This is a genomic window from Halorubrum sp. Atlit-26R, from assembly GCF_003666015.1.
GTDB lineage: Archaea > Halobacteriota > Halobacteria > Halobacteriales > Haloferacaceae > Halorubrum.
This window is the reverse complement of the sequence record NZ_QPLT01000002.1, coordinates 280674-334078: the sequence shown is the minus strand read 5'-3', so window position 1 is coordinate 334078 and position 53405 is coordinate 280674. Positions and strand designations below refer to the sequence as shown.

General features: G+C 69.5%; 60 protein-coding genes and 1 tRNA gene (2 of these 61 cut by a window edge). 30 read left to right on the top strand and 31 right to left on the bottom strand.

Features of this window, described 5'->3' with window-relative positions:
• A protein-coding gene (locus DVK07_RS04105) for a biotin--[acetyl-CoA-carboxylase] ligase (protein ID WP_121595864.1) crosses the window boundary here: on the top strand, positions 1 to 968 show its 3' portion. Its footprint begins 31 nt before the window's first position; only the last 968 of its 999 coding nucleotides appear in the window; its start codon lies beyond the left edge, outside the window; it ends in the stop codon at positions 966 to 968.
• A gap of 27 nt (positions 969 to 995) precedes the next feature.
• Here DVK07_RS04105 and DVK07_RS04100 read toward each other — a convergent pair whose 3' ends face one another.
• Positions 996 to 1559 (bottom strand): universal stress protein, encoded by a 564-nt coding sequence (locus DVK07_RS04100; protein ID WP_121595925.1) that lies wholly within the window; start codon positions 1557 to 1559, stop codon positions 996 to 998.
• Positions 1560 to 1692: 133 nt separating this feature from the next.
• On the opposite strand from DVK07_RS04100, the gene DVK07_RS04095 reads away from it, so the two are divergent.
• From DVK07_RS04095 to ptsP, 4 genes are all read left to right on the top strand, one after another.
• Positions 1693 to 1950: a hypothetical protein gene (locus DVK07_RS04095; RefSeq protein ID WP_121595863.1), complete on the top strand. Its 258-nt coding sequence runs from the start codon at positions 1693 to 1695 to the stop codon at positions 1948 to 1950.
• A 118-nt stretch (positions 1951 to 2068) separates the two neighbouring features.
• Entirely contained in the window at positions 2069 to 3271 is a 1203-nt protein-coding gene (locus DVK07_RS04090; protein WP_121595862.1) for a redox-regulated ATPase YchF, read from the top strand.
• 90 nt (positions 3272 to 3361) lie between these two features.
• Positions 3362 to 3664, top strand: coding sequence for an HPr family phosphocarrier protein (locus DVK07_RS04085; protein ID WP_121595861.1), 303 nt, complete (start codon positions 3362 to 3364; stop codon positions 3662 to 3664).
• Positions 3661 to 5388 carry a phosphoenolpyruvate--protein phosphotransferase gene (ptsP, locus tag DVK07_RS04080; protein WP_121595860.1) on the top strand — a complete coding sequence of 576 codons (1728 nt, stop codon included), beginning with the start codon at positions 3661 to 3663 and terminating at the stop codon, positions 5386 to 5388. Before DVK07_RS04085 ends, ptsP begins: the two co-directional genes overlap by 4 nt.
• 27 nt (positions 5389 to 5415) lie before the next feature.
• Here ptsP and DVK07_RS04075 read toward each other — a convergent pair whose 3' ends face one another.
• From DVK07_RS04075 to DVK07_RS22020, 7 genes are all read right to left on the bottom strand, one after another.
• Positions 5416 to 5832 (bottom strand): PTS-dependent dihydroxyacetone kinase phosphotransferase subunit DhaM, encoded by a 417-nt coding sequence (locus DVK07_RS04075; RefSeq protein ID WP_121595859.1) that lies wholly within the window; start codon positions 5830 to 5832, stop codon positions 5416 to 5418.
• The gene (gene dhaL, locus DVK07_RS04070; RefSeq protein WP_121595858.1) at positions 5832 to 6605 is read right to left on the bottom strand and encodes a dihydroxyacetone kinase subunit DhaL; all 774 of its coding nucleotides are present in this window, start codon (positions 6603 to 6605) and stop codon (positions 5832 to 5834) included. Before dhaL ends, DVK07_RS04075 begins: the two co-directional genes overlap by 1 nt.
• A complete protein-coding gene (gene dhaK / locus DVK07_RS04065) occupies positions 6602 to 7600 on the bottom strand; it encodes a dihydroxyacetone kinase subunit DhaK (RefSeq protein ID WP_121595857.1) in 999 nt (332 codons plus the stop codon). The genes dhaL and dhaK overlap by 4 nt, the downstream gene beginning before the upstream one ends.
• Before the next feature lie 75 nt (positions 7601 to 7675).
• On the bottom strand, positions 7676 to 8038 hold the full coding sequence (locus DVK07_RS04060; protein ID WP_121595856.1) for a hypothetical protein: 363 nt from the start codon (positions 8036 to 8038) through the stop codon (positions 7676 to 7678).
• Positions 8039 to 8146: 108 nt separating this feature from the next.
• Positions 8147 to 8353: a hypothetical protein gene (locus tag DVK07_RS04055; RefSeq protein ID WP_121595855.1), complete on the bottom strand. Its 207-nt coding sequence runs from the start codon at positions 8351 to 8353 to the stop codon at positions 8147 to 8149.
• Positions 8354 to 8633: 280 nt separating this feature from the next.
• On the bottom strand, positions 8634 to 9647 hold the full coding sequence (locus DVK07_RS04050) for a Kiwa anti-phage protein KwaB-like domain-containing protein (RefSeq protein ID WP_121595854.1): 1014 nt from the start codon (positions 9645 to 9647) through the stop codon (positions 8634 to 8636).
• 52 nt (positions 9648 to 9699) lie between these two features.
• Positions 9700 to 10371, bottom strand: coding sequence for a hypothetical protein (locus DVK07_RS22020; RefSeq protein ID WP_147441074.1), 672 nt, complete (start codon positions 10369 to 10371; stop codon positions 9700 to 9702).
• Between the two features lie 215 nt (positions 10372 to 10586).
• Here DVK07_RS22020 and DVK07_RS04045 point away from each other — a divergent pair, with 215 nt between their 5' ends.
• Positions 10587 to 11039 carry a DUF6653 family protein gene (locus tag DVK07_RS04045; protein WP_121595853.1) on the top strand — a complete coding sequence of 151 codons (453 nt, stop codon included), beginning with the start codon at positions 10587 to 10589 and terminating at the stop codon, positions 11037 to 11039.
• 54 nt (positions 11040 to 11093) lie between these two features.
• Here DVK07_RS04045 and DVK07_RS04040 read toward each other — a convergent pair whose 3' ends face one another.
• Complete coding sequence (locus DVK07_RS04040) at positions 11094 to 11528, bottom strand: type II toxin-antitoxin system VapC family toxin (RefSeq protein WP_121595852.1); 435 nt, start codon at positions 11526 to 11528, stop codon at positions 11094 to 11096.
• Positions 11529 to 11780, bottom strand: a complete 252-nt coding sequence (locus DVK07_RS04035) for an AbrB/MazE/SpoVT family DNA-binding domain-containing protein (RefSeq protein WP_004595580.1) — start codon at positions 11778 to 11780, stop codon at positions 11529 to 11531.
• A 274-nt stretch (positions 11781 to 12054) separates the two neighbouring features.
• Here DVK07_RS04035 and DVK07_RS04030 point away from each other — a divergent pair, with 274 nt between their 5' ends.
• Both DVK07_RS04030 and DVK07_RS04025 read left to right on the top strand, forming a co-directional pair.
• Positions 12055 to 12315, top strand: a complete 261-nt coding sequence (locus DVK07_RS04030) for a hypothetical protein (protein WP_017343421.1) — start codon at positions 12055 to 12057, stop codon at positions 12313 to 12315.
• Complete coding sequence (locus DVK07_RS04025) at positions 12316 to 12567, top strand: type II toxin-antitoxin system HicA family toxin (protein ID WP_017343420.1); 252 nt, start codon at positions 12316 to 12318, stop codon at positions 12565 to 12567.
• A gap of 253 nt (positions 12568 to 12820) precedes the next feature.
• Here DVK07_RS04025 and DVK07_RS04020 read toward each other — a convergent pair whose 3' ends face one another.
• From DVK07_RS04020 to DVK07_RS04010, 3 genes are all read right to left on the bottom strand, one after another.
• Positions 12821 to 14020, bottom strand: a complete 1200-nt coding sequence (locus DVK07_RS04020; protein ID WP_121595851.1) for a pyridoxal-phosphate dependent enzyme — start codon at positions 14018 to 14020, stop codon at positions 12821 to 12823.
• Between the two features lie 223 nt (positions 14021 to 14243).
• Positions 14244 to 14317, bottom strand: a tRNA-Ile gene (locus tag DVK07_RS04015).
• Positions 14318 to 14421: 104 nt separating this feature from the next.
• The gene (locus DVK07_RS04010; protein ID WP_121595850.1) at positions 14422 to 15066 is read right to left on the bottom strand and encodes an FxsA family protein; all 645 of its coding nucleotides are present in this window, start codon (positions 15064 to 15066) and stop codon (positions 14422 to 14424) included.
• Between the two features lie 157 nt (positions 15067 to 15223).
• Between DVK07_RS04010 and DVK07_RS04005 the strand changes: the two genes are divergently transcribed.
• A complete protein-coding gene (locus DVK07_RS04005) occupies positions 15224 to 15931 on the top strand; it encodes a DUF1405 domain-containing protein (protein WP_121595849.1) in 708 nt (235 codons plus the stop codon).
• A gap of 59 nt (positions 15932 to 15990) precedes the next feature.
• Positions 15991 to 17037, top strand: coding sequence for a hypothetical protein (locus DVK07_RS04000; protein WP_121595848.1), 1047 nt, complete (start codon positions 15991 to 15993; stop codon positions 17035 to 17037).
• 433 nt (positions 17038 to 17470) lie between these two features.
• Here DVK07_RS04000 and engB read toward each other — a convergent pair whose 3' ends face one another.
• On the bottom strand, positions 17471 to 18091 hold the full coding sequence (gene engB / locus DVK07_RS03995; protein ID WP_121595847.1) for a GTP-binding protein EngB: 621 nt from the start codon (positions 18089 to 18091) through the stop codon (positions 17471 to 17473).
• A gap of 79 nt (positions 18092 to 18170) precedes the next feature.
• The gene (locus tag DVK07_RS03990) at positions 18171 to 18461 is read right to left on the bottom strand and encodes a hypothetical protein (RefSeq protein ID WP_121595846.1); all 291 of its coding nucleotides are present in this window, start codon (positions 18459 to 18461) and stop codon (positions 18171 to 18173) included.
• Positions 18462 to 18570: 109 nt separating this feature from the next.
• Here DVK07_RS03990 and DVK07_RS03985 point away from each other — a divergent pair, with 109 nt between their 5' ends.
• On the top strand, positions 18571 to 19320 hold the full coding sequence (locus DVK07_RS03985; RefSeq protein WP_121595845.1) for a 5-formyltetrahydrofolate cyclo-ligase: 750 nt from the start codon (positions 18571 to 18573) through the stop codon (positions 19318 to 19320).
• Positions 19321 to 19352: 32 nt separating this feature from the next.
• Here the strand turns inward: DVK07_RS03985 and DVK07_RS03980 are convergent, their stop codons facing one another.
• Both DVK07_RS03980 and DVK07_RS03975 read right to left on the bottom strand, forming a co-directional pair.
• A complete protein-coding gene (locus DVK07_RS03980; RefSeq protein ID WP_121595844.1) occupies positions 19353 to 19556 on the bottom strand; it encodes a hypothetical protein in 204 nt (67 codons plus the stop codon).
• 219 nt (positions 19557 to 19775) lie between these two features.
• Complete coding sequence (locus tag DVK07_RS03975) at positions 19776 to 20870, bottom strand: archaeosine biosynthesis radical SAM protein RaSEA (protein WP_121595843.1); 1095 nt, start codon at positions 20868 to 20870, stop codon at positions 19776 to 19778.
• Between the two features lie 214 nt (positions 20871 to 21084).
• On the opposite strand from DVK07_RS03975, the gene DVK07_RS03970 reads away from it, so the two are divergent.
• The gene (locus DVK07_RS03970; RefSeq protein ID WP_121595924.1) at positions 21085 to 22986 is read left to right on the top strand and encodes a bifunctional UDP-sugar hydrolase/5'-nucleotidase; all 1902 of its coding nucleotides are present in this window, start codon (positions 21085 to 21087) and stop codon (positions 22984 to 22986) included.
• 95 nt (positions 22987 to 23081) lie between these two features.
• On the opposite strand, the gene DVK07_RS03965 is transcribed toward DVK07_RS03970, so the two are convergent.
• Positions 23082 to 23567, bottom strand: a complete 486-nt coding sequence (locus tag DVK07_RS03965) for a hypothetical protein (RefSeq protein ID WP_121595842.1) — start codon at positions 23565 to 23567, stop codon at positions 23082 to 23084.
• Between the two features lie 278 nt (positions 23568 to 23845).
• Between DVK07_RS03965 and DVK07_RS03960 the strand changes: the two genes are divergently transcribed.
• From DVK07_RS03960 to DVK07_RS03950, 3 genes are all read left to right on the top strand, one after another.
• The gene (locus tag DVK07_RS03960) at positions 23846 to 25777 is read left to right on the top strand and encodes an aldehyde ferredoxin oxidoreductase family protein (RefSeq protein ID WP_121595841.1); all 1932 of its coding nucleotides are present in this window, start codon (positions 23846 to 23848) and stop codon (positions 25775 to 25777) included.
• A 69-nt stretch (positions 25778 to 25846) separates the two neighbouring features.
• Entirely contained in the window at positions 25847 to 26185 is a 339-nt protein-coding gene (locus DVK07_RS03955; RefSeq protein WP_121595840.1) for a hypothetical protein, read from the top strand.
• Between the two features lie 38 nt (positions 26186 to 26223).
• The gene (locus tag DVK07_RS03950) at positions 26224 to 26592 is read left to right on the top strand and encodes a hypothetical protein (RefSeq protein ID WP_121595839.1); all 369 of its coding nucleotides are present in this window, start codon (positions 26224 to 26226) and stop codon (positions 26590 to 26592) included.
• A 40-nt stretch (positions 26593 to 26632) separates the two neighbouring features.
• Here the strand turns inward: DVK07_RS03950 and DVK07_RS03945 are convergent, their stop codons facing one another.
• From DVK07_RS03945 to DVK07_RS03930, 4 genes are read right to left on the bottom strand one after another with little or no spacing between them, the layout of a single operon-like run.
• Entirely contained in the window at positions 26633 to 26989 is a 357-nt protein-coding gene (locus DVK07_RS03945; protein WP_121595838.1) for an AzlD domain-containing protein, read from the bottom strand.
• Positions 26990 to 27044: 55 nt separating this feature from the next.
• Positions 27045 to 27734 carry an AzlC family ABC transporter permease gene (locus tag DVK07_RS03940; RefSeq protein ID WP_121595837.1) on the bottom strand — a complete coding sequence of 230 codons (690 nt, stop codon included), beginning with the start codon at positions 27732 to 27734 and terminating at the stop codon, positions 27045 to 27047.
• A gap of 2 nt (positions 27735 to 27736) precedes the next feature.
• Positions 27737 to 28579: an RNA methyltransferase gene (locus tag DVK07_RS03935; RefSeq protein WP_121595836.1), complete on the bottom strand. Its 843-nt coding sequence runs from the start codon at positions 28577 to 28579 to the stop codon at positions 27737 to 27739.
• Positions 28576 to 29166 carry a hypothetical protein gene (locus tag DVK07_RS03930; protein ID WP_121595835.1) on the bottom strand — a complete coding sequence of 197 codons (591 nt, stop codon included), beginning with the start codon at positions 29164 to 29166 and terminating at the stop codon, positions 28576 to 28578. The genes DVK07_RS03935 and DVK07_RS03930 overlap by 4 nt, the downstream gene beginning before the upstream one ends.
• 114 nt (positions 29167 to 29280) lie before the next feature.
• On the opposite strand from DVK07_RS03930, the gene DVK07_RS03925 reads away from it, so the two are divergent.
• From DVK07_RS03925 to DVK07_RS03910, 3 genes are all read left to right on the top strand, one after another.
• Positions 29281 to 29838, top strand: coding sequence for a DUF192 domain-containing protein (locus DVK07_RS03925; RefSeq protein WP_121595834.1), 558 nt, complete (start codon positions 29281 to 29283; stop codon positions 29836 to 29838).
• Between the two features lie 471 nt (positions 29839 to 30309).
• Positions 30310 to 31593 (top strand): dihydropteroate synthase, encoded by a 1284-nt coding sequence (gene folP, locus DVK07_RS03915; RefSeq protein ID WP_199719411.1) that lies wholly within the window; start codon positions 30310 to 30312, stop codon positions 31591 to 31593.
• A gap of 162 nt (positions 31594 to 31755) precedes the next feature.
• On the top strand, positions 31756 to 32466 hold the full coding sequence (locus DVK07_RS03910) for a 6-hydroxymethylpterin diphosphokinase MptE-like protein (RefSeq protein ID WP_121595832.1): 711 nt from the start codon (positions 31756 to 31758) through the stop codon (positions 32464 to 32466).
• On the opposite strand, the gene DVK07_RS03905 is transcribed toward DVK07_RS03910, so the two are convergent.
• Positions 32463 to 33248, bottom strand: a complete 786-nt coding sequence (locus DVK07_RS03905; RefSeq protein ID WP_121595831.1) for a creatininase family protein — start codon at positions 33246 to 33248, stop codon at positions 32463 to 32465. The two genes, DVK07_RS03910 and DVK07_RS03905, sit on opposite strands and share 4 nt — an antisense overlap.
• Positions 33249 to 33390: 142 nt before the next feature.
• Here DVK07_RS03905 and DVK07_RS03900 point away from each other — a divergent pair, with 142 nt between their 5' ends.
• The 4 genes from DVK07_RS03900 (at position 33391) to DVK07_RS03885 (ending at position 36836) form a co-directional block, all read left to right on the top strand.
• On the top strand, positions 33391 to 33804 hold the full coding sequence (locus tag DVK07_RS03900) for a nascent polypeptide-associated complex protein (protein ID WP_121595830.1): 414 nt from the start codon (positions 33391 to 33393) through the stop codon (positions 33802 to 33804).
• The gene (locus tag DVK07_RS03895) at positions 33801 to 34541 is read left to right on the top strand and encodes a methyltransferase domain-containing protein (protein WP_121595829.1); all 741 of its coding nucleotides are present in this window, start codon (positions 33801 to 33803) and stop codon (positions 34539 to 34541) included. The genes DVK07_RS03900 and DVK07_RS03895 overlap by 4 nt, the downstream gene beginning before the upstream one ends.
• Before the next feature lie 133 nt (positions 34542 to 34674).
• Positions 34675 to 35679 carry a DUF5821 family protein gene (locus DVK07_RS03890; protein ID WP_121595828.1) on the top strand — a complete coding sequence of 335 codons (1005 nt, stop codon included), beginning with the start codon at positions 34675 to 34677 and terminating at the stop codon, positions 35677 to 35679.
• A gap of 35 nt (positions 35680 to 35714) precedes the next feature.
• On the top strand, positions 35715 to 36836 hold the full coding sequence (locus DVK07_RS03885; RefSeq protein WP_121595827.1) for a pyridoxal phosphate-dependent aminotransferase: 1122 nt from the start codon (positions 35715 to 35717) through the stop codon (positions 36834 to 36836).
• A 25-nt stretch (positions 36837 to 36861) separates the two neighbouring features.
• On the opposite strand, the gene DVK07_RS03880 is transcribed toward DVK07_RS03885, so the two are convergent.
• Positions 36862 to 37875, bottom strand: a complete 1014-nt coding sequence (locus DVK07_RS03880; RefSeq protein WP_121595826.1) for a hypothetical protein — start codon at positions 37873 to 37875, stop codon at positions 36862 to 36864.
• A gap of 181 nt (positions 37876 to 38056) precedes the next feature.
• Between DVK07_RS03880 and DVK07_RS03875 the strand changes: the two genes are divergently transcribed.
• A complete protein-coding gene (locus tag DVK07_RS03875) occupies positions 38057 to 39259 on the top strand; it encodes a methionine adenosyltransferase (protein ID WP_121595825.1) in 1203 nt (400 codons plus the stop codon).
• Between the two features lie 70 nt (positions 39260 to 39329).
• Positions 39330 to 39782 carry a DUF5804 family protein gene (locus tag DVK07_RS03870; RefSeq protein WP_121595824.1) on the top strand — a complete coding sequence of 151 codons (453 nt, stop codon included), beginning with the start codon at positions 39330 to 39332 and terminating at the stop codon, positions 39780 to 39782.
• 22 nt (positions 39783 to 39804) lie between these two features.
• On the opposite strand, the gene DVK07_RS03865 is transcribed toward DVK07_RS03870, so the two are convergent.
• The 3 genes from DVK07_RS03865 to DVK07_RS03855 form a co-directional block, all read right to left on the bottom strand.
• Positions 39805 to 40359 carry a hypothetical protein gene (locus tag DVK07_RS03865; RefSeq protein WP_121595823.1) on the bottom strand — a complete coding sequence of 185 codons (555 nt, stop codon included), beginning with the start codon at positions 40357 to 40359 and terminating at the stop codon, positions 39805 to 39807.
• 1 nt (position 40360) lies between these two features.
• The gene (locus DVK07_RS03860) at positions 40361 to 41545 is read right to left on the bottom strand and encodes a glycosyl transferase family 2 (RefSeq protein ID WP_121595822.1); all 1185 of its coding nucleotides are present in this window, start codon (positions 41543 to 41545) and stop codon (positions 40361 to 40363) included.
• Between the two features lie 120 nt (positions 41546 to 41665).
• Positions 41666 to 42850, bottom strand: a complete 1185-nt coding sequence (locus tag DVK07_RS03855) for a CynX/NimT family MFS transporter (protein ID WP_121595821.1) — start codon at positions 42848 to 42850, stop codon at positions 41666 to 41668.
• A 172-nt stretch (positions 42851 to 43022) separates the two neighbouring features.
• Here DVK07_RS03855 and DVK07_RS23220 point away from each other — a divergent pair, with 172 nt between their 5' ends.
• A complete protein-coding gene (locus DVK07_RS23220) occupies positions 43023 to 43193 on the top strand; it encodes an HVO_0758 family zinc finger protein (protein ID WP_004595617.1) in 171 nt (56 codons plus the stop codon).
• 77 nt (positions 43194 to 43270) lie between these two features.
• Here DVK07_RS23220 and DVK07_RS03850 read toward each other — a convergent pair whose 3' ends face one another.
• From DVK07_RS03850 to DVK07_RS03835, 4 genes are all read right to left on the bottom strand, one after another.
• The gene (locus DVK07_RS03850) at positions 43271 to 44629 is read right to left on the bottom strand and encodes a hypothetical protein (protein ID WP_121595820.1); all 1359 of its coding nucleotides are present in this window, start codon (positions 44627 to 44629) and stop codon (positions 43271 to 43273) included.
• A complete protein-coding gene (locus DVK07_RS03845; RefSeq protein ID WP_121595819.1) occupies positions 44629 to 45285 on the bottom strand; it encodes a hypothetical protein in 657 nt (218 codons plus the stop codon). The genes DVK07_RS03850 and DVK07_RS03845 overlap by 1 nt, the downstream gene beginning before the upstream one ends.
• 114 nt (positions 45286 to 45399) lie before the next feature.
• Complete coding sequence (locus tag DVK07_RS03840) at positions 45400 to 46512, bottom strand: aldo/keto reductase (protein ID WP_121595818.1); 1113 nt, start codon at positions 46510 to 46512, stop codon at positions 45400 to 45402.
• 85 nt (positions 46513 to 46597) lie between these two features.
• Positions 46598 to 47218, bottom strand: a complete 621-nt coding sequence (locus tag DVK07_RS03835; RefSeq protein WP_121595817.1) for a bifunctional 2-polyprenyl-6-hydroxyphenol methylase/3-demethylubiquinol 3-O-methyltransferase UbiG — start codon at positions 47216 to 47218, stop codon at positions 46598 to 46600.
• A gap of 732 nt (positions 47219 to 47950) precedes the next feature.
• On the opposite strand from DVK07_RS03835, the gene DVK07_RS03830 reads away from it, so the two are divergent.
• From DVK07_RS03830 to DVK07_RS03810, 5 genes are all read left to right on the top strand, one after another.
• Positions 47951 to 49576, top strand: a complete 1626-nt coding sequence (locus DVK07_RS03830; RefSeq protein WP_121595816.1) for a GMC family oxidoreductase — start codon at positions 47951 to 47953, stop codon at positions 49574 to 49576.
• An 80-nt stretch (positions 49577 to 49656) separates the two neighbouring features.
• The gene (gene dacZ, locus DVK07_RS03825) at positions 49657 to 50466 is read left to right on the top strand and encodes a diadenylate cyclase DacZ (protein WP_121595815.1); all 810 of its coding nucleotides are present in this window, start codon (positions 49657 to 49659) and stop codon (positions 50464 to 50466) included.
• Between the two features lie 3 nt (positions 50467 to 50469).
• On the top strand, positions 50470 to 51258 hold the full coding sequence (locus DVK07_RS03820; protein WP_121595814.1) for a mechanosensitive ion channel family protein: 789 nt from the start codon (positions 50470 to 50472) through the stop codon (positions 51256 to 51258).
• Positions 51259 to 51364: 106 nt separating this feature from the next.
• On the top strand, positions 51365 to 52030 hold the full coding sequence (locus DVK07_RS03815; RefSeq protein WP_121595813.1) for a GNAT family N-acetyltransferase: 666 nt from the start codon (positions 51365 to 51367) through the stop codon (positions 52028 to 52030).
• 79 nt (positions 52031 to 52109) lie between these two features.
• A protein-coding gene (locus DVK07_RS03810; protein WP_121595812.1) for a DEAD/DEAH box helicase crosses the window boundary here: on the top strand, positions 52110 to 53405 show its 5' portion. 1101 nt of this gene lie beyond the right edge of the window; 1296 of the gene's 2397 nt are visible here — the first part of the coding sequence; it begins with the start codon at positions 52110 to 52112; the stop codon falls past the right edge of the window.

Below are 53405 nucleotides of genomic sequence, written 5' to 3'. Positions count from 1 at the left end.
TCGCGGCCGACGACGGCTCGGTCTCCGGTCCCGCCCTCGCCGACTCGCTCGGCGTCTCGCGGGCGGCCGTCTGGAAGGCCGTCGAGGGGCTCCGCGAGGAAGGGTTCGCGGTCGAGTCGACGCCGGAGGGGTACGTCGCCCCCGACGATCCGGGCTACTCCGGGCCGGGAATCGCGTTCGGGCTCGACGCCCCCTACTCGGTGGAGTACCACGACCGGATCGGATCGACGAACGAGCGGGCCCGCGAACTCGCCGGGGAGGGCGCCGCCGACGTCGCGGTGGTCGCCGACGAACAGACCGGGAGCCGGGGCCGCCTCGACCGCGAGTGGGTGGCGCCGAGCGGCGGCGTCTGGCTGTCGGTACTGACTCGTCCCGACGTGCCGACTGCGCGGGCGCCGCTCTTCACCCTCGCGGCCGCGGTGGCGACGACCGACGCGGCCCGCGAGGCCGGCGCGGACGCGCGGATCAAGTGGCCGAACGACGTGCTCGTCGGGGACGGGGCTGACGAGGGGAGCGCCGCCGCGTCGGCCGAGTCGGACCCCAGCGGCCGCGGCGGTCGGAAGCTGGCGGGGATCCTCACGGAGATGGAGGGGGAGGCCGACCGCGTCGGTTGGCTCGTCGTCGGGGTCGGCGTCAACGCCAACATCGACCCCGAGACGCTGCCCGCGGGCGCGACGTCGCTGTCGATCGAATGCGGCGCCCCGGTCGACCGGCGGCGCTTCGCGACGACGCTGCTCGAACGCTACGCGGAGCTGACGGCCTCGTCGGATGCGCTCGACCGCGTCCTCCCGGCGTGGCGCGAGCGGGCCAGCACGCTCGGGCGGCGCGTCCGGGTCGAGACCGGGGACGGGGTCGTGGAGGGTACCGCGGTCGACGTGGCGGAGCCGGGCGCGCTCGTGGTCGACACCGACGGGGGACGGCGACGCGTCCACGCGGGCGACTGCGAACACCTCCGCGACGCGGAGTGAGGGGCCGGGCGGGGGAAGTTCGGTCTCCTATCCGGTCTCCGTCGCGTCCGAGACCGACCCCTCGGCGTCGGTCCCGCCGGCGGTTGCCGACCCCTCGCTCCCCGCGGACTCGGTCGCGGCCGCCGACTCGGCGGCGCTCGGCGGCTCCTCCCCGTCGCCGATCCGGACCGTCAACACCGGGACCGACGAGCCCCGCACGACCTTCTCCGCGACGCTGCCGAGGAGCAGCCGGTCGATCCCGCCCCGACCGTGCGTGCCCATCACGACGAGGTCGCAGCCCGTCTCCTCGGCGTGCGTGATGATCTCGCGGCTGGGCGACCCCTCGACGACGGCCGTCTCGACGTCGACGTCGCGGTCCGCGGCCAGTTCCGCCACCGTTTCGAGCGCCGACTCCGCGTCGTCGTACAGCAGGTCGCCGACGCCCTCCCAGGTCGTCTCCATCGGCATCCCGGCGTACCGCGCGGTGTCGACCACGTAGATGGCGCGGACCGACGCCCCGTGGACCGCGGCGAGGTCGAGCGCGTGGCACACCGCCAGCTCACCCTCCGGGGAGCCGTCGGTCGGAACCAGGATCCGGTCATATAGGGGCATGTTCACGTGTACCATGTCACCGACGGCGGATAACTCTTTGCGGTTCTTGCCGGTTTCTCGCCGCCGAGGGTCCCGCTCCGCCCGTCGTCAGAACGAGGCGCGCGTTTATGCCCTATCCCGCCGATAGGGCGGTATGACCGACGAGATCAACCTCTCCCGGCTCGAACCGACGCTCGAAGCCCACGCGTACCCCGCCGACCGCGAGGCGCTCGTCGACGCGTTCTCGGGTACGACGGTGCTCTTCGCCGACGGCGACGCCGACCTCGGCGACCTGCTCGCCGACGTCGACCAAGAGACGTTCGCGAGCGCCGCCGACGCGTACGCCGCGCTCCAGAACGTCCTCCCCATCGAGGCGCTCGGAGAGCCCGGACAGTCCGACGGCGACGCCTGACGGGATCCCGACTCCCGGCCGTTCGTCACCCCTCCTTGCGCCACGGCCCCTCGTCACCGCATCCCACGCCACGGCGCGTCTCGCATCGCTTTTTACGCCGGGTCGCCCACCGGTGGTAATGAGCTACCGGATCGGTCTCGTCGGCAAGCCCTCGGTGGGGAAGTCGACGTTCTTCAACGCCGCGACCATGAACGACGTGCCCGAGGGCGCGTACCCGTTCACCACCATCGACCCGACCGTCGGCGAGGCGTACGTCCGCGTCGACTGCGCCGCCCCCGAGTTCGACGAGACGTGTACGCCGAGCGTCGGCGTCTGCCGCGAGGGGACGCGGTTCGTCCCCGTGAAGCTCGTCGACGTCGCCGGGCTGGTCCCGGGCGCCCACGAGGGGCGCGGGCTCGGCAATCAGTTCCTCACCGACCTCAACGAGACAGACGTGCTGATCCACGTCGTCGACTTCTCGGGGAAGACGGACATCGAGGGCGAGGCGACCGAGGGCCACGACCCGCGCGAGGACATCGACTTCTTAGAGGAGGAGCTGGACGCGTGGTACCTCGACGTGTTAGAGAAGGGCTTAGAGAAGTTCGAAACGCGTTACCACGGCGCGGACGCGGCCATCGAGGAGGAGCTCGCAGAGCAGATGTCCGCGTTCGGCATCGACAAGGACCGGATGAAGCGCGTCATCCTCGCCGAGGGGCTCGAACTCGACCCGGAGACGTGGGACGAGACGGACCGGATCGAGCTGGCCCGCGAGATCCGCAAGCGCACGAAGCCGATGGTGATCGCCGCCAACAAGATGGACACGCCCGAGGCGCAGGCGAACTGGGAGGAGATAACGACCGACTCCGACTACGACCACCTCTCGTTCGTCCCCGCGAGCGCCCACGCGGAGAAGGCCCTCAAAAACGCGGACGACGCCGGCGTCGTCGACTACGCGCCCGGCGACGACGCGTTCGACGTCGTCGGCGACGTCTCCGGCGAGCAGGAAGCGGGCCTCGATCAGATCGGCGAGTTCGTCGACGAGTACGACGGGACCGGCGTTCAGGGCGCGCTCGAAGCAGCCGTCTTCGACGTGTTGGGCTGTATCGCGGTCTTCCCGGGCTCCGCGAACGGGAGCAAAGACGAGAAGGGCGTCTTCCGCGACTGCTTCATCCTCCCCGAGGGCTCCACGACGGAGGACTTCGCGTACCACATCCACTCCGACATCGGCGAGGGGTTGCTCCACGGCACCGACTGCCGGAGCGGCCGGCAGGTCGGCGCCGACAACGAGCTCTCCCACCGCGACGTGATCGAACTGGTCTCGACGAAGCAGGCGGCGCCGTAGTCGGGTCGACTGCGACACCGGTCCCGTAGCTCTCCGGCGCTCTTCGAGAACTCCGATCAGCTATTACCCGACGGGGTCCAACTCTGACTCATGGAACGGACCGTGACGGTCGAACCCGAGGCCGGACTCCACGCGCGCCCCGCCTCGAAGCTGGTACAGACGGCGAACCGATTCGACGCCGACGTGTCGATCGGACGCGCAGACGCCGGCGACGAGGGGCTCGTCCGCGCCGACAGCATGCTCTCCGTCAGCGGGCTGAACGTCGAACACGGCGAGTCGGTCCGCGTGGTCGCCGAGGGGCCCGACGACGAGGCCGCGCTCGACGCGGTCTGCGACCTCCTCACGAGTCCTGTCGAAGAGTCCTCGGACGACGACGCGGAGGATGCGCCGTGAGGACGCTCGACGGCGTCGGCAGCACGCCGCGTTCGGGGGTGGGGACGGCGCGCTGGTACCGCCCGGACGCCGACCTGACGCTCCCGGACCGTCCAGAGTCGGAATCCGTCGACGTCGACGCGGAACTCGACCGGTACGAGTCCGCCCGGGAGGCCGTCAGGTCGGCCCTGCGCGAGGCCCGCGACCGGACGGCCGAGCGCGTCGGCGAGGAGGAGGCCGCGGTGTTCGAGGCCCACGAGGGGTTCCTCGACGACCCGACGATAATCGAGGACGTCGAGGCCGCGATCCGCGAGGGGACGCCCGCGGAACACGCCGTCGCGGACCGGTTCGACGAGGCGGTCGCGCAGTTCGAGGAGATGGAGGGCCGGATGGCCGAGCGCGCCGACGACCTGCGCGACGTCCGCGACCGGCTGCTCCGCGCGCTTCTCGACGCCGACGACGACGGCGGACGGGTCGCAACCGACCTCGCCACGCTCCCCGAGGGGACGATCCTGCTCGCGGAGCGGCTCACGCCGAGCGACACCGCCGCGCTCGACCCCGACGCAGTCGCCGGGATCGCGACGGTCGAGGGGGGTCGCACCTCCCACGCCGCGATCATCGCGCGGTCGCTCGCGATCCCCGCGGTCGTCGGCGTCGGCGAGGCCCTCGAATCGGTCGCGGACGGCGAGACGGTCCTCGTCGACGGCGAGGCCGGCGAGGTCGTCGTCGACCCCGACGAGGAACGGCGAGAGGCGGTGCGGGAAGCCGGTCCGGACGCGATCCGAGAGCGCGTCGAGACGAGCGACGGCCGGCCGGTCGAGGTCGCCGCCAACGTCGGCGGCGAGGCCGAGCTGGGGCCGGCCGTCGAGCGCGGCGCCGACGGAATCGGGCTGTTCCGGACCGAGTTCCTCTTCGTCGACCGCGAGACGCCGCCGACGGAGGACGAGCAGTACGAGGCCGTCAGGGCCGCGCTGTCGGCGTTCGACGGCCCGGACGACCGCGTCGTCGTGCGGACGCTCGACGTCGGCGGCGACAAGCCGGTCCCGTACCTCGATCTCCCCGACGAGGAGAACCCGTTCCTCGGGCGGCGCGGAATTCGGCTGTCGCTCGACGAGCACGCCGACCTCTTCGAGACGCAGCTCCGGGCGCTGCTCCGCGCCGCCGCGACCGACGAGGGCGACGGGCTGGCAGTGATGTTCCCCCTCGTCACGCGCGTCGAGGAGGTCGAGCGCGCGGTCGCCCGAGTCGAGGCGGTCGCCGCTGACCTCGCGAGCGAGGGCGTCGACCACGCGGTCCCCGAGCTGGGCGCGATGGTCGAGACGCCCGCCGCGGCGTTCCTCGCGGACGCGCTCGCCGAGCGGCTCGACTTCCTGAGCGTCGGGACGAACGACCTCGCGCAGTACGTGATGGCGGCCGACCGCGGCAACGACGCGGTCGCCGACTACCACGACCCGCTCCACCCGGCGGTGTTGCGCGCGCTCGACCGAACGACCGCGGCCGTCGAGGGGACCGACGCGTGGGTCGGGATGTGCGGCGAGATGGCGGGCGACCCGGCGCTGACGGAGCTGCTCGTCGGGCTGGGCTTCGACGAGCTCAGCATGAGCGCGGTAACGGTGCCGGACGTGAAGGCCCGCGTGCGCGAGGTCGACGCCGACGCCGCCCGGTCGCTCGCGAGCGACGCGCTGGCCTGCGAGACGCGCGCCGAGGTGCTTGACGTGCTCGGACTCGACGACCGCGCGGCGTAGACCGATCTTACAAAAGAGGACCTCGGCCTACAGCTTCTCGATGTCGCGGGCCGCCTCCGCCTGCTCGCGGACGGACTCGACCGTCGCCGACGGGTCGGTGGCCGCGACCGCGGCGTTGACCGCGCCCTCGAGGACGGGCGCGTCCGCGATGACCGCCTCCGCCCCGCTCAGTTCGACGGCGACGTCCGCGTTCATCACCGCGCTGCCGAGGTCGACGAGGACGACGACGCCGTCCGCGTCGCTGTCGCTCCCGTCAGCACCGTCGCCCGACCCTCCGGCCGCGGCGTCGATGGCGTCCTCGATCGCGTCGGGGACGGTGCCGATCCCGCCCTTCCCGTCGCCGCCGACCGGCTCGATGCGGGTGTCGCCCGCCATCTCGGCGGCGACCTCCGCGATCCCCTCGGCGGCGCGCTCGCTGTGCGAGACGACGACGATCCCGACCATCAGTCGTCCTCCGAGGCCGCTTCGGGGGAGTCGCCCGCCGCCTCGTCGGGGTCCTCGTCCGGGATCGTCGGCGACGAGGCGTCCGTCTCGGGGACGTCGACGCCGAGCCGGTCGGCGGCGACGTCAAGCAGTTCTTCGAGGATGAACAGCGCGCTCGTCGCGCCGGGGTCCTGGTGGCCCACCGAGCGCCAGCCGAGGTAGGAGGCGCGGCCCTTCCGCGCGCGGATCGGGACGGTGAACGCGACGCCGCGCTCCGCGGCGTCGACCGCCTTCGCGAGCGCCTCGATCGGCGGGAGGTCGTCGACCTCGATCGACTTCTTGAACGTGTGGACCGCGGGCGTCAACGCGTCGACCATCGTCTGGTCGCCGACACGCGCGTCGCCGCGGTCCTCGACCTTTTCGAGGTAGGTCTCCGCGAACGCGACCGCGGTCTCCGGGGTGACCCCCTCGTCGAGCTCGCCCGCCGCGAACACGAGCGATCCGCCGAACAGCGGCCCGGAGGCGCCGCCGACCTCGGCCATCAGCGTCTTGCCGACCGTCTTCGCGACGGTCTCGGCGTCCGGGTCGTCGAGGTCGCGCGCGGCGTCAGCCGCCGCGGCCCAGCCGCGCGCCATGTTCCCGCCGTGGTCGGCGTCGCCGATGGCGGAGTCCAGTTGGGTGAGGTGGTCCCGTTCCGCCTCGATGCGCTCGGCGACCGCCTCGGCGGCCGCGACGACCGCCGCGCCGTCGTCGGTCGTCCGGTCGTCTCCGGTCGCAGCGCCGTCGTCGCTCATTTGACGGTCAGCGCCGGGGTGTCGGCCGGCGCGTCGAACAGCTCCTTCAGCTCGTCGTCGACCGCGCACACCGTGATCGACGCGCCGGCCATGTCCAGCGAGGTCATGTAGTCGCCGACCCACGCGTCGTACGTCTCCAGGCCGCGCTCGCCGAGCAGCTCCTGGAGCCGGCGGTTGAGGACGAACAGCTCCATCTGCGGCGTGGCGCCCATCCCGTTGACGACCGTGAGCACCTCCTGCCCCTCGTCGAGGTCGAGGTCGTCGAGGACCGCCTCGGTCAGGTGTTCGGTCACCGCGTCGGCGGGCATCGCCTCGGTGCGCTCGGTCCCCGGCTCGCCGTGGATCCCGATGCCGAGTTCGATCTCGTCGTCGCCCAGATCGAAGGTGGGCTCGCCCTTCTCGGGGGTGACACAGGAGGTGAGCGCGGTGCCCATCGTGCCGACGTTGTCGACCACCTTCTCGGCGACGCGCTTCACCTCGCCGAGGTCGGCGCCCTGCGCGGCCTTCGCGCCGGCGGCCTTGTGGACGAGGATCGTCCCGCAGACGCCGCGGCGCCCGGAGGTGTACAGCGAGTCCTCGACGGCCACGTCGTCGTTCACCACGACTCTCTCGACCTCGACGCCCTCCATCTCCGCGAGCTCGATGGCGGTCTCGAAGTTCATCACGTCGCCCTCGTAGTTCTTGATGATCGCGAGGACGCCGTCGCCCGCGTCGCAGGCGCCGATCAGTTCCTCGAACTCGTCGGCGGTCGGCGAGGAGAACACGTCGCCCGCGGCCGCGCCGTCGAGCATCCCGTCGCCGATGTACCCCGCGTGGGTCGGCTCGTGGCCGCTGCCGCCCCCGGTCACCAGCGCCACCTTGTCGTCGACCGGACCGTCGTCGCGCACGAGCACCTGCGTGTCCGGCAGGCGCCGCAGGCGCTCGGGATGCGCCGCGGTCATCCCGTCGAGCATCTCGTCCACGACGTCGTCCGGGTCGTTGATCAGCTTCTTCATGATCGTTGGTACCGACTCTCTCGGCTCGCATAAGAGTAGTGGCCCCCTAGCGTCGCAGCCCGCCCCGGCGAGCGGTCAGTTCGGTTCGATATCGAGAGTGCCGCACTCGCGGCAGCGGAACGCGCCCGCGTCCGTCCGGTCCGGCACGCGGAACTCGTGGCCGTTCTCGCAGACGCCGCCGTCGTCGAACGCGTCCGCGACCGGGTCGAGGTCGACCGACTCGCAGGCCGGGCACGCGTACGTTCCGTTCCCTAACTCGGTCGGCGCGGCGAAGTAGTGGCCCTTCAGGCAGCGGCCGCCGTTCCGGATTCCCTCGGCGCCCGGCGAGACGTTCTTCGCGTTACACCGGGGGCAGTAGTAGGTGCCGCCCCCGGTGCGTCCCGCGGACGCGAAGTAGTGACCGTTCGAACAGGTCCCGCCGTCCTCGAACATGTCCATACCCCGCCGCACGGCGAACTGCGGTATAAATTCCCGGCCTCAGTTCGTTCAATTATTCCGAAACGAGTCGCGGTCGCTCGCCCCTGCGACGTCGGGGGAGGCGTCGGGTTACAGCGCCCAGCTGGCGAGGACGCCGATCACCGCCGCCGCGCCGAGGGCGGTCAGCGCGCCGCCGACGAGCGGCGAGTCGGCGAGCAGCGGGACGCCGACCGCCACCGCCGCGAGGCCGGCGAGCAGGAGGAGGATTTTCAGGATGACGGTGGGGACCAGTTCCAGGATAACGTCGAAGACGACCTCGAATATCTCGTCGAGCATGGTTTGAGGGCGTCTTTCGATGGCTGTTGACTGGTAAAAGAATTCGGTGGTTCGGATTCGGAAAGAGTGTGGTCCGGGCGATGTCGTGGCTCGTGCGGTCGGCGCGGACGAGCGTCGCGAGTGCTGCCGGGTACTCGTCAGATCGTGTCGATGCCGCGTCTTGGACGGGTCGTACTGTACGCCACTATATCTGACTTGATTCTCGCTGTTTAGTGGCTCCACTGTTCTTCAGATCCGGTTTACGACCGGTTATAATCAATTTATTTATGTGTCAATAATGTCACCGCCTATCCTTTTCATAGACTTGGTATTGCGCATCAATTAGGTAGCTCACTACGTGATCATCGTTTAATAATCGAATTACGTCCCACTTTTTCCTCAAATCCGGAACTGTTATTCCCCACTCGCCATCTTCTGTCGTTGCCTCAATTCCCAGATCAAATTCATTGATGACATCTTCAACATCATTACGATCAATGCTGTCATATATGCCCTGCTGTTCTACTGAGTGCATCTTTCGAAGAGCACGTCGATCTCCCTGAATTGAATCCACAAATTCGTCTTCATTGTGAATGGTTAGATCGGCATCCTCCAATCCATTTATTACATCGTTGGCATGGTGTTTGTACTGTTCCAAGAAGTCAAAAATATCCTCAAACGGCTTTGCTCGGAATACAAAAATTCGATCCTGATACCAGATACAGTCAAATCTATTTCGCACCGTCACGACTGTTTTATCAAACTGACTATATTGCTCATCTTCCATCGCAAGGCGTAGTTTTTCGCTATCTGAAGAAAGTTGATGCCCTGTGAATCGCTGGAACGCGAGTACTTGCTCGCCGGTTCGTTCACTAGTAACTCGGAGTACCTGAAACCCGATATCTTCTGTCTCATCGTATGTTGTACCCCCAAACGAATCAACATCAAGTAGACGTTCAAATCGCTGGGGATACGTTAGATCTTCTTTGTCAATATACTGCGATGGTACTATATCCTGATTTGTGTTTGTCACGTCATATTTAACAAGTTCGCGGTCGCCAGAATTCACTGAGCCGTAGAAGCCTTCAGCATCTTTCGCAGCATTCTCTCTGACCTCTTCCAGTACCTCGGAACGTAGTGGAATCTCATGGTACTGGTAGGTGGTGAGATTTTGATCTGCTAGTATAGATTTTGTGTCCGGGACCTCCTCTGCTATCAGATACTCGGCCGTAATATCTTCATCCGCATCTAGTACCGATATGGCGTCCTCTAATATTTCCTGTAGTTCTTCTTCCTCTGTCGTCTCGGTTGACATATGTATTTACTATTGTCTATCGGATTTATATATTCTGGCCGACTTTCTAAATCTACAATTCAACACTAAATCCTACCATCCCTCGTTCCGTGTCTAAGTTGAAATCTATTGTTTCCGTGATCTTGCTAGCGTTTTCAGCTGTTACGGTGATCTGAACTGTTTCCCATTCTATTTGGGTAAACTCACCCAGTTCAATCTTGTTTGGCACTGAAGCGCTGACAGCTTTGCCGTCTTCATACTCCCACACAGTTACACTATCATCACTACCCCAACCATCACGCCCAGGAATTTCAACATAGAACGATGGAGCTGTTTGAATAGGACCCTCACTTTCTTCAGCAATAATTCTGAGCAGTCCTACTTCTGCACGCTCATCAGTATTGATCGTAATTCGTTGAGGGTTATCACCTTCAGCCCAGGTGAGCCGTTGATTTACCGCATAACTTTTATCACCAAGACTGCCTTCCATATTTAACTCTGGTTTACAATTAGTCGCAGCGCTTCCACCTGTGTTCTCCACCGGAATACGAAATACCCTTGCGTCAATATCGCCTTCGCTGTCTGTTTCAAAATCAGTGGTGGCAGATTTTACAAATCTAAGAGTCGGACTCGTTACTTTACGCCAAATGAAGTCCCTGACAAGAGCAAATATTAAACCACCGAAAAGACCCCCAAATAGACCGCTAAGAATAACCTGTTCAACTAAGACATTAGAGCTAGCCAATTGTCACCACCAAATTATCTGTGTATTCACTGGTAAATCAATACTTTGGGTTACCCTGTTGTTCAGACACTTTTCTGGATCTTCACTGCTCGACATGTAGACGCCGAACCCGACACTCCACCGCCGAGCGCGGCGTTTACGCGGTCGCCGAGAAGTACGCATAGCACCACCTGACTCGGACGAAGCTATTTGCTCGTTCGGAGAAACGTTCACGCATGACCCCCACCCTGCCCGACGACTTCGAGGAGCGGTTCTGGCGTCGCCACTCAAATCCGAAGAGCGGCTGGAGTCGCACGGTCCTGCTGCCGGCGCTCCTCTTCGCCGTCTATCACCGGAAGCCGCGACTCGCGGGCGCCGCGCTCCTGTTCACCCTGTTGAACCCGATCCTGTTCTCCCCGCCGAAAGACGACGACGCCTGGATGAGCCGCGTGGTGCTGGCCGAGCGCTGGTGGACGCGCGAACGGAAGGCGGGCGTCTTCGATCGCACGTACCCGAACTGGCTCAACCTGGTCAACGTCCCCGTCTCGGTGTACGCGTTCGTCGCCGCGTACCGCCGGCGACCCCTCCGGGCCGGCCTCGCCGGCGCGCTCGCGATGGCACTGAAGTTCTGGTACGTCGGCGCGCTGGTCCGGCGATACGACGCCGCCGACCGACTGGAGGAGCGATAGCGGCCGGTCGCGTCGGCGCTGACGAACGCGAGCGAGTGATATCCACTGCCTCGCTCACTCCGGCTGGTACGGATCGGTCGCGACATCGAGCCGGGAGACGTCCTCGGCGGCGTCGAAGTCGTCGTCGAACGCGTAGCAGTAGTCGAGCCCCTCGACGCGCATGTACGCGACGAGACAGGCGTCGACGAGCGAGAACCCCTCGTGCCGCCGGAAGAGCCCCTTCGCCGTCGCGAACGCGTCCGTCGTCAGCGACTCGACGTGGAGCCGCGCGTTCTCCTCCACCCGGTCGAGGAAGTCGACAGCGGCGTCGTGGCCCGCGTGCGTCGTCAGGCCGTTGAGCGTCTCCGCGAGTACGTAGTCCAAGATCACCGCCTCCGGGAGCTCCCCGGCGTCGATCCCTCTGAGGATCGGGAGCGCGTCCTCGTGCGCGCCGTCCCGACGGTACGCCGCCGCGAAGAGCACGGTCGTGTCGACGAGCGCCCGGGGCATCTACTCGGGGTCGACGCCCCACGCGTCGTGCTCGGTCTCGACGTCGGTCTCCCGGTCGCCGTCGTACCCGTCGAACTCGCCGAACGTCCCGCTGCGCTGCTGAACGACCCGCACGCGAAGCGTCCCGTCGTCCTCGATCCGCCAGCGAAGCGTGTCCCCGTCGTCGATATCCATCTCTCGACGGATGTGGGCCGGAATGTTCGCCTGATTTCCCGAGACCGTGCTCTCGGAGTCGACGCGCTCGCTGCTCATACATGTGCGTACGTGGCCGTTTTGATAAATGTAGTGTGCGTTCACACTACTCTCAGCCCCTCAGCTACTCCTCTGCGTCCAGCGCGACGTCCGTAGTGAGCGACTCGCTTGCGTCCGGCTCGGCCCAGATATCGTCGTTCGCCGCTCCGCTCGTCTGTCCAGGGAGCGTTTCTGAAATCCCTCGTGAACCACGACCCGGGCTTTCTATCTGGACTCGTACTTGCTGAGTCCCATCCGACAGAACGCTTATTCGAGCTGTCCCCGAAAGACGGGTATGGCGAGTGCGACGCGCGACGCCCACGACGGAGAGGGCGTCGAGTTCATCCACGAGGACGACGGCTCGATAACCGCCAAGGACATCGAGACCGGTCTCGCCTCCTTCGGCGACACGAAGGCCGAAGCCCTCCGCATGCTCGCGGAGGCGATCGAACTCCATGAGGGCGGCGGCGAGCCCGTCACCGAGGAAGACCTCGAAGAGTGGGGTCTCGAAGACTCGGAACCCGGTGACGAGGAGCTTCCCGACTTCATGGAGTGAATGGTCCGGACGAGCTTCTCCGGGCGCGAGATCGCGTCTGTGCTTCACGACTTCGGCTACGAGCGCGTCGGTCGGGTCGGAAGCCATCTGAAGATGCGATACGAGTCACCGGACACGGACGAGGTTCGAGTCGTGACGGTACCGATGGCGTCGGAAGACGAGATACCGACCGGGACGCTCCAGTCGATCGCAGACCAGTGCGGCGCCGACGATTTCCACGCGTGGTGCGAGTGGATCGACGAGCATCGGTGACCGGGGGTCACGCTCGTCGACGTCGACCACGACCTCGGCGCCACGCCCGTCCGGGCGCTGCTGCTCGACCCTGTGATCGGGTGCGACACCCCGACGTTATGGGTCAATGGCGCGAACTGGGCGAACGGACGGCATCTCTCCGACACCAAGACGAGCCGGTAGCGACCGACTGAGGGGCCGGCGCGCCGGCGAGAACCGAGCGGACCGACAACCGACCGCCGCTCTCCCGATCGGCCGCCCGCTCGTCGACGGCTCACGGCACCGCGTCGCGGACCGCGTCGGGGACGTCCGCCCGGTCGACCTCCCGTACCGACGCGGCGTCGACGGCTGCGCCCCCGTACTTGTACCCCGACCCGGTCAGTATCACGGCGACGTCGTCGTCGGAACCGAACTCCCCCGACGCGGCGAGCTCCCGGACCGCGGCCGTGGCCACGGCGCAGGACGGTTCGACGGAGACCCCGGCGTCCGCCGCGAGGCGCTCCGTCTCGTCGAGCATCGCCTCCTCGGCGACGGAGACGACGCCGCCGCCCGTCTCCGAGACGGCGGCCAGCGCCCGGTTCCCGCTCGGCGGATCGGCGTTGTTGATCGAGACGGCCGCCGTCGGCTCGCCCTCGACGGGCTCGACGCGCGACGCGCCGCGGCGGTACGCCCGCGCGATCGGGTCACAGCGCGCGGCCTGCGCGAGGTAGATCCGCGGCACCGCCGAGAGCAGTCCCGCGGCGTCCAGTTCCCGGAGCGCCTTCCAGACCCCGCTCGCCTGTCCGCCGCTGCTGACCGGCAGGACGATCGCGTCGGGGGCGTCGGGGGCGAACGCCTCGCAGATCTCGTACGCGACCGTCTTCTGTCCGGCCACCCGGAGCGGGGCGTCCGAGTTGAGGAACGCGACGCCGAGGTCGCCGTCGAGGGTGTCGTCGTAGAGCCGCCCGTACTCGCCGCGGACCCGGAACAGGTGCGGGTCGTGTTGCGCGATCATCGCGAGCCGCGAGTCGGGCGTGTCTTCGGCCACGAGGATGATCGCTTCCCGGTCCGCCGCGGCCGCGTGGGCGGCGACGCTCAGCGCCATGTTGCCGTGCGAGACGGTGCCGACCGGGCCCTCCGTCCGACCGGTACCGACCGCGGTTCCCCGATCTTTGAAGCTCCCCGTCGGGTTGACGCCCTCGACCTTGAGATGGATCCGAGGCCCGTCCGCCGGTTCGATCGACGGCGCGCGGAACAGCGGCGTCCCGCCCGCGGCGGCAGCCAATCCGGTCGGCGTCGCAGCGGGAAGCACTGACTCGTAGCGCCAGAGGGTGTCTCGCCCGAGCGAGACCCCGCTCCCCGTCGTACCGCTCGCGTCGGGCCAGTCGAACCCGGCGGTGTCGGTCTCGAACCAGAGCGGTTCGCCGCAGCGGCAGCGGGCCGCGTCGCCGAACGCGTACGTCTCGCCGCAGTCGTAACACTCCAGCTGCTCCATACCCCTCCCTCGCGGGCGGTGTACAAATGACTGGTCACGGCTCAACGACCGAGGAGCTCGGTCGACTAACGCGGATCGGGAGACAGCGGCGACTACCGACGCAATTCTCTGCTCAGACAAGACGCGGTAGTGGTGCCACTATCGGGGTAGAACGACGAAATTGGGTGGCTGGGGAGTCCCAGCCCACCAATCTCGCCCGGTCGGAGACCGAGCGGGCAGTAGGTGGGCCAACACGGATTTGAACCGTGGACCTCCCGGTTATCAGCCGAGCGCTCAACCTGACTGAGCTATTGGCCCAGGTGAGCGCATTCAGTCGTTGCGCGGGTAGGATTTTAAGGGTTTCCTTTCGGCAGTCCGCCGCCGTGTTGCGGTTTCACGGGGAACTCACGTCGCCCGCGCCGTCAGTCGGTTCGCTGCTGTTCCCCGTCTTCGACCGTGTAATCAACGTCGACGACGTCGTCGTCCGTCGACGCGCTCCCGCCCGAGCCGTCCGCGTTCCCGCCGGCGCCCCCGTCGGGGCCGGCACCGTTGCTACCGTCGAATCCGTCCGGGCCGCCACCGGGGCCGCCGGGACCGCCGCCGGGGAACCCGCCGCCGCCCATCGAGAAGCCGCCCTCACCGTCGTTCGGGAAGCCGCCGATGTAGACGTTCCCGGAGAGGAACCCGTCCGTCTCGCGCTCGATGTACGGGACGACGACGTACTTCTTCAGGGCCACGCGGATGGGGACCCGCGAGAGCGGGAGCGCGAGCAGGAAGCCGACGGCGTCGGTGACGAGCCCCGGCGTGAGCAGGAACGCGCCCGCGGCGATGAGCAGCCCGCCGTCGAGCAGCTCGTCGGTCGGGGGCTTCCCCTGCGCCGCCTTGCGCTGGATACGGGCGAGGGTCGCGCGCCCCTCGGCGCGCAACAGGAGCATCCCGAGGACGGCCGTCAACACGACGAGCGCGACCGTCGCGGGCCACCCGAGCCGCGTCGCGACCACGATCAGGAACAGCGCGTCCACGAGGGGGACGACGAGGAGCAGCGCGAGCAGCGTTCGCGGGCGCATACCCCCGCCTTTCCCCCGGGCGCCCATAGCCCTTTTCGTCGCGGCCGCGGGTCGGGTAGGGGTCGGGTGGGGGTCAGTCGCTCGGCTCCTCCGCGCGCCCGCCGGTCGCGCCCGCCGCGACCGCCACGGCTTTGCCCGCCCGGTCCGAGCCGGCGGTATGGACATCGTCGGCGCGCTCGGCCGCGACCCGCCGGACCGCGAGTCGCTCCCGCGGTGGGTCGCGCCGCTCCCGAAACGGCTGGAGGACGTCGCCTTCCGCTTCGCGTGGGTCATCGTCGCGATCAACCTCGTCGGCACCGCGTTCGGCTTCTGGTACTACCGGTTCCAGTTTCAGGCGCTCCCGACCGAGATGTGGATCTTCATCCCCGACAGCCCCGGCGCGACGCTGCTCATCGCGCTCGCGCTCGGCGCGTGGGCGCTCGGCCGGTTGAGCGACACCCTTGCGGCGCTGGCCTTCTTCGGAAATATCAAGCTCGGACTGTGGACGCCGTACGTCCTCGTCGTCTTCTGGCCGGAGTTCCTCGCGGTCAACGGCCCGGCGCTGTACGCGTTCCTCCTCTTCAGCCACCTCGCGATGGTCGTGCAGGCGTTCGTCCTCCACCGGATCACCGACTTCCCGCTGAAGGCGGTCGCGGTCGCGACCGCGTGGTACACCGTCGACCTCCTGATGGACTACTTCGTCCCGATCGTCGGCGACGTGACCCACACCTCGCTGCCGTACGCCGACGGCGCCCCGTGGTTCACCACGACCGTCCTCCAGGTCGCGGCCGCCGGCGCCGTCGCGCTCACCGTGGTCCCGCTGTTCTGGGCGCTCGGCACGCGGATCGCGACGCTCCGAGACCGCGCGAGCGACTCCGGGGCGTGATCGGACGGCGCCGCGATCGCGCTCACCGATTTAAGTGACCGGGCGACGTCGGATCGGCCATGAGCCACTACGAGCGGATCGCGGACCTCTCGGTGACGATCGAGTCGGTCGGTCGCCGGCGACACACCGCGAACACGACGAGCGGCTTCGAGCGGACGACCACGGAGTACCGGCTCTCCGGCGACGGCCTCGTCGGGCGCGGGGAGGACGTCACCTACGAGACCGCCGACCACGACGCGCTCGCCGGCACCGACCCGATCGACGTCGAGGGGGAGTGGACGATCGACGAACTGTCGGACCGGCTCGACGAGATCGACCTCTTTCACGGGAACCCGCCGGAGAACGAGGCCGCGCGCAACTACCGCCGCTGGGCGGTCGAGAGCGCGGCGCTCGACTTGGCGCTCAGACAGCGGGAGGAGTCGCTGGGCGAGCGGCTCGGCGTCGACCCCGAGCCCGTCCGCTTCGTCGTCTCGACGCGGCTCGGCGACCCGCCCTCGACCGACCGCGTCGAGGCGCTGCTCGCGCGTAATCCCGAGTTGGAGTTCAAGCTTGACCCGACTCCCGACTGGCCCGAGGAAGCGTTCGAGACCCTCCGGAAGACCGACGCCGTGCGCGTCCTCGACCTGAAGGGGTGGTACGAGGGGACCGACGTGGACGTCGAGCCCGACCCCGAGCTGTACCGCGACGTGTTCGCGGCGTTCCCGGCCGCGGTCGTCGAGGACCCCGCGTTCACGCCCGCGACGAGCGCGCTCGTCGAGCCGCAGGCCGACCGCCTCTCCTTCGACTACCCCATCGACGGCGTCGAGAGCCTGACGTCGCTCCCGGTCGAGCCGGGGTGGTGTAACGTCAAGCCCTCGCGGTTCGGCACGCTCGAATCGCTGTTCGAGACGATCGCCTACTGCGAGCGCGAGGGGATCGAGCTGTACGGCGGCGGGCAGTTCGAACTCGCGAGCGGCCGCACCGCGATCCAGACGCTCGCCGCGCTCTGTTACCCCGACGGGCCGAACGACGTGGCGCCCCGGGCCTACAACGACCCGGACGCCGAGCCGCCGTACCCGAAGAGCCCGCTCCGCCCGAGCCGCGACGCGGTCGGCTTCGAGTTCTAAATTGATGTGAGTTCAATCGGTGACCGGGTCAACCATTTAAAAATAATCGGCGGCGCGCGCCTCCGAGCGCCCTACGGGCGCGAGGAGCGTCGCGCGAGGGAGTCAGTCGCCGGAGCGAAGCGACGGCGACTGACGAGGCTGGGGAGGCGTGAGGCCGCGGTGCGGGGTGGGACTCAAAGGGGCAGCCGCGAGGACGAAGCCCGGCGACGTAAGCACTGGAGGGAGCGAACGGAGTGAGCGACCGAAGCGCGCAGCGAGCCGCGCGAGTCCTCGCGGCTGGGGCTTTGGAGGTGTTCACCGTCGATCGACACTCATCAGTTTATAAGTGAGCGGCTGGGGCTTTGGAGGTGTTCGCTGTTGATCCGCACACTCTCAGTTATAAACAAACAACCGAATTCACGGAGCAACCGACCCCGCGACCAGACTCGACTATTTAAGAAACGAACTTCAGCAGGTCGTCGCGGTTGTGGTCGTGGAAGCGCGTCCGCAGACACTCCTCCAGCGCTTCGATGTCGCCGCGCTTCGCGCAGATCGGCGCCACGCGGTCGGACCACTGCTGCCACGGCGGGTACAGCCCCAACCGATCACAGATCTCGTCGAGCCGCTCGTCGACGTCGTCGATCTTGTCGGTCTTGTTGACGGCGACGATGGGCTCGACGCCCACGTCCTCCAGGAAGCCGAACATCTCCACGTCGTGGGGGATGTTCCCGCGCTCGGCGTGGCGGTCGATGATGTCGACCGCGGCCTTCCCGTCCATCACGACGACGCCGGCCAGAATGGACTCGGCGTTGTCCTCTAGGTACCGCACGATGTTCGTCTTGATCTGCTCGCGGTGCTCGTCCTCGATGCCGGACATGAACCCGAACCCGGGGAGGTCGGTGAACATGAAGCTCTCGCTGGCCCAGTCGAAGTGGTTCGGCTGCCGGGTGACGCCCGGCTTGCCGCCGGTCGAGAAGTCGTGGCCCGTCAGCTCGCGCATCAGCGTGGACTTGCCGACGTTCGAGCGCCCCACGAGGACGACCTCGGCGTCGCGGTCCGGCCGGTCTTCGAACATACGCGTACGTGGTCGGTAGAGCGGTTTAAAAGGCGCGTCGCGGAGCCGACGGCGGCGGCCGACGACCCCTGCGGTCTCCTCACTCGCTCGACGGCGTCATCGACCGGCCCTTGGCGACGCCGTCTGCGATCACCTTATAAATCGCGCCGAAGACGCCGGCAAAGACGACCACCGCGCCTAAAAGCCCCACGAGCAGACCGAACAGCGCCAGCCCGAAATTCGGCTCCTGCCTGAAGCCGGTCTCGGTCGCCGCGGCGACCATCCCGCCGCCGACGGCGGCGACGACTTGGCCGACGATCACCACCGCGACGTAGTAGATCATGATTCGGAAGCCGTACGCGATCCCCTCGGTCACCGAAACGGTGTCCATGGGTGCGGAAAACATCAGGCACACATAGTGTTTGCTTCAGCTACATGTAATGTCCGAGCGGCTCAGCCGACGGCGGAACGTTGATGCCCGCAAGCGGACAGGTCGACTCATGGACAAGCAGGCCGTCCGCGAGGCGGTGTGGGACGCCTTCGACGAGGGCGATCAGGCCCGGTTCCCGTTCCCGCCTCACGACCGGATCCCGAACTTCGCCGGCGCCGACGCCGCGGCGGAGCGGCTCGCGGAGACCGAGGCGTGGGACTCGGCCGCGACGCTGAAGGCCAACCCCGACGCGCCGCAGCTCCCGGTCCGCCGGGCCGCGCTCCGCGCCGGCAAGACCGTCTACGTCGCGCAGCCGCGCCTCCGCGACCCGGACCCGTTCCTCCGGCTCGACCCCAGCGAAATTCCGCCCGACGAGATCGACGACGCCACGACCGTCTCCGGCATCTCCGAGTACGGGACGCCGACCGCGCCCGCGGACGTCGCGCACGTCGACCTGATAGTCGCCGGCTCCGTCGGCGTGACGACCGACGGCGCCCGGATCGGCAAGGGCGAAGGGTACAGCGACTTGGAGTGGGCGGTCCTCCGCGAGCTCGACGCGGTCGACGCGGACACGGCGGTCGCGACCACCGTCCACGAGCTCTCGGTGCTCGACGGCCCCGAGTCCGCCCTCGACGCCGACGTTGACCTCCCGGATCCCGACGCGCACGACGTTCCGCTCGACCTCGTCGTGACGCCGGTGCGGACGGTGCGGACCGACACGTCGTACGCGCGACCGGACGGGGTCGACTGGGACGCGCTCGACGCGGAGAAACTATCTGAGATACCCGTCCTCGCCGAACGGGCGCCTGAAAAGGGGTGACCGCGGATCGCGATCGGCGTGTACGACCGCGACTAATCGGCGTGCCGCGGCGTCGGCGCCGATCGCTCGGGCCGGTGGTCGGCGACGTGACCGCACTTCGGACAGACGACGGTGCGCTCGTCGCCGTCGCTGACGACGAGCCATCCGTCCGACAGGGGGCTCTCGAAGCGACACTCCGGACAGAAGAGGACCGACTTCCCGCGGGAGGGCGGGGAACCGCTGGCGTCTGCGTTCATGGGAACCGGTAGGTGCCGGAGCTATAAGGGTCTTGTTCGACCTGATCGTTCAGTATGATCGGGTTTGACAAACGTGTCTGTCACGTACTTCCCGAGATAATAGATCGTTCATTTTTAAATTCGGAAAAATACTGATCGGTATCTGTCACCATCGTTCGGCGGTGTTCAGGCGCCCGTCTCGTACTTCCGGTCCGCGCTGGTGCCCGTCCCTGCCGCGGACTATCGCGCCAAGGGCATGTTGTAGCTCGTCTCTTCCGCCATCACGTACTCCCAGGTGGCCTCGCACTCGCAGGACACCTGCTCGAAGACGCTCGGGTCCTGCCGCCTGTCGAAGTCCTTGATCGCCGTCTGGACGCGGTCGTCGCACTCGCCGCAGTTGTGCGCCCCGCGGTCGGAGCCGTGGCCGACGGGGTCCGAGACGACGATGGCGTCGACGTCGGCGGTCTCCTCGAGGACGTGCGCGACCGACCAGAGCCACGGCGGCCGGTAGCCGCCCTCGAAGAACAGCTCGTCGACCATCGTGTACCGCTGGACGTTCGTCGGGTTCATCGAGACGGTGTGACAGCCGTCGACGTCGGCGCACCGGCGGATCGAGTCGATCATGTCGGCGGCCGCCTCGGGCTCCGCGAGGAAGGGCGGCTTCATGAGGAGGTACGCCTTGATACCCACGTCGGCCGCGAACTCGCCGTCCGCCGCGGCCGCCTCGGCGCAGGCGTCCTCGAAGTCGGCGAAGTCGAAGTACTTGTTCACGCAGTCGTGGCGCACCCGGTCCGTCGCGGTCTCCAAGCCGACCGCCACGTCGGTCGCGATGCCGTGGTCCGCGAAGTCGGCGATCTTCTCGCGGTCGACGAAGTCCGGCAGCGACTCGACGACGATCCGGTCGCGGTCCGCGAACGTCTCGGCGATGGCTCGGCGAGTCTCCGCCGGCACCTCGCGCTCGTCGAGGAAGGAGCCGGAGGTGTAGATCTTGATCAGCTCGGCCGGCTCGTCCGCCTCCTCCGCCTCGTGGTCGAGGCACGCGTCGATCTGGGTCATGAGGTCCTCGTGCGCGACGCTGCCGCCCTCGACCGACTCGGCGACGTAGCCGCACATCGTGCAGCCGCCGGCTCGGGCCCAGCGGCAGCCGCCGGTGTTCAAGATGATCGTCAGGGAGTTCACCACGCCGTCGGGCGTGTTGTCCTCGTCGATCCACACGCGGGTGGGCTCCGTCGGGTCGTACGTCTCCGAGCGCTCGGCGCGGATGTCGCGCATCACGGCGTTGTGCGCGTCCATCCCGCGCCCCTGCTCGTACGCGTCGGGGCTCGGCTTGCTCATTGTCGGGAGGAGCGGGCGAGCGCGTAAAGCCGTGTCGTCATCGCGGACCGGTGCCGCCCCGTCGCTATCGGACCGCGGTTCCGGATCGGGCGTTCGAGTACTGTTGTAAAAAGTCCCGTCAGTATAAATATATACTAATCTATAGGAAGATTTTATAAACGCCGCTAAGTGGAAGAAATTGATGTCACGGGACCGTGACTACGGACGGCGTGACGTGCTGCGAGCGGGTGGAATCGTACTCGGCGGGTCGCTCGTTTCCGGGTCGGCGACGGCCGCGGACGGCGACGGCTCGACGACGCTGACGCTGCTGTCGTACAACGACGTACAGACGGCGGCCGCGGAGGACAAGAACTTCCCGCGGTTAGTGACGCTCATCGAACAGCGCCGCGCGGCGGCCGACGGCCCGGTCGTCGTGGTCGGCGGCGGCGACGAGGTGGGGCCGCACGCGCTCAGCCCCATCTCGCAGTGGCGCGCGCCGGTTGACGTGCTCAACGAGGTCGACCCGGACGCCGACGTGATCGGCAACCACGAGTTCGACTACGGCCTCGATCCCATCTCGGACGTGACGGCCGACTCCGAGTTCCCGTGGCTCGCGACGAACCTCGTCGACAGCGACACCGGCGAGGCGTTCGACGGCACGGAATCCACCAACATCGTCGAGCGCGGCGGCGTCAGCGTCGGGATCATCGGCCTCGTCGACGAAGGCGCGACGTTCGGGAAGACGAACATCGACTTCAACGAAGAGGGGCTCACCCTCGAGGACTACACCGAGACGGGGCCCGCCGAGGCGAAGCGGCTCAAGGAGGAGGAGGAAGTCGACGCCGTCGTCGCGCTCGCGCACACCGGCATCGGCGACGCCGAGGCCCTCGCCGAGGCCGACGCGGACGACGACATCGACGTGATCGTCGTCGGCGACGACGAGCAGTTCTACCCGCCCGAGGAGGTCGACGGGTCGATCGTCTCGGAGGCGCGGGCCCGGGCGCGCTACCTCAGCGAGATCGAACTGACGATCGACGGCGGCGAGGTCACCTCGTTCGACGGGCAGCTGATCGAGGTCACCGACGACGTCGAGAAGGACCCGACCGCGTCACAGATCATCAACGAGTACCGCGGGGAGGTGAGCCTCGACTCGCCGGTGGTGGAGACGGAGACGCCGCTCGACGCCACGTTCGGCTCGAACTACCACCGCGAGACGAACTACGGAAACGTGGTCACCGACGCGATGCGCGAGCGCGTCGACGCCGACGTCGCGATTACGAACGCCGGCGGCATCCGCTCCGACTCCGTGTACGGCCCCGGCGAGATCACCGGCGGTGACATCTTCAACACCCTCCCGTTCCCGAACACGGTCGTCTCGCTGGAGCTCACGGGCGAGGAGCTCGTCGAGACGCTGGAGAGCCAGGTCATCACGCTGGAGAGCGAGACGGGACAGAACTTCGGCGAGGAGGTCTCCCAGCAGACCAGCGGCGTGCGCTTCGAGTGGGTCCCCCACGAGGACGCCGACGAATTAGTCCGCGACGTGTACGTCGGCGGCGAGCCGCTCGACCCCGACGAAACCTACGAGGTGGCCGTCAACAGCTTCATCGCGAACGGCGGGAGCGGCTACCCGCTCGAAGACAAGGTAGCCGAGGACACCGGCGAACTCCAGGCGACGACGGTCGTGAACTACTTAGAGGAGAAAGATACCATCGCCCCGACCGTCGAGGGACGGATGCAGCGCGTCGACCGCGACCTCCCCGACGCCGCCGTCACCGTCGACGGGAACGGCAAGGTGGTCGCGCAGTTCGACGCGCCCGACGACGTCGAGTCCGTCGCCGAGGACACCGTCGCCGTGTGGACGACCGACGGCGAGCACCTCGACGCGGAGCACGTCGCCTTCGGCGAGGGCGACGAGACGCTGGTCGTCCGCCTCGACGACGGCGACCTCGCGGACACGATCGAAGACGCGGCCGACGGCGACGAAGTCTCGCTTAACCTCTACGCCGAGTACGAGTCGAGCGAGTACGACCACGTCTACTTCGAGCGCTCGCGGCTGAACGCCGACGTGACGGCGACCGTGCGCCGCCGGGGTCGGGGCGCTTCCGGACGCGGCCGCGCCGCTCCGCCCGGGCGCTGACGCCGACGACGCGCCCGGTTCAGCGGCACTCCCGGCTCGCCGACGCCGGAGGGGTCAACGCTCGGCCTCGCGGTCGCTCGCCGACGCCGGAGGGGTCAACGCTCGGCCTCGCGGTCGCTCGCCGACGCCGGCCCGCGGCCGCGAACGACCGCGACCGACGCTCCGATCACCGCGCCGCCCGCGTTGACGGCGGCGTCGCCCCACGCGAACGAGCGCCACGGGATCGGCGCCTGGACGAGTTCGATCCCGAACCCGAACGCGGCCGCGCCGGCGGCCGCGAGGAGCGGGCGGTATCGCCGCCCTCGGGCCGCCGGAACGAGCAGGGCGGCGAGGACCGCGTACCCGACGAGGTGAAACGGATCGGTGAGACCGATTCCTGCCGGGAGGGCGTCGAGTACGCCCCCGAGCGCGCCGCCGCCGCTCCCGCCGGACGACGCCGGGACCGGAACCACCGATCCGACGAACACGACGACCGCGAACCCGAGCGCCCTCCTTCGGTCGCGGCTTGTCGGCTCAGGACCGCGGTCGGTCGGCTCCGGATCCCGCCCGGTCGACCGCGTCCGTCCGTCTCGATCGGTCACGGTCGCGCTTCGACTCGCCGCCAATTATGTGCTGCGACTACGGGATATCCGGCGGCTGACCCCCGATACCGACCGAAACCGGTCGTTCACACCACGTCGTCGCCGGACGATGTGAGTCGTTCGCACCCCGCCGTCGTCTCCGAATATTTCCGCGTCGGTCGAGCGCTTTATTTATAAGTCCCGGCCGGTCGACGCGGCTCGTTGCGTAACCGGTACCAGTTGCGTTCAGAGGTGAACAACTAACACGCTGTGGGCCCACTATAATGAACGAGCATTACATGACTGAAATGGGCGGCTACAGAGACCGTGTGGCACAGGTCGATCTCGGCGGCGGCGAGGTCAGCTACCGCGGGATCGACGACGACGACGCGGAGAAGTACATCGGCGCGCGCGGGCTCGGCGTCAAGTACGTCTTCGATAAGGGTCCCGACGTGGACCCGCTCGGACCGGAGAACCGACTGGCGTTCATGACGGGGCCGCTGACGGGCACACAGACCGTGATGAGCGGTCGGATCGCCCTCGTGACGAAGTCCCCGCTGACGGGGACGGTCACCGACTCGCACCACGGCGGCTGGTCCGGCGCGCGGCTCAAGTGGGCCGGACTCGACGGGATCTTACTCGACGGCGCGAGCGACGAGCCGGTCTACCTGTTCGTCGAGGACAGCGACGTCGAGGTACGCGACGCCTCCCACCTCTGGGGCCAGGGCGTCCACGACACGATCGACCAGCTCGGCGAGGAGGTCGACGGGAAGGTCGGCCGCGACGTCTCCGTGATGGCGATCGGCCAGGGCGGCGAGAACGAGGTGCGCTACGGCTGCGTCATCAACGAGGACGACCGCGCCTCGGGCCGCGGCGGCACCGGCGCCGTGATGGGCTCGAAGAACGTGAAGGCGGTCGTCGTGAAGTCGGGCACCGACATGCCCAAGCCCGCCGACCCGGAGACGTTCCAGGAGGGGTACCAGCAGGCGATGGAGGTCATCCGCGAGTCCGACGTCACCGCGCCCAACGAGGGCGGGCTCTCGATGTACGGGACGAACGTCCTGATGAACGCGACCGAGGAGATGGACGGGCTCCCGACGAAGAACGCGAAACACACCTCGACGGAGGCGTACAGCGAGGCCGACGGCGTCGACGTACAGGCCGAGCGCGTCTCCGGCGAGAACGTCCGCGAGAACATCCTCGTCGACGAGCCGACCTGTCACTCCTGTCCGGTGGCGTGTAAGAAGGAAGTCGAGGTCGACGTGACCCACAAGGGCGAGGACCTGAACGTCCGCATGGAGTCGTACGAGTACGAGTCCGCGTGGGCGCTCGGCCCGAACTCCGGCCACGACGACCGCGACGAGATCGCCGTCATGCTCGACCGGTGTAACGAGCTCGGCATCGACACCATCGAGACGGGCAACATGATGGCGATGGCGATGGAGATGAGCGAGGAGGGCAAACTGGAGGGCGTCGGCCACCTCGACTGGGGCGACTCCGAGACGATGATCGACCTCATCGAGGAGATCGGCCACCGCTCCAGCGACCTCGGCGACCTCCTCGCGGAGGGCCCCGAGCGCGTCGCCGACGCGAAGGACGCGCACGGCAACAAGCTCTCCGTGAAGGGCCAGACGATGGCCGCCTACGACCCGCGCTGCATGAAGGGCATGGGGATCGCGTACGCGACCTCCAATCGCGGCGCCTGCCACCTGCGCGGGTACACGCCGGCCGCCGAGATCCTCGGTATTCCGGAGAAGGTCGACCCGTACGAGTGGGAGGGGAAAGGCGAGCTCACCGCCACCTTCCAGGACCTCCACGCGGTGTCGGACTCGTTCGACATCTGTAAGTTCAGCGCGTTCGCGGAGGGGATCGAGGAGTACGTGCTCCAGTACAACGGCGTGACCGGCCGCGACCTCTCGGAGGACGAGCTGTTCGAGGCCGGCGAGCGCGTGTACAACCTCGAACGCTACTACAACAACCTCGCCGGCTTCGACGGCGCGGACGACACGCTGCCGAACCGGTTCGTCGAGGGGCATCCGGACGCCATTCCCGGCACGGGCGCCAGCGAGGGCGAACTCGTCGAACTCGACCAGCTGAAGGCCGAGTACTACGAGACCCGCGACTGGGTCGACGGCGTCGTCCCCGACGAGAAGCTCGACGAGCTCGGCATCGACATCGGGCCCGGCACCGGCGTCTCCGCCGGCGACTCCGCGGCCCCGGCCGACGACTGATCGAGCCCGCGTCGCGGGCGCGGTTGCGGTCCGAGTATTTTTAAGTTGATTCCGCCGGTAGCGCCGCCCATGTCGCACGACCCGCTCTCCCCCTCCGAAGCCCTCCGCACGCCGATCGGTGCCGTCCTCGCGGCCGTGAGTCTCCTCGTGTTCGTCTACTCGCTCGTGATTATCGGCCAGATCCTGTTCGGCGTCTGGGTCGTCCTCGTGCTCGCCGCGGGGCCGTACCTCTCGTACCGGCTGCTCGCCGCGCTCGATTCGCTGGCCGACGGCGCCCAGCGGATCGCCGCCGCCCGCGAACGCGAGGCGCGAGGCGACGACGGGGCGCGGTTCGACCGCCCGGTCGACCGCGACGCCGCCGAGACGCGCGACCCCTCCGGCGAGCGCGCGACCGAGCGCGAGCGCTGACGCGACGGTTTATCTCGCCTCGCCGCGACCGGACGGGCATGAACTGGCGACTCGTCGCGACGGTGGGCGTCGGGGTGACCGGCTTCCTGGTCGCGGCCGCCGGCGTCACGGAACTGCTCGCGGCGACGACCGAGTTCTCCGCGCTCGTCGGACTCCCGGTCGGGGTCCTCGTCGGCGCCGCGTCCGCGGCCGCGACGCGGCTCCGACTCTGGAAGAATCCGGATGCTCGCCCCGCGCTGCTCGGCGTCGCCGCGGTCGGCTACGCCGTCCTCGCCCTCGCGGCGACCTCGTACGCGATCTCGTCGGTCCGGGGGTTCGTGAGCGTCGAGCGCGCGCTCGTCATCGCCCTCCTCGTCGGCGTCGTCGCCTTCGCGCTGGCGAGGCGCCACCCGGACCGGTTCGACTGACTCGGGCCAGTTTCGCCGGTCCGGAGTCGCTTCGCGCCCCTCACGCGAACACGACGAATCGGAAGATCCACAGGGTGACCATCCCGGTCGCGATGGTCGCGAACACGTTCTCGGTCCGCCACGCGACCGCGCCGGCGACGGCGCCCGCGATCAGCCGCTCGTCGAGGAGGGTCGCGGCGACCGAGGGGCGCAGCGTCACCAGGTCGGGGAGGACGAGCGCCGCGAGGACCGCCGGCGGGACGTACCGCAGCGGCCGCTGAACGCGCGTCGGGACCCCGTCGATCCGCCCGAACAGGTGGATGAAGGAGAGCCGGATCCCGTAGGTGAGGACGCCGATGACGACGATGGCGACCCAGGCGCGCGGCGAGGCGACCAGCCCGGCGAGCGCGCCGGTCACGGCGCGGTCACCTCCGCATCGACCGCGTCCGTCACGACCGCGTCGACCACGTCCGTCACGAGGCCCGCACCTCCGTCACCAGGCCGGCCGCAATCCCGCACAGCGCGCCGACGAGCAGGCCGAGGTTGAGCGGGAGCCCGGCGGCGACGACGGCGACCGCGCCGGCCGCGACGCCCGCGACGGTGGTCGGCCGGTCCTTCATCGCGGGGACGAGGAGCGCGAGGAACACGAGCGGCACCGCGAAGGTGAGCCCCCACGCGTCGGGGACGCCGGCGCCGAGGACGACGCCGGCGACCGTCCCGATCTGCCAAACGAGCCACAGCGACGCGGCCGCGCCGAGGTAGTAGCGCCACCGGCTGCGGTCCGGGTTCTCGTCGAACTCGGCGACCGAGAGCGCGTACGCCTGGTCCGTGAGCAGGTAGGCGAGCCCCGCGCGGAGGCGACGGCCGTAGTCGGCGAAGTGCGGCGCGATGGAGGCCGAGTACATCAGCATTCGGAGGTTGATCACGACGGCCGTGCCGACGACGACCGCGAGGGGGGCGTTCTCGCCGAGCAGCTCCAGCGCGGCGAGCTGGGAGGCGCCCGCGAACACGATCACGGACATCCCGACCGCCTCGGCGAGGCCGAGCCCGGCGTCGACCGTCGCGATACCGGCGACGAGCGCGAACGGCGCGATGCCGAGCATCAGCGGCGAAACGTCGTGCACGCCGGCTAACAGGTCCTCGTCGAAGACGGGGCCGCGCACTGTCACTGCTCCTTGGGATACGGCGGCTCGTCGTACTTCGCCGCGAGGTGGTCGGCGTGCTCCAACTTCGCGTTCGCCTTCCGGAAGGTGCCGAGCAGGGTGTGGATCTCGCGCTCGGTGGGGTGCGCGCGGCCGAGCAGCCGGCGCATCAGCAGCTCGTTCTTCTCGCGGACGTGCTCTCGCTGGCCGGTCGCCGCGAGGAACTCCCCGTAGAACTCGTGGAAGCGCTCGACGTCCGCCTCCGGGGCGCGGGTCACCTCGGTGTCGGGCAGCTGCGTCTCGTCGACGGTGAGGTCGCGGAGCTCGTACAGGAGCACGGTCGCGGCCTGCCCGAGGTTCAGGACGGGGTAGTCGTCGTCGGCCGGGATCGAGCACACCTCGTCGAGCCGCGAGAGCTCCTCGTTGTTGAGTCCGCGCCCCTCGCGGCCGAAGACGATGGCCGTGGGCGCGTCGACCGTCTTCAGCGACTCGCGCAGCTCGACGGGCGTCTTGAACGGAAAGCGCTCGTGGCTGCGGTCGTCCTCGCCGGTGATCGCGGTGGTGCCGACGGTGTGGTAGTTCGCGACGACCTCGTCGAAGGTGACCTCGTCGGCGTTCGGCAGCACGTCCTCGCGGGCGTGGCCGGCGAAGCCGTACGCCTCGCCGTCCTCCTCTATCTCCGGCGGGTCCACGAGCTTGAGGTCGGAGAGCCCGAAGTTCTTCATCGCCCTCGCGATGGTGCCGACGTTGCCCGGCGTCTCGGGCTCGACGACGACGACGACGGGCTTCCGGCGGCCGCCGCCGGAGTCGTCGCTCCCCTCGTCGGTCGCGGTCGCGCTCCCCTCGCTTCCCTCGCCGCCGCTCATCGGTCCGACGGGTAGTCGGCCGAGAGGTCGATGTCGGAGTCCGAGAGCTCCTCCTCGGTGATCTCCTCGCGTTCCGTGTCCTCCTGTCCGGCGAGTTCGAGGATGTCGATCCGCTCGCCCTCGAAGTCCTCCTCCAGTCGCTCTTGGACCTCCTGTTGGTCCGGCAGGTCCGGTAGCCCGTCGGGGTCCTCATCGACGTGCTCGACGGAGGCGTACCCCTCGGGGGCCTCGTTGCCGGCGGCGACCCACTCGTGGAAGCGGTCGGCGAACTCGACCGACCCCTTGTACTCGCTGCCGCCTTCCTCGCGGAACCAGTAGAGCAGGTCCGGCTCGTGTTCGGGGCAGAGGAGCACCTCGCCCTCCGGCTCTCCGTACACGATCTCCGCCTGGTTACAGCGGTTGATCTCCTCTTCGCCGTAGTCGAGGTAACAGACGTCGCAGGGCTCCTCGACGAGGCTGACGAGCCGCACGAGTCGCTCCCGGGGGTCCTCCGGAATCTCGTCGAGGGGCTTCAGTTCCTCGTCGTCGGTGAATATCTCGTCCTCCTCGAAGCGCCATCCGCGGAGGCCGATGCTCACTTTCGCCATGTCGTAGGCTACGCTCCGGCGGCGATAAAAGCGCGTCCTTCCCGGCACGAAGCCGGTCCCTCCGCCGTCCGGCGGAACCGGCTTTTTAAATCCACGAATCACTTCGGTGTGTGTATGAGACGCCGTCGGCTCCTCGGAGTGACCGCTGTTGCGACCGCGGGCGCCGCGGCCGGCTGTCTCGGGGGCGGGGACGTGGGGAGCGACGGCAGCGATTCGGGCGAAGACGATACGGGTGACGGAACCAACGGTGATATCGAGTGGCCCAGCGAGCCGTACGCCGACTACGAGACGACGACCGTGACCGTCGAGAGTCCCGAGGGAGAGGAACGGGGGTCGGTGACCGCCGCGATCGCGGACGACGGCGACAAGCGTCTCCTCGGGCTCAGCGACGCCGAGGCGCTGCCCGAGGACGGCGGGATGCTGTTCGTCTACGACGCGCCCCGACAGAGCCTGACGTACGTGATGCGTCGGATGAGCTTCGGCATCGATATCGTCTTCGTCGACGGCGATCGGGAGGTCGTCCGGATCCACAACGCGCCCGAACCGGGACCGAACGAGGACGGCGAGGAGCAGCGGTATCCGGGTTCGGGCCAGTACGTGTTGGAAGTCCCCTACGAGTGGACCGACCGCCACGGCGTCGAAGTGGGCGACTCGCTTCGGTTCGACTTATAAATAGAGTTTAGGTGGCCGTCCATCTGTTTATAAATAGATGGCGACGGATCAACGGTGTAGACCGCCAGAATCCCAGTCGGCGACTTATAAATAGCTGGTGACGGACCGACGGCGAACACCGCCAAAGCCCCAGCCGCGAGGCGGGCGCACGCTCGCTGCGCTCCTCGCTCAGTCGCTCACTTCGTTCGCTCCCTCGCTTCGGTGCTTACGTCGCCTGCGCCCGCCTCGCGGCTGCCCCTTTGAGTCCAACCCGACCGCCCCGCAACCGCACCTCACGCCTCCCCAGCCTCGTCAGTCGCCTCCGCTTCGCTCCGGCGACTGACTCCCTCGCGCGTGCGACTCGCGGCCTTCGGCCGCTCGTCGGCACGCGCCACCGCACCGTGACCGTTTATAAATAGATATGCGACTAGTTCCCCGGCGAGCGCGTCGGGTACTCGCCCCGTTTATGTCGCTCGCGCCCGTGGTAATCGTATGCGAAACGTGGACGCCGCGGGGCTGGGGATCGGCGACGACCACCCGCCCCGGATCATGGGCGTGCTCAACGTCTCGGAGGAGTCGCCGTACGACCCCAGCGTGTACGACGACCCCGGCGAGGCCGCGGCGTACGTCGACGAGGAACTCATCGGCGAGGGCGCCGACATCGTCGACGTGGGCCTCGAATCGGCCAACAAGGACCTCGACGTGCTCTCGGCCGAACAGGAGTTAGAGCGGCTCGACACCGCGATAGAGACCCTCGAATCGACCTCCGGCGACGCCGTCTGGTCGATCGAGACGCGCTACCACGAGGTCGCCGACGAGGCCCTCTCGCGCGGCTTCGACATGGTCAACGACATCTGCGGCTTCGCCGACCCGGAGATGCCCCGCGTCTGCCGCGAACACGACGCCGCCGTCTCGAAGATGGCCTCGCCGCCCGACTTGGAGCGACCGGGAGCGATCGAGGACGTCGGTGACATCTACGAGGCGCTCTCGATGAACGGCCTCACCGACAAGACGATCCTCGACCCCGCGTTCGGCGGCTGGTCCGAGGCGAAGACCCACGAGGACGACCGCGAGACGTTCCACCGCCTGCGCGAGTTCCGCGGCTACGGCCGCCCCTTGCTCGTCTCGATCAACCGCAAGAGCTTCCTGAAGACGATCGCCGGCCGCAGCACGGAGGAGGCGCTCCCGGTCTCGCTCGCCGCCACGTCCATGGCGGTCGAGCGCGGCGCCCACGTGATCCGGACCCACGACGTGGCGGAGACGCGCGACGCCGCCCTGGTCGGCGCCGAGTTCGCCCGCGACCGCCACCGCTCCGCCGGCGACGCCGACGCGGTCGCGGTCGAAGAGCTCGACGTGACGACGGTCCGAGAGGCCGAGCGCCACCTCGACCGGATCGGCGCGGCGGGGGCGAGGCAGGGCGACCGCGACGTCGCCCGCAACGCTGTCGTCCGCACCTACGAGCTCTCCGGCCTCGACGACGCGGCGGTCGGCGCCCTGCGCGCCGCGACGGTCGGCGGGGACGCGAGCGGCGCGGCGTTCGCGCTGGGCGATCCGAACCGCGCGGGGACCCCGCCAACCCCCTCTGCGACCGACGGCGGCACCGGCGGTTCGGCCGGTCCAGCGGGCGACGGCTCCCCCGACGACGGCCCCGCGAGCGACCGCCGCGGACTCCTGATCGGGACGCCGGCCGCGATCGAGGCGGTCCGAGAGGCCGTATCAGGCGTCTCCGACCCGCTCGACGCCGCGATCGACGAGATCGCCCGCGACGTGAATTAAGAGAAAGTTTATGCCCTCGTGTAGACAACCGATCGACCGGACGCCGGAGGGGCACGCGGGTAGGGGTACTCTGTGCCACTCCGGTCCATACCATAATTCGCCCGGCGAGCGGCGGCGCCGTTCTGCGCCCGGCGCGACGGTTCCCCGGAGCGTGGTCCGCCCGTGAAATTCGCGACCTTCGAGCCCGTCTACGAGGCGATCCTCGCCGACTTCGGGTTCGATCGGGCGGCCGACGAGCGCGCCCGCGACGTCGCCGCCGACCTCGCGACCCCGTTCCCGCTCGACCGCCTCGGCGACTGGGAAGGGGAAACGGTCGCCGTCGCGGGCGCGGCGCCGTGCCTCGCCGACGAGGTCGCGTTCGCCCGCGACGCCGACGTCGTCGTCGCCGCATCCACGGCCGCGGACGTGCTCGCCGACCGCGGCGTCGCCGTCGACTGTATGGTGACCGACCTCGACAAGAACCCGGAGACGGCGGCCGAACTGACCCGCGAGGGCGTGCCCGTCGCAGCCCACGCTCACGGCGACAACGTCCCGGCGGTCCGCGAGTGGCTCCCGCGGTTCGCCGACGAGTGGACGCTGGCGACGACGCAGGCGGCCCCGGCGGGGCCGGTCCGGAACACTGGCGGGTTCACCGACGGCGACCGCGCCGCGTTCCTCGCCGACCACGTCGGCGCCGGCGAACTGGTCTTCCCCGGGTGGAACTTCGACGACCCGGACGTCGATCCGATGAAGGCCCGGAAGCTCGATTGGGCCGCCCGCCTGCTGCGCTGGCTCGAACGCCGCCGCGGCGAGCGGTTCGAGATTCTGGACGGGAGGCGGGCGGCGGCCGACGCCGCGCTCCGGGAGGCCCTCGGCGACCGGTTCGACGACTAAGTCGGCTCCCGCTCCACTCGGGGCTCGGGGAACAGCTCCGCCTCGTCGCGCTCGCCGATCCACTCCGCTAACTGGACGAGCTGGCCCGCGGCGGCCTCGAACAGGCGCTCGCTCTTCTCCGGGGTCACGTCGGTCGGGTCGCCGAACGCGCCGTTCGCGGAGTTGTCGACCGCGTCGTAGAACGTTCGCGCGCCGTGGACCATCGTGTCGGCGCTCTCGAGGTCGACGAGGCCGCCGTCGCGGGCGTCTTCGAGCCGATCCTCGCGGACGAGCTCGGGCGCGAGGTGGGTGATCATCGCGGTCTCCTTGGGACCGGCGTGCGGGCCGTTGCGCTCGAAGAGGTCGTCGACGAGCTCCGGAATCGACTCGTCCCACATCCACTCGACGGCGTAGGCGACCTCGTCCTCGTGGAGCCGGCGGCCGACCTCCCGGAGGTGCTGGACGTTCCCGCCGTGGGCGTTGACGAACACGATCCGGTCGATGCCGTGGTACGCGAGGTTCCGCGAGAACGACTCGACGTAGTCGCGGAACTCGGGCGGGTCGACCCACATCGTCCCCGGGAACTGCCGGTGGTGCGGGCTGACGCCGACGTTGATCGTCGGCGTCCGGAACGCGTCCGACCGCTCGGCGGCCGCCGTCGCGAGCCCCTCCGCGATCAGGTGATCGGTCGCGAGCGGGAGGTGCGGGCCGTGCTGTTCGGTCGAGCCGAGCGGGACGAGCGCGACGGAGCCGTCCGACAGCGCGTCGCCCAGCTCCGGCCAGGTGTGGTCCGCGAGGTACATATCTCCGCCTCGCGCGCGACACGTATCAACCCCGCCGTCTCGGTCGGGTTCGCCGCAACCGAGACCGCGGCCCTCCCGTAGCGCGGCGCCGCTTCGCCCCGTGTCGACACCCTTTTTGTGTCGTCCGGCCGAACCGGTTGGCATGTTCGGAGGCGGCGGCATGAACCCGCGGAAGATGAAACAGATGATGAAACAGATGGGGATCGACGTCGAGGAGCTCGACGCCGAGCGGGTCGTCATCGAGACGGCCGACGGCGACGACCTCGTCTTCGACGGCGCCCAGGTCACCAAGATGGACGCCCAAGGCCAGGAGACCTACCAGATCGTCGGCTCGCCCGACGCGGTGGCCGACGCGGGCGCCGGCGGCGCGGCCGCGGTCGAGGGCGGCGACGCGGACGACCCCGCGCTCGACGACGCGGACGACGGTGACGACGGCATCCCCGAGGAGGACGTCGAACAGGTCGCCGGAGAAGCCGGCGTCTCGAAGTCCGAGGCCCGCGCGGCGCTCGAAGACACTGACGGCGACTTGGCGGCCGCGATCCTCGACCTCCAGTGACGGACGCCGCGTACCTGCTCGTCCACGAGGACCGCGAGTACCTCTTAGAGCCCGGCGAGGAGTTCGGCACCGACCTCGGCGTGATCGAGGTCCCGGAGGACGTCGCGGCCGGCGACGAGGTCGAGACCCATCTCGGCACCGTCTTCGAGGTCCGCGCGCTCCGCGGCCCGGACCTGTTCAACCACCTCGAACGCACCGGCGCGCCGATGATGCCGCGCGACGTGGGGCTCGTGATGGGCCACACCGGCGCGTCCGGCGGCGACCGCGTCCTCGACGCCGGCACCGGCACGGGCATCCTCGCCGCGTACCTCGGCCGCGCCGGCGCCGACGTGACGACCTACGAGGTCGACCCCGAGTTCGCCGAGGTCGCCCGCGACAACATGCGGACCGCGGGCGTCGCCGACCGCGTCGAGGTCCGGACCGGCGACCTCACCGAGGAGTTAGACGACCTCGCCGACGCGGAGCCGTTCGACGCCCTCACGCTCGATACCGGCGACGCCCCGGCGGTCGTCGAGCGCGCGGACGACCTGCTCGCGCCCGGCGGCCGCCTCGCCGTCTACTCGCCGTTCGTCGAGGGGACCCGCGAGGCGGCCCTCGCCGCGCGCGAGGCCGGCTTCGACGAGGTCGAGACGCTCGAGACGATCCAGCGCGAGATGGACTTCTCCGACCGCGGCTCCCGCCCCTCCACCGCGGGCGTGGGCCACACGGGCTACCTCGTGTTCGGGCGGGCGCCCTGAGCCCGGCGCTCACGACGCTTTCGCTCACGTGGCTTTCCCTCGGCGCTTTCGCTCACGTGGCTTTCCTTTGACCCAGCGGCGCCCCCCGTGACCGGCGCAACGCTCATTCGGATCGCGGTAGTCACCGATCGGTGTGACCGCGGACGACGCCGGAACAGGGGGCGACGCCGACGCCGGCAGCGACGGGTCCGAGGTCGCCGACGCCCTCCCGCGTCCCGACGACCCGCTCGCCGAGGCGGTCGAGGCCGCGCTGGCGGGCCGGTCCGCGGTCGTCGCGGTCGGCGTGCCGATCCGGCTGCTCCCGGCGGTGCTCGCCGCTCGCGAGCGCACCTCGGGGGACCCGTGGCGGATCGCGTGCCGCCCCGGCGTCGTCGACGCGCTCTCGCGCGCGCTCGTCCTCGGTACCGCGGTCGCCGAGGCGGTCGAGAACGACGAGATACGGGTCCGGACCGGCGAGCCGCTCGGACACGGGACGGGCGGGACGCTGTTCGCGAGCCCGGACCGCGTCGACGCCGTCGTCGGTCCAGACGGAGACCGCACGCTCGCGACGACTGCGGTCGACACCGATTCGGCGGCGGCCGACACCGACCCAAAGGCAGTCGACGGCGCCCGCGCGACCGCCGAGTCGCGGCTCGACGCGGCGTCGCCGGCGACCGTCGAGATGCCCTCGCGGACACGGCTGCTCGCCGACGCGCGCGAGGTCCTCGACGACCGGTTCGCGGACGACCTGGCGGCCCTGTTGGCGTCGCTCGACCCCGGCGAGTTCGGCCGCACGACCGCGGTGTCGGACCGGACGCTCCTCGTCGCGCTCGCGGCGCGACACGACCACCTCTTCCGGGACCTTCGGACGTGGGTCGGGACCGACGGCGTCGGGATCGCCCCGGCACAGGAGTTCACCGGCGACCGGCAGGCGCTCGTCGACCGGGAGCTGATCGAGTCGATCAAGGTGCCGGTGGGACCGGGGCGGCCCATGCTCCGGCTCCGCGCGGTCGACGACGCCCTGTTGCGCGCCCGCGCCGAGGAGGTGCCGAGCGTCCTCCGAGGGCGGTTCGCGCTGCCGACCGACGCGGACGGGCGGATTCGAGAGGACGCGAGCCGCGAGGGGCGGCGGCCGGTCTGGGAGCGGCGTCGGTGGTGACAAGAACTAACTCGCGGCGGCGCTCCCTCTCAGGTATGACGACGTTCTCCGACAGGGTCGAGCGGATCTCGATAAGCGGGATCCGCGAGGTGTTCGAGGCGGCCGGCGACGACGCGATCAACCTCGGGCTCGGCCAGCCCGACTTCCCGACGCCGGACCACGCTCGGCGGGCCGCGGTCGACGCCATCGAGTCCGGGAAGGCGGACGCCTACACCGAGAACAAGGGCACCCGCTCGCTCCGGGAGGCCATCGCCGAGAAGCATCGCGCAGATCAGGGGATCGACCTCGACCCCGGGAACGTCATCGCGACCGCGGGCGGCAGCGAGGCGCTCCACGTCGCCCTCGAGGCGCACGTCGACGCCGGCGACGAGGTGTTGATCCCCGATCCCGGGTTCGTCTCCTACGACGCGCTGACGAAGCTGACCGGCGGCGAACCCGTTCCGGTGCCGCTCCGCGACGACCTCACGATCGATCCGGCCGCCATCGAGGACGCGATCACCGACGATACCGCCGCGTTCGTCGTGAACTCCCCCGGCAACCCCACTGGGGCGGTCTCCTCCGAGGAAGACGTGCGGGAGTTCGCGCGGGTCGCCGACGAACACGACGTGCTCTGTATCTCCGACGAGGTGTACGAGTACACCGTCTTCGACGGCGAGCACTACTCGCCGATCGAGTTCGCCGAGACGGACAACGTCGTGGTCGTCAACTCCGCCTCGAAGCTGTTCTCGATGACGGGCTGGCGGCTCGGCTGGGTGTACGGCGCCGAGGAGCGCGTCGAGCGCATGCTCCGCGTCCACCAGTACGCGCAGGCGTGCGCCTCGGCGCCGGCGCAGTACGCCGCGGAGGCCGCGCTCCGGGGCGACCGCGACGTCGTCGACGAGATGACCGCCTCCTTCGAGCGCCGGCGGGACATCCTCTTGGAGGGGTTCGAGGACATCGGTATCGACTGCCCGACGCCGCAGGGAGCGTTCTACGCGATGCCGCGCGTCCCGGAGGGGTTCGTCGACGAGTGTATCGACCGCGGCGTGGTCGTCGTCCCCGGCGAGGCGTTCGGCGATGGCGGCGCCGGCCACGCGCGCATCTCGTACGCGACCGACGAGGCCGAGCTCCGCGAGGCGCTCGACGTGATGGCCGAGGCGTACGCAGCGGTCCGCTGAGACCGGCTGGAAACGCCTCGCGCCGTCAGTTGTCCTCTTCGTCCAAAATCCGGAGGTAACGCTCGTAGTACTCCTCGCCGTAGCTGATCATCTCCTCCTCGTTCACCCCGACGCCGGCGTCCTTTCGGATGTTCCCGTCGACGTACGGCCGCGCGTCGATAGCGCGGAGCAACTCGACGTACGCGTCGGAGTACGGGTGCGTCTCGGCGTACTCGTCTCCGACCGCCCGTCGGAGAATTCGGTCGGCCTCGTCGGAGAGGTCGTCCCGCTCAACCCTGGGGCCGACGAACGTCGCTCGGAGGATCGCCTCCACCCGTTCGGGGCTCTCGGCGACCGCCTCCGCGGTCGGCCGGTACACCGCCTCGTGGAACCGTTCGCGTTCGATTTCGACCCGGTAGGTGGAGTCTCTGTAGGTGACGCGGTCGGGCCCGTCGTCGTCGAGTAGCACGCTCTCCGCGCGGGCGGTCTCGTTGCGGTACGCGTAACCGCCCCGCTGGACCAGCCCGACGGGATAGCCGCCAACGTCCCCACGGGATCGGGCCGCGAAGTGCGCGATGTGGACCGCGCGCCGGTCGGCCTCGGGGAGATCGCCGTCCTCGCCGGCGTCGACCGCCGACTCCCCGTCGTCGCCCGCGCTCGAATCGCCGTCGCTATCGACCTCGAAGAGTCGGAGGACCGGATAGGTCTCGGCGACCTCGTCGACGACGACGGAGCCGAGTTCGTAGTAGGTCCCGTCACGGAGGACGTACGCCGGGTCGTCGGGGGTCGCGAAGAACGGTTTCCGGTGCTGGGTCGCGTACGGCTCGCCGGCCAGAACCGCGTCGAGGGCCGCCTCGTCCCACTCCTCGGGCGGGTCGTCGCGGCCGTGAACGTAGCGGTCGCGCAGCGATCCGCCGACCCGCGAGAGCGAGAGCCTGAGCTCCGGTCCGTCGGCCGCGTCGCCGTCGCTCCCGGTTCCGAGACAGCCCGCGGCGGCGCCGATTCCCCCCGCGAGCGCGCCGGCGAGGAATCGGCGGCGAGAGGGCGCGAGTTCGTCCATACCCAATGTACAGACATGCGGCTGAAAGGTATTGCCGAGACGCAAACGCTGGCTTGAGTCACCGGAACCGACGTCGACGGATCGGAATCTCTCGGCCGCGGCACCGAATTACTCTGGATTATTCGCCGTACCTGAAGAGTTTCCGCAAGTTATACTGCCGACGGCGGAGTACCGATGAACAATGGACCGGAACATACAGGTCAGTCGCCTCGACCGACAGGCGGTCGAGGACCAGGAGGTCGAGATCGTCGAGCGAAAGGGGATCGGTCACCCCGACTCCATCTGCGACGGCGTCGCGGAGTCCGTCTCGCGGGGGCTCTCGCAGCTCTACTTGGACCGCGTCGGCAAGGTGCTCCACTACAACACCGACGAGACGCAGCTGGTCGCCGGTCGCGCGGCCCCCGCGTTCGGCGGCGGCGAGGTCGTCGAGCCCATCTACATCCTCATCGTCGGCCGCGCCACGAAGGAGTACGACGGCGAGCAGCTCCCCGTCGACTCGACCGCGCTCGCGGCCGCCCGCGACTACCTCTCCGAGGCGATCCCGGAGCTCGAGTACGGCACCGACGTCGTCGTCGACGTGAAGCTCGGCGAGGGCTCCGGCGACCTCCAGGACGTCTTCGGCGAGGAGACCCAGGAGGTCCCGATGGCCAACGACACCTCCTTCGGCGTCGGCCACGCCCCGCTCACCGAGACGGAGACCATCGTCCGCGAGGCCGAGCGCGCGCTCAACACCACCTACCACGACGACCACCCCGAGCTGGGCCCCGACGTGAAGATCATGGGCAAACGCGAGGGCGACCGGATCGACATCACCGTCGCCGCCGCGATGGTCGACGCCTACGTCGACGGCCTCGACGAGTACGACGACGCGGTCGACTCCGTCCGCGAGTACGTCGACGACCTCGCCCGCGAGTACACCGACCGCGAGGTCCACGTCGACGTCAACACCGCCGACGACTACGACGAGGGCTCCGTCTACCTCACCGTCACCGGCACCTCCGCCGAGCAGGGCGACGACGGCTCGGTCGGCCGCGGCAACCGCGCGAACGGCCTCATCACTCCGAACCGCCCGATGTCGATGGAGGCGACCTCCGGGAAGAACCCCGTCAACCACATCGGGAAGATATACAACCTCCTCTCGACCCGCGTCGCGGAGTCGGTCACGAGCGAGGTCGACGGCATCCGCGACCTCCAGGTCCGACTGCTCTCCCAGATCGGCCGCCCGATCGACGAGCCCCACGTCGCGGACGCGCAGATCGTCACCGAGGAGGAGGTCGCGTTGGGCGACATCGAGGCGGACATCCTCGAGATCGTCGACCGCGAGCTCGCGGACGTGACGGACGTGACCCGCAGCGTCATCGAGGGCGACGTCTCGACGTTCTGAGCGCGTCGCGCGGCGAACGACACACCCTGCGACCGCAACGGATTTGCGCCGGCCGGTCCGAGTGGGAGACATGACGCGGGTGTGTCTCCTCGGCGACCCCGACGTGGAGCTCTCCTACGAGCTGCTCTCCCGCGAGACGGCTCGCGACGCGCTCGCCACGTACGACGTCGAGGAGCCGTTCGAGAACAGCGTCGCCGTCGACACTGTGAGCCTCGGCGCCGCCGTCTCCCTGCTCAACGACCTCGACTGGTACCTCGCGCGCTTCGTCGACGAGGCGCTCGTGTTAGAGCCGTCCGTCGCGACCGACGAGTGGCTCTCCCGGGACCTCGCCCGCGAGGTCCGCGACGGCGACGTGCCCCCCGAGGAGACCGACCAGCGCCTGAAGGTGTTCGGCCTCGTCGACGGGCGCCCGGTGGAGCCGCTCTTCGTCCGGCGGCGACAGGGCGAGACGCCGGAGTACGACCTCCGCGACGTCGACGAGACCGTCGTCGTCCGCGTGAGCGAGTCCGAGTTCTCCGGGTGAGGCGACCGCGGCGCGCCCCGACTCAGCCCTCCTCGTCGACTTCCGCGAGGATCCGCGTCCGGACCGGGTCGACGTCGACCGGCGCCCACGCCTCCACGTCGTAGGTCACGTCCGCGAGCGTCTCCAACCGCTCGTCGTCGCCTTCTCCTATCGCCTCGACCGCCTCCTCGTGGAGCCGATCGAGTACCGCGTCCGCGAGGACATCGCGGTCGACCCCGCGGTCCGGCACGTCGAGGATGTGCGGGAGGTCCTCGGCGCCCTCCGGGAGCGTCGGGAACGCGGCCGGGCCGACCGCGAGGGCGGTCGATTCCGCGGTGGGGTCCGCCTCGCCGTCCGCTGAGGCACCGTCGTCGGCGGGCGCGTCGCCGGAGAGCGCTCCGGCCGGCGCCGGCACGAGCGCGTACTCGGCGACCGCGAGGTCGATGGCGGCGTCGATGGCCGCCTCGTCGACCTCGGCCCGCTGTTTGAACGCTAACTCCGAGAGCGCGTTCGACAGCTCCGCGCGCGTGAGCCACCCGAACAGGTCGACGACGCCGGCGAGGTCGTCGCGCGCGGCGACGCTCGGTCCGTCCGCCATCTCAGTCCTCCCCCGGGGCGGGCTCCGCCTGTGCGTCGTCGGTCGGCCGGGCGCCGACGGCGTCGACGCTGCCGGTCGCCCCGTCTCCGCGGACCGCGTCGAGGTCCTCGCGGGCGGCCTCCCGGATCTCGTCGGGGTCGACCGGGGCGTCCTCCCACGCCGGGAGCCGCGTGTCGGGGCCGGGTTCGCCGAGCGCCTCGGCGTACGTCGCCACCTGCGAGCGCTCGTCGGCGGCGTCGTACGAGAGGCCGTTGAACGCCGCGTCGGTCGCGTAGCCGTCGACCAGCGTCTCCGCGGCGTCGCGGTACCGCTCCGCGAGCCCGTCGTAGTCGACGTCGACGCCGGCGTCCTCGACCGCGCGCAGCGTCGCCTCGCCGACCGCCCGGCTCATGTCCGCGAGGCCGGTCGGTCCATCGACGGAGCGGTGGTCGTGCTCGTATCGACCCAGGTCGACCTGCGCGCTGTCCGCGAAGCCGGCGTGGCCGAACGCCTCGCCCAGCGTCCCGACCTCTAACCCCCAGCCGCGCTGGACGCGGAGCCGCGAGACGAGGTCGCTCGTCGCCGCGAACTCGCCGGCGAGCGCGTAGCGGAACGCCGAGAGGTACTCTAAAACGTCGGGCGTCCGACCGGGCGCAGCGTCGCCGAGCGCGCGGACGAGCGGCCGGAAGAACAGCCGGAACAGCCGCCCGTACAGCGAGCCGTCCTCGACGCGGGCGTAGTACCCCTTCGAGAACCGGGACCCCTCGCCCAGCGGGAACAGCAGTCGGTTCACGAACGCCGGCGAGTAGGTCTTCGTGTCGGCGTCGTGGACGACGACGAACTCCTCGTCGAGCGCGCGACCTAAGGCGAGCCACACGTCTCGCCCCTTGCCGCGCTCGCCGTCGAGCCCCCGCGCCTCCAGCAGCGACGCGAGCCGGGGACCGTCGCACCACAGCGTCTCGACGTCGAGGTCGAACCCGTCGAGCCACTCCGCGAACGGGCCGGCGCGGTCCGCCGACGCCCGCAGCGGGACGATCACTCGGGCCGGGTCGACCGTTTCCAGCGTCGAGAGCACGCGCTCGGCCGCGAGCGTCCCGTACTCGCGCTCGGTCATCGGCACGACCACCGCCGCGCGGTCCGTCGGGGCGTCGGGCCGGTGGTCGGTCAACGCGTGGAGGGTCGTCACGCGCTCCTGAACGTACTCCATTTACCGATCACACGGGAGCGACGCCCAAAACAGGTGCGGTACCACCAACCTGACCGGGACGCTCTTCGCGAGTCCTCGCTGCCCGGGTCCACGCTCCCCGGGTCCGGCGCCGTCTCCGCGTCACGCCGCCCGCGTCGCGCCCGCCGCGCCGCCGGGGACGCGTCCGAGGCGGTACAGGACCGCGTACGCGCCGACGAGGACCACTAACCCGCCCGCGAGCGCGAGGAAGACGGCGTCGTACCCCGCCCCCGCCTCGATCGCCTCGCCGACGACCCAGGAGCCGGCCGCCTGCGTGGACATCATCCCGGCCGAGAACATCGCGTACGCCGACGCGCGCGACTCGTCGGGTAACGACGCGAGCAGGTACGTGTCGCCGGCCGGGAACAGCATGTGGATGGCGAACCCGACGACGACGCTCGCGGCGATCACCGCCGCCAGCCCCTCCGCGACGACGACGAGGACGACGCCGCCGACGAACGACGCCACGATGCCGAGCAGGTACGGGACGTGGGGGAGCCGGTCCGCGAGGTCGCCCGAGACGAGGAACGCCGGGACGCCGGCGGCGAAGATCACCGTCAGGAGGTTCCGGGCGGTCGAGCGCGGCAGCCCCTTGTCGATCATGTACAGCTCGTAGAAGTTGAACAGGCCCTGCCAGACGAAGCTCGTGAGTCCCATCAGCACGACGCCCGCCGCGATCAGCTTCCACTCGCCGCGGGCGGCCGCGAGGAAGTCCGTGTCGCTCGCGCCGGCGTCGGGGAGGTCGGTCCGCTTCGCGAGCGCGACGAACAGGACCGTGCTGGCCGCCGCGGCGAGCGCGAGCGCGTAGAAGGCGTAGCGCCAGTCGTACCACAGCGCGACGGTGACCGCGGGCGCGGCGATGACGGCCGAGAGCTGGCTCGCCATGCCGTGGACGCCCATCACGCGCCCGACGCGCTGCGGGAACAGCTCCGAGATGAACGGGTTCGCGGCGACGAAGTAGACGCCGGAGGCCAGGCCGACCGCGAAGGCGGCGACCATCAACGCGAGGACGCCGGGGGCGAGCGCGACGCCGAGCGCGCCCGCGGTCAGCATCGCGCCGGAGACGACGATCACGCTGCGCCGCGTGAAGCGCGTGAGCGCCCAGCCGGCCGGGAGGCGCGGGGCGGCCGAGCCGAGCCACGCGAGGGTGACGATGAGCCCGGCGGTCCCCTCGCGGATCCCGAACGCGTCGATGAACTCGCCCACGAGGGGGGCGAACACGACGCGAGCGAAGTTGACGAGGAAGACCAGCGCGCAGAGCGATCCGAACAGCCTGGTCCGTGACACGGCGGCGATTCCGCGCGCCCGGACACAAGCGTTGCGAAAGCGGCCGCGCTCGGACCTCGAACCGCGATCGTCGGGCCGACGCCGGTCTCGCTCCGCCTGACGCCGATTTCGGCCGATCGTCTGACCGATGTCGTACGGGGTTTTTATCCGCCCCGGCCCCGAACGGCGGGGTATGAAATCCACGCGCAAGGGGCTCCGCGACGGCGACCTGATGAAGGACACCTACGAGCGGCTGAACTGCGCCGACTGCGAGCAGGTGTTGAAAAAGGAGAACGACCCCGACGAGGTGTTCTCGGTCCGCATCTGTCCGGAGTGCGGCGCGCGGTTCAAGGAGCTTCGCTGAGCGGTCCCCGCTGTCGTCGCCCTCTCTTCTCTCTCTCTCTCTCCCGTCGCGGTCGATTCGTCCTCGCTCGACCGCGCTCAGTACGCCTCGAACGAGTCCCTGACCGACTCCGTCACCGTCCGCGCCTCGCCCGTGACCGTCTCGATCCACCGATAGGCGGTGTACGCCTCGACCGTCGACCGCGCGTTCCGGTCGCCCGCCGCGAGCGCCCCGTCCGGCTCCGCGAACAGCGGGAGGAACTGCGTCGCCAGCCACCGGGCCAGCGGGTTCTCGCTCCCCGCGAGCGTCGTCACCGATTCGATCGCTGCGCTCCGCGCGGCGCCGACCGCGGCCGCGTCGTCGGGGAACATCGCCTCGCCGTCCTCGATACGCGAGGCGAGGGCGTCGAGCCCGCGGAACCGCACGCGCGCGAGGAGCGTCCGCGTGAACGCGGTCGCCGGATGGTCCGGCTCGTAGTCGTCGAGCGGTATCGGGTCGAACCGGAGGTCCTCGAACGTCCGGTAGCGGGCCGTCGAGAGCTGCGAGACGCTCGGCGCGTCCCGCGCGACCGGTCGATCGTCGAGGAACGCCTCGGTCCCCGGGCTCGATCGGAGTCGGTCGGGTTCCCCCCCGTGGAGTTCACGGAGCCGTTCCCCGACCTCGGCGCCCACCCGCTCCGCCTCTCGACGGAGCGGCTCGGCGACCGCTTCCGGATCGGCGAGCGAGCTCCGGTACCGATCGCGGAGGTACCGACCCGCCTCGACGTACGACTGAACGCGCTCGCCCTCCCCGACCGCATCTCCGACCCGAAGCGGGTTCGCGCGCTCCTCGGGGCCGGCACTCCCGCCGACCAGCGTCCGCCGCCGCGCCTCGTCGTACCACCGTTCGATCGGGCCGTAGACGGCGGCGCCGGCGGAGGAGTCCGTCGCGACCCCCGGCAGCTCCTCCAGCGTCTCGAACGCCCGGTTCCGAACCGTCCCGATGTCCGCGGCCACCGCTTCCGGGTCGCCCTCGACGGTCACGGCCGCCCACGTGCCGACGGCGGTCGCGGCGTGGTCGCGCGCCATGGCGTACCGCTCGGCGGCCCGGAGCGGCGGGAGCGACTCGTCAGAAGCCGGGAGCGACTCGCGCGCCGCCGCCCGCTCCGTTTCGACCTGCTCGCGGATCTCGCCGTTCGGGAGCCGCTCCTCGGTCAGCGGCTCCGGGATCGGGGAGAGCAGGCGGTCCACCCGGTCTGCGAACGCGCCCGCGACCGCGGGCTCGACGTCGACGGGGACGAGCCGCGGCGCCGACGGAACGGGGTCGTCGAACTCGCGCGGGACGCCCTCGACGTCGAGCGACGGCGGGTCGTCCCAGAACCGCGGCCCGCTCCCTCTGCCGGAGCACCCGGCGAGCGAGCCGAGCGCGACGGCGCCGGCGGCCGCGAGCGCGTCGCGCCGGGTGAGCCGTCGCGGCATCAGAAGTCACCCCACTCGTCGGTGGCCGTGGCGTTCCCGGTCACGGTCGCGTTCCCGTCGAGCACGGCGTACTCGGTGTCCGTCGTCCGACACGGCGAGTGCCCGCTGGAGCCGGACTGGGTGATCCGCTCGTCGAGCGCGACCGGGAGCCGGAAGAGGAGTGCCAGCGCGACCCGCTCGTCGGCCTCGCACGACTCGTCGGGCGGGCGAAGCTCGCTACAGTACTCGTACTCGACGCGCCCGGGCTGCCAGGACACCGACTCGATGTCGAGCCGCTCACACGACTCGACGCCGGCCGGCGAGACGTACACGGTTTCCGTCTCGTAGTCCGTCTCGTCGAGGAACGACCGGACCCGCTCGCGGTCCGCGTCGGAGACGCTCTCGGCGACCAACAGCTCGTCCGCTCGGTCCGCGCTCGTGACGAGCTCGCGACCGATCCGGGCTGGCTCGTTCTCGTCGTTCGCTTCGCTCCCGTCGAGGAGGACGCTCTCGCCGGACGGGTTCCGCGGCTTCACGACCGTCGGGTCCATCTCCGTGCCTCTCGTCTGCGGTCGGGCGGACTCCGCCTGCGGGTCGCTCGCGCCGGAACAGCCCGCGAGCGCGCCGACGACGCCGAGGGCGGCGCTCCCGAGGAGGGCTCGTCGCGTGGGGGCCATGGAACGGGCTTTGACGGGGTCCGACAAACGCTTTGTGGCGTCCGTCGCCGGTTCCGGATGCGCGGCGTCGCGGTCGACGGGGCCGACTCCGCGGCGTCTCGGGCGCCGTCCGGCTCACTCGAACACGGCGTCGAACGCCGACGCGCCGAGCGGGTCGAAGGTGCCGGCCGCGACGTTCTCGCGGAGGTGGGCGGGGTCGGTCGTGCCGACGAGCGACGAGGTGACGCCCGGCGCGCTCCGCGCGAAGTTGAGCGCGCGCTGGGCCGGCGTCTCCCCGGCGAGCGTCGCGTCGACGTCCGCCGGAATCTCGCCCTCGGCCGTCAGGTCTCCCTGTCCGACGCTCGCGCTCGTCACCACCGAGAGCCCGGCCTCGTGGGCGAATTCGAGCGTCGAGACGGGCCCGTCGGCGTCGGTTCCGGGCGGCGCGGGCTGGTTCCGCCGCGTGAACGCGTCCGCCATCGCGACGTTGAACGGGAGCTGTATCGCCTCGAACCCGTGGTCGTCGTCGGGACCGACCGCCTCGCCGGCGGCCTCGGCACGGGCGAGCACCTCGTCGAGCGAGAGGTAGTCGTCGGCGTCCTCGGGGACGCGGAACGCGCTCCACGACGCGACGCCGTACGCGCCGACGTCGCCGGCTGCGCGCCGGCGTTCGAGGGCCTCGAAGGCGGCCTCGATCCGGTCGTACACCTCGTTTCGCGACCGGGCCGCCAGCTGCGTCTCGGGGTTGTGGACGTAGAAGCAGTCGACCGCGTCGAGGCCGAGCCGGTCGAGCGAGCGGTCCAGCGACCACTCGAGGTAATCAGGAGTGAGGGCATGAGCGCCGTTCGCGAGTTCGTCGGGATCGACGATGCCGGGCTCGACGAACCGCTCGCGGACGTACGCGCTCGGGTCGTCCGGGCGCTCGCCGTCGAACGGGAGGAAGCCGCCCTTCGTCGCGACGACCACCGACTCGCGGTCGACGGGGGCGTCACGGAGCGCCTCGCCGACGACGCGCTCGGCGCGACCGCAGCGGTAGTTCGCGGCGGTGTCGACGTGGTTCACGCCCGAGCGGAGCGCCAGTCCGATCGACTCGCGCGAGGCGTCGTCGACCGCGGGCGTCGGCGCACCGAGGTACGTCCCGATCCCGACGCTGGAGACGACGCCGGGCCCGAACCGGCGGAAGTAGGTGCGCCCGAAGGCGTCGCCGAACCGGTTCCGGTACCCCCAGAGGGCCTCGCGAGTCGCCATGTGGTCGAGGTAGTCGGCTCGCGGATAAAAGTCGCGCGGGAGGCCGGCTCGCCGCTGACGGGACTGACCTCGTCGAGGCCGGCGATCAGTCGGAGACGCGGAAGGTCCGCGTCGTGTCCCTGTCGCCGCGGACCACGTCGACCTCGACGAGGCCCAGCGACGTGAATATCTCGCCCCAGTCCCGGTAGTACAGCGGCGTCTCGTCGTCGACGTAGTTCACGTCCGGGTCGCCCGACGCCGACTCGCGCGTCGGGTCCTCGATCTCGGCCGTGACGAGCACCTCGTCGGTGATCCGCGCGATCTCCGCGAAGGCCGACTCGACGTCCGGATGGAGGTGTTGTAGCGTCTCGACCGAGTACACCGCGTCGAACGCGCCGTCGTCGAACTCCTCCACGAGGTCCTCTATCGCGCCGCAGTAGAACGTGCCATGCGCGGCGAGTTCGGGGTAGGCGTCTCGCATCGTCTCGAACGCCTCGGCGTTGATGTCGATCCCCGAGAGGTTCTCGAACCCGTGGGCGGCGAGGTGTTCGAGGTGTCGGCCCGAGCCGCACCCCAGTTCGAGGACGGCCGCGTCGCGGTCGAGGTGCGTGTCGAGCGCCTCGCGGATCAGCGCGCTCGTCTCGTTGGGCCCGTAGTGCGCGTAGTACGCCGGTGAGTATTCGCCCGCCCGGTTCGTCCACGACTCTCGGACGGAATCAGGTTCCACGTGTGGCAACGCCGCCAGAGAGGGAAAACGTCGTCGGACGGCGCCCCGCCGGCGGTGCGCGGCGGTTCGCGTGACGTGTCGCGTTTCGGTAGCACGGCTCTGCTGAAATCCTCTTCTTCAGACATATTCTCGTCTGTAACGATTGGTCGCTGAAGCGTGCTTCTCGATCGGTTACGGGAGTGGGTATCTCAGATTGCCGGCCACAATGTCCTATTTAAATAGTCGTGAGCGACGGCGACGAGGGCTTATAAATGACAGGCGGTGGCGCGCCCCGGTGAGCGGCCCGGAGGGCCGCGAACCGACGGTGCGAGGGAGTCGCTGGCGGTCGAGCGAAGCGAAGACCGCCAGCGACGAGGCTGGGGAGGTGTGAGGTGCGGTCGCTGTGCGGGGCGGGACTCAAAGGGGCAGCCGGGAGGCCGGCGCAGGCGAAGTAAGTACCGCAGGGAGCGAGCGAAGTGAGCGACTGAGGAACGCAGCGAGCGTGCGCCGGCCTCCCGGCTGGGGCTTTGGCGGTTGTCATCCCACCAGCCTCAACCATTTATAAACAGCCAACGGCAAAACCGAAATCCCATTTATAAACGACCTCGGTCACGATATACTACACCTACTCCCGCTATCGCTCATCTCTTCCTCTGTACTGAGCGATTAGGGTGCGAAAATATCAATTTCTGAGGATTTCAACAAAGCCGGTAGCACGGGTACACTTAATTGTCCGACCGTCCACGACTGTCCATGACAAGCAAGCAATACGACTTCGTCGTGGTCGGCGCCGGGTCGGCGGGGTGCGTCCTCGCGAATCGACTCACCGCCGACGCCGAGACGACGGTCCTGCTCTTGGAGGCGGGTACGCCCGACGACGACCGGAACGTCTCGATTCCGGCGGCGTTCCCGGAGCTGTTCAAAAGCGAGGCCGACTGGGAGTACTACACCGAGCCGCAGGACGGCTGTGCCGGCCGGGAGCTCTACTGGCCGCGCGGCAAGACGCTCGGCGGGTGTTCCTCCACCAACGCGATGATCTACGTTCGGGGCCACCCGTCGGACTACGACGGCTGGGCCGAGCTGGGCAACGACGGGTGGGCGTACGACGCGATGCTGGAGTATTTCAAGCGCGCGGAGACGTTCGAGCCGTCGGCGTCACGGTATCACGGGGACGAGGGGCCGCTCAACGTCACCGACCAGTCGTCGCCGCGGCCGGCATCCGAGGCGTTCGTCCGCGCGGCCGCCCAGGCCGGGTACGACCGCAACGACGACTTCAACGGGGCGGAGCAGGCGGGCGTCGGCCTCTACCACGTCACGCAGAAGGACGGGAAACGCCACAGCGCGGCCGACGCGTACCTCAAGCCGGCGCTCGACCGGCCGAACCTCACCGCCGAGACCGGCGCGCAGGTGACGGAAGTGACCGTCGAGGGCGGCCGCGCGACCGGCGTCGAGTACGAGCAGGACGGCGAGGCTCGCTCCGTCGACGCGACCGAGGAAGTCGTCCTCAGCGCCGGCGCCGTTAACTCCCCGCAGCTGCTCATGCTCTCGGGGATCGGCGATCCGGATCACCTCGCGGACCGCGGCGTCGACGTGGAGGCGGCCTCGCCCGGCGTCGGCCGGAACCTCCAGGACCACCTGTTCGCGTTCGCCGTCTACGAGGCCGAAGACGACGTCAGCACGCTCGACGACGCCGGGAGCCTCCGGGACCTGTTTAATTGGTTCGTCCGCAAGCGCGGGAAGCTCACCTCCAACGTCGGCGAGGCCGGCGGCTTCGTTCGAACCGACGAGGACCTCTCCCGGCCGGACCTCCAGTTCCACTTCGCGCCCTCGTACTTCATGGAACACGGGCTCGCGAACCCCGAGGAGGGGAGAGGGCTGTCGATCGGCGCGACGCAGCTCCGACCGGAGAGCCGCGGCCGCGTCCGGCTCGCCTCGGACGATCCGTTCGAGGCGCCCGCCATCGACCCGAACTACCTCGGCGAGCGCGCGGACCTCGAAACCCTCGTCGAGGGCGTCAAGCGCGCCCGCGAGATCGCCGACCAGGACGCGCTCTCGGAGTACGTCGGCCGCGAGCTGTGGCCCGGCGATGACGTCGAGACCGACGCGGAGATCGCCCGGCACGTCCGCGAGGAGTGTCACACCGTGTACCACCCCGTCGGGACGTGTAAGATGGGCGACGACGAGGCCGCGGTCGTGGACGACGAGCTCCGAGTCCGCGGGGTCGAGGGGCTCCGCGTCGTCGACGCGAGCGTGATGCCCACGCTCGTCGGCGGGAACACGAACGCGCCGACGATAGCGATCGCCGAGCGGGCGGCCGACCTGATTCGCGAGGACCGGACGGCGGCCGCCGAGGGATCGGTCTCGGCCGCCGGCGACTAGTCGAGTCAATCGCCGGCCGCCGCGGCGTCAGACGCACGCACGACGCAACGACTATACGGACTCCGGGAGTCACGCCTACAATGGCCTCGCTCACCGACCACTTGGCGGATCTGGTCGCGGACGTCGACGCCGCGCTGCTGTTCTCTCCGACGAGTTCCTTCTTCGAGCGATTCGGGGACGCCGAGGTCGAGGTCCTCGTCGTCGCGCCCGACAACGACGTCGACGCGGAGCCGTTCGTCGAGCTCCCGCTCCCGTTCGACAACGTCAAAGACCGGATCCGGTTCGGTATCGAGGGCGCGATGGACGAGGGGCTCCTCGCCGAGGGCGACGAGGTCGCGTGCGTCGCCTCGGTGTTCGACGGCGGCTCGGACGCGGTTATCCGGGCGACCGTCGACGAGGGGGTCCACACCGGTATCTACGACCTGTTCGCTAACTCGCGGGCGGAGCCGAGCGTGATCCGCGACGTGTTCGAGGTCGCGATCGAGCTCGGGCAGAAGGGGCAGAAGGGGAAGCCGGTGGGCGCGCTGTTCGTCGTCGGCGACGCGGGGAAGGTGATGAACAAGTCGCGGCCGCTGTCGTACAACCCCTTCGAGAAGAGCCACGTCCACGTCGGCGACCCGATCGTGAACGTCATGCTCAAGGAGTTCTCACGGCTGGACGGCGCGTTCGTCGTCTCCGACTCCGGGAAGATCGTCTCGGCGTACCGCTACCTCGAACCCGCCGCCGAGGGGGTCGACATTCCGAAGGGGCTCGGCGCGCGACACATGTCCGGCGCGGCGATCACCCGCGACACGAACTCGACCGCCATCGTCCTCTCCGAGTCCGACGGGCTCGTCCGGGCGTTCAAGGCCGGTGAACTCGTCTTGGAGATCGATCCGGAGGAGTACTGACCCATGTCCGCGGCCCAGATCACCGTCCCCGAGTTCCTCCTGAGTGTGCCGTACCGCCTCTGGCTGGCGCTCGGCGTCCTCCTGTTGGGGCTCCTCCTCGCGTACCTCACCGGCGTGGTCAACCGCCGGCTGCTCCGGCGCGCCGGCGTCCCCGAGGTGATCGAGGGCACCGCCTTCGAGCGGACGGCCCGCGAGTTCGACACCTCCACGGTGCGGATTCTGGCCAAACTGTCGAGCTACTTCATCCTCGCCGTCACCGTCATCGTCGCGCTCACCGTCGCGGACGTGAACTACCTCGAACAGTTCTGGTCGGGCGTCGCCGCCTTCCTCCCGCGGCTGTTCGTCGCCGTGGTCGTGTTCATCGTCGGCATCGTCGTCGGCGACAAGGCCGAACTGCTCGTCGCCGAGCGCCTCCGGGGGATAAAGCTCCCCGAACTCGGCGTGCTCCCGACGCTCGTGAAGTACAGCGTGGTGTACGTCGCGACGCTCATCGCGCTCGGGCAGGTGGGCGTCCAGACGCTCGCGCTCATCGTCCTGCTCGCGGCGTACGCGTTCGCCCTCGTGCTGTTCGCCGCCCTCGCGACGAAGGACTTGGTCGCCTCGGCCGCGGCCGGCGTCTTCCTCCTCCTCCGACAGCCGTACGGCATCGGCGACGAGGTGCGCGTCGCCGGCGAGCGCGGCATCGTCCAGGAGGTCGACCTCTTCGTCACGCACATCGAGACGGACGGCGAGGAACACGTCGTTCCGAACCACGCGGTGTTCCGCGAAGGGATCGTGCTGATCCGGGAGTAGCGCCGCTGACCCGACCACCTCTATTTAAAAAGGAGCCTCGTCACCCGTTCCCACGCTGTGAAAGTCGTCGTGCCGATATAACCCGACGCGGCGCCAACGTCGAGACATGACCCCCGATACCGCGAGCGTCGCCTGCGACGGCTGGGACGGCAGCGAGTGCGAGGGGACGCCGCACTGTCCGCCGCGCTGTCCGCGGTTCGTCGACAAGGAGGGCGCGCGCTGGACGATCCGGCCCGCCCACGACGCGGACGAGCCGTTCCTCGCGGAGATGTACGAGCGGTTCGACCGCGCAGACCGCGCGCAGGGGCTGCCGCCCGTGAGCCGAAACCGACGCGTCGAGTGGCTCCGATCGATGCTGACGGAGGGGAACAACGTCGTCGCGGAGCGGGACGGCGAGCTGTTCGGCCACGCGATGTACACCCCGACCGACGCCGCGGTCCCCGAGCTCGCCGTGTTCGTCCACCCCGCCGCGCAGGACCGGGGCGTCGGCACGGAGCTGTGCCGACACGTCATCGCCGACGCCGCCGCGGCCGGCCGCGAGGGGATCGAACTCCACGTCGAGACCGGGAACCGCGTCGCTCGCAGCGTCTACGGGACGGTCGGGTTCGAAGTCGCCGAGCGGCGCGGCGACCTCCGGATGCGCCTCGACCTCGACGACCCGATCGCGACCGAGGTCCGCTGGCCGCCGCTCGCCCGCGAGGGCCCCGCGGAGCCGGCCGTCGACCTCTCGCCGACCGGGGACGGGGCCGGACGCTCGCCGGCCGACGACTGAGCGCCGTCGGTCGGTCGCTCGCATTCGACTCCTCGCCACCGCAACCGTTAGGCCCCGTCGACCCCAGACTACCGTAACCGTGGACGACGCCATCGAGTGGCTGCGGGACCGCCCCTTCTACGAGGGACAGATCGCCGACCACCGGCGGATCCCCGCCCGAGAGCCCGAGTTCGCCGACGTCGACCTCGAACCGCGGCTCGCCGACGCGCTCGCGGGGCGCGGGATCGATCGGCTCTACCGCCATCAGGCCGACGCGATCGAGGCGGTCCGCGACGGCGACGACGCCGTGCTCGCGACCGAGACGGCCAGCGGCAAGTCGCTCGCGTACACCGTCCCGGCGTTCGAGGCGGCGATGGATCACGGCGGGCGCACCCTCTATATCGGTCCGCAGAACGCGCTGATCGCGGACCAGGAGGAGTCGCTGTCGGAGCTCGCCGCCGACCTCGGGTTCGGCAGCCGCGTCTCGGTCGACTCCTACACCGGGCGGCTCTCGCGCTCGGAGAAGCGCGACGTGCGCGACCGCCGGCCGACCGTGCTCCTCTCGAACCCGGACATGCTCCACTACGCGCTGCTGCCGTACGCCGAACGCCTGTGGGACTGGTTCTTCTCCTCCTTAGAGTACGTCGTGATCGACGAGGTCCACAGCTACCGCGGCGTGTTCGGCTCGCAAGTCGCCCTCACGCTCCGGCGGCTCGCCCGGACCTGCGAGCGGTTCGGCGCCTCCCCGCAGTTCGTCTGCTGCTCGGCGACGATCAACAACCCCGTCGACCACGTCGCGGCCGTCACCGGCCGCGACCCGGACGGGATCGCCCTGATAGACGAGGACACGTCCGGGCGGGGGCCGCGCGACTGGGTGCTGTGGAACCCGCCGGAGTACGACGACGACTGGCAGGAGCGCGGCAGCGGCCGCCGCAAGTCGAGCCACACGGAGTCGAAGCGGCTGTTCGTCGACCTCGTGACGGCGGGCGCACAGACCTTGGCGTTCACCCGAGCGCGACAGACGGCAGAGCAGTACGCGACCGACAGCGCGAGCGACCTCCGCGAGCGGGGCGAGCGCGACCTCGCCGGGAAGGTGGGCGCGTACCAGGCCGCGCTCACCGACGACCGCCGCCGCGAGATCGAGGCCGACCTCCACGCCGGCGATCTGCGCGGCGTCTGGTCGACGAGCGCCCTCGAACTCGGCGTCGACGTGGGCGGGCTCGACGCCGTCGTCCTCGACGGCTACCCCGGCACGCGGATGTCCGCCCACCAGCGCGCGGGCCGCGCGGGCCGCGGCGACGACCCGGCGCTCGTGGTGATGGTCGGCGGCGAGGACCAGCTCGACCAGTACCTCATGCGCAACCCGAGCGACTTCTTCGACGCGCCGCCCGAGGAC

What these genes read in the sequence shown, in the direction of transcription:
- folP (WP_199719411.1), top strand. Translation starts at nt 30,310, where the DNA reads ATGCGAAACGTGGACGCCGCGGGGCTGGGGATCGGCGACGACCACCCG.
- DVK07_RS03980 (WP_121595844.1), bottom strand. Translation starts at nt 19,556, where the DNA reads ATGAACGCAGACGCCAGCGGTTCCCCGCCCTCCCGCGGGAAGTCGGTC.
- dhaL (WP_121595858.1), bottom strand. Translation starts at nt 6,605, where the DNA reads ATGAGCGACGACGGCGCTGCGACCGGAGACGACCGGACGACCGACGAC.
- DVK07_RS04025 (WP_017343420.1), top strand. Translation starts at nt 12,316, where the DNA reads ATGGTCCGGACGAGCTTCTCCGGGCGCGAGATCGCGTCTGTGCTTCAC.
- DVK07_RS03960 (WP_121595841.1), top strand. Translation starts at nt 23,846, where the DNA reads ATGACTGAAATGGGCGGCTACAGAGACCGTGTGGCACAGGTCGATCTC.
- DVK07_RS04055 (WP_121595855.1), bottom strand. Translation starts at nt 8,353, where the DNA reads ATGCTCGACGAGATATTCGAGGTCGTCTTCGACGTTATCCTGGAACTG.
- DVK07_RS23220 (WP_004595617.1), top strand. Translation starts at nt 43,023, where the DNA reads ATGAAATCCACGCGCAAGGGGCTCCGCGACGGCGACCTGATGAAGGAC.
- DVK07_RS04010 (WP_121595850.1), bottom strand. Translation starts at nt 15,066, where the DNA reads ATGCGCCCGCGAACGCTGCTCGCGCTGCTCCTCGTCGTCCCCCTCGTG.
- dacZ (WP_121595815.1), top strand. Translation starts at nt 49,657, where the DNA reads ATGGCCTCGCTCACCGACCACTTGGCGGATCTGGTCGCGGACGTCGAC.
- DVK07_RS03935 (WP_121595836.1), bottom strand. Translation starts at nt 28,579, where the DNA reads ATGAGCGGCGGCGAGGGAAGCGAGGGGAGCGCGACCGCGACCGACGAG.
- DVK07_RS04005 (WP_121595849.1), top strand. Translation starts at nt 15,224, where the DNA reads ATGGACATCGTCGGCGCGCTCGGCCGCGACCCGCCGGACCGCGAGTCG.
- DVK07_RS03985 (WP_121595845.1), top strand. Translation starts at nt 18,571, where the DNA reads ATGGACAAGCAGGCCGTCCGCGAGGCGGTGTGGGACGCCTTCGACGAG.
- DVK07_RS03955 (WP_121595840.1), top strand. Translation starts at nt 25,847, where the DNA reads ATGTCGCACGACCCGCTCTCCCCCTCCGAAGCCCTCCGCACGCCGATC.
- DVK07_RS04095 (WP_121595863.1), top strand. Translation starts at nt 1,693, where the DNA reads ATGACCGACGAGATCAACCTCTCCCGGCTCGAACCGACGCTCGAAGCC.
- DVK07_RS04075 (WP_121595859.1), bottom strand. Translation starts at nt 5,832, where the DNA reads ATGGTCGGGATCGTCGTCGTCTCGCACAGCGAGCGCGCCGCCGAGGGG.
- DVK07_RS03850 (WP_121595820.1), bottom strand. Translation starts at nt 44,629, where the DNA reads ATGCCGCGACGGCTCACCCGGCGCGACGCGCTCGCGGCCGCCGGCGCC.
- DVK07_RS04100 (WP_121595925.1), bottom strand. Translation starts at nt 1,559, where the DNA reads ATGCCCCTATATGACCGGATCCTGGTTCCGACCGACGGCTCCCCGGAG.
- DVK07_RS04050 (WP_121595854.1), bottom strand. Translation starts at nt 9,647, where the DNA reads ATGTCAACCGAGACGACAGAGGAAGAAGAACTACAGGAAATATTAGAG.
- DVK07_RS04045 (WP_121595853.1), top strand. Translation starts at nt 10,587, where the DNA reads ATGACCCCCACCCTGCCCGACGACTTCGAGGAGCGGTTCTGGCGTCGC.
- DVK07_RS04030 (WP_017343421.1), top strand. Translation starts at nt 12,055, where the DNA reads ATGGCGAGTGCGACGCGCGACGCCCACGACGGAGAGGGCGTCGAGTTC.
- DVK07_RS04085 (WP_121595861.1), top strand. Translation starts at nt 3,362, where the DNA reads ATGGAACGGACCGTGACGGTCGAACCCGAGGCCGGACTCCACGCGCGC.
- DVK07_RS03840 (WP_121595818.1), bottom strand. Translation starts at nt 46,512, where the DNA reads ATGGCGACTCGCGAGGCCCTCTGGGGGTACCGGAACCGGTTCGGCGAC.
- DVK07_RS03975 (WP_121595843.1), bottom strand. Translation starts at nt 20,870, where the DNA reads ATGAGCAAGCCGAGCCCCGACGCGTACGAGCAGGGGCGCGGGATGGAC.
- DVK07_RS04060 (WP_121595856.1), bottom strand. Translation starts at nt 8,038, where the DNA reads ATGGACATGTTCGAGGACGGCGGGACCTGTTCGAACGGTCACTACTTC.
- DVK07_RS03870 (WP_121595824.1), top strand. Translation starts at nt 39,330, where the DNA reads ATGACGCGGGTGTGTCTCCTCGGCGACCCCGACGTGGAGCTCTCCTAC.
- DVK07_RS03845 (WP_121595819.1), bottom strand. Translation starts at nt 45,285, where the DNA reads ATGGCCCCCACGCGACGAGCCCTCCTCGGGAGCGCCGCCCTCGGCGTC.
- DVK07_RS03815 (WP_121595813.1), top strand. Translation starts at nt 51,365, where the DNA reads ATGACCCCCGATACCGCGAGCGTCGCCTGCGACGGCTGGGACGGCAGC.
- DVK07_RS03990 (WP_121595846.1), bottom strand. Translation starts at nt 18,461, where the DNA reads ATGGACACCGTTTCGGTGACCGAGGGGATCGCGTACGGCTTCCGAATC.
- DVK07_RS03860 (WP_121595822.1), bottom strand. Translation starts at nt 41,545, where the DNA reads ATGGAGTACGTTCAGGAGCGCGTGACGACCCTCCACGCGTTGACCGAC.
- dhaK (WP_121595857.1), bottom strand. Translation starts at nt 7,600, where the DNA reads ATGAAGAAGCTGATCAACGACCCGGACGACGTCGTGGACGAGATGCTC.
- DVK07_RS04090 (WP_121595862.1), top strand. Translation starts at nt 2,069, where the DNA reads ATGAGCTACCGGATCGGTCTCGTCGGCAAGCCCTCGGTGGGGAAGTCG.
- DVK07_RS03875 (WP_121595825.1), top strand. Translation starts at nt 38,057, where the DNA reads ATGGACCGGAACATACAGGTCAGTCGCCTCGACCGACAGGCGGTCGAG.
- DVK07_RS03830 (WP_121595816.1), top strand. Translation starts at nt 47,951, where the DNA reads ATGACAAGCAAGCAATACGACTTCGTCGTGGTCGGCGCCGGGTCGGCG.
- DVK07_RS03900 (WP_121595830.1), top strand. Translation starts at nt 33,391, where the DNA reads ATGTTCGGAGGCGGCGGCATGAACCCGCGGAAGATGAAACAGATGATG.
- DVK07_RS03925 (WP_121595834.1), top strand. Translation starts at nt 29,281, where the DNA reads ATGAGACGCCGTCGGCTCCTCGGAGTGACCGCTGTTGCGACCGCGGGC.
- DVK07_RS04035 (WP_004595580.1), bottom strand. Translation starts at nt 11,780, where the DNA reads ATGAGCAGCGAGCGCGTCGACTCCGAGAGCACGGTCTCGGGAAATCAG.
- DVK07_RS04020 (WP_121595851.1), bottom strand. Translation starts at nt 14,020, where the DNA reads ATGGAGCAGCTGGAGTGTTACGACTGCGGCGAGACGTACGCGTTCGGC.
- DVK07_RS04000 (WP_121595848.1), top strand. Translation starts at nt 15,991, where the DNA reads ATGAGCCACTACGAGCGGATCGCGGACCTCTCGGTGACGATCGAGTCG.
- DVK07_RS04040 (WP_121595852.1), bottom strand. Translation starts at nt 11,528, where the DNA reads ATGCCCCGGGCGCTCGTCGACACGACCGTGCTCTTCGCGGCGGCGTAC.
- DVK07_RS03950 (WP_121595839.1), top strand. Translation starts at nt 26,224, where the DNA reads ATGAACTGGCGACTCGTCGCGACGGTGGGCGTCGGGGTGACCGGCTTC.
- DVK07_RS03905 (WP_121595831.1), bottom strand. Translation starts at nt 33,248, where the DNA reads ATGTACCTCGCGGACCACACCTGGCCGGAGCTGGGCGACGCGCTGTCG.
- engB (WP_121595847.1), bottom strand. Translation starts at nt 18,091, where the DNA reads ATGTTCGAAGACCGGCCGGACCGCGACGCCGAGGTCGTCCTCGTGGGG.
- DVK07_RS03885 (WP_121595827.1), top strand. Translation starts at nt 35,715, where the DNA reads ATGACGACGTTCTCCGACAGGGTCGAGCGGATCTCGATAAGCGGGATC.
- DVK07_RS03865 (WP_121595823.1), bottom strand. Translation starts at nt 40,359, where the DNA reads ATGGCGGACGGACCGAGCGTCGCCGCGCGCGACGACCTCGCCGGCGTC.
- DVK07_RS03930 (WP_121595835.1), bottom strand. Translation starts at nt 29,166, where the DNA reads ATGGCGAAAGTGAGCATCGGCCTCCGCGGATGGCGCTTCGAGGAGGAC.
- DVK07_RS03880 (WP_121595826.1), bottom strand. Translation starts at nt 37,875, where the DNA reads ATGGACGAACTCGCGCCCTCTCGCCGCCGATTCCTCGCCGGCGCGCTC.
- DVK07_RS03820 (WP_121595814.1), top strand. Translation starts at nt 50,470, where the DNA reads ATGTCCGCGGCCCAGATCACCGTCCCCGAGTTCCTCCTGAGTGTGCCG.